General features: G+C 55.2%; 48 protein-coding genes and 4 pseudogenes (1 of these 52 running past the window's edge). 20 read left to right on the forward strand and 32 right to left on the reverse strand.

Annotation, left to right across the window (positions count from 1 at the left end; translation table 11 throughout):
* Positions 1-206: 206 nt before the first annotated feature.
* Entirely contained in the window at positions 207-1,559 is a 1,353-nt protein-coding gene (gene pbfA / locus GOX63_RS08530; RefSeq protein ID WP_170325558.1) for a (R)-1-hydroxy-2-aminoethylphosphonate ammonia-lyase, read from the forward strand.
* A gap of 140 nt (positions 1,560-1,699) precedes the next feature.
* Positions 1,700-3,379 (forward strand): Na/Pi cotransporter family protein, encoded by a 1,680-nt coding sequence (locus GOX63_RS08535; protein ID WP_170325559.1) that lies wholly within the window; start codon positions 1,700-1,702, stop codon positions 3,377-3,379.
* Positions 3,380-3,711: 332 nt separating this feature from the next.
* On the opposite strand, the pseudogene GOX63_RS08540 reads toward GOX63_RS08535, so the two are convergent.
* Both GOX63_RS08540 and GOX63_RS08545 read right to left on the reverse strand, forming a co-directional pair.
* Positions 3,712-4,387: pseudogene (locus GOX63_RS08540) on the reverse strand (IS6 family transposase).
* A 454-nt stretch (positions 4,388-4,841) separates the two neighbouring features.
* Complete coding sequence (locus GOX63_RS08545; RefSeq protein WP_170325560.1) at positions 4,842-5,135, reverse strand: hypothetical protein; 294 nt, start codon at positions 5,133-5,135, stop codon at positions 4,842-4,844.
* Between the two features lie 305 nt (positions 5,136-5,440).
* Here GOX63_RS08545 and GOX63_RS08550 point away from each other — a divergent pair, with 305 nt between their 5' ends.
* On the forward strand, positions 5,441-6,202 hold the full coding sequence (locus GOX63_RS08550; RefSeq protein ID WP_170325561.1) for a polysaccharide deacetylase family protein: 762 nt from the start codon (positions 5,441-5,443) through the stop codon (positions 6,200-6,202).
* 176 nt (positions 6,203-6,378) lie between these two features.
* Here GOX63_RS08550 and GOX63_RS08555 read toward each other — a convergent pair whose 3' ends face one another.
* Entirely contained in the window at positions 6,379-6,957 is a 579-nt protein-coding gene (locus GOX63_RS08555) for a TetR/AcrR family transcriptional regulator (protein WP_254435913.1), read from the reverse strand.
* Positions 6,958-7,146: 189 nt separating this feature from the next.
* On the opposite strand from GOX63_RS08555, the gene GOX63_RS08560 reads away from it, so the two are divergent.
* Positions 7,147-8,541 carry an aminotransferase gene (locus GOX63_RS08560; protein WP_170325563.1) on the forward strand — a complete coding sequence of 465 codons (1,395 nt, stop codon included), beginning with the start codon at positions 7,147-7,149 and terminating at the stop codon, positions 8,539-8,541.
* A gap of 64 nt (positions 8,542-8,605) precedes the next feature.
* Here the strand turns inward: GOX63_RS08560 and GOX63_RS08565 are convergent, their stop codons facing one another.
* The 7 genes from GOX63_RS08565 to GOX63_RS08595 all read right to left on the reverse strand — a co-directional run bounded on the left by GOX63_RS08565 (position 8,606) and on the right by GOX63_RS08595 (position 17,409).
* Positions 8,606-10,174: a trimethylamine methyltransferase family protein gene (locus tag GOX63_RS08565; protein WP_170325564.1), complete on the reverse strand. Its 1,569-nt coding sequence runs from the start codon at positions 10,172-10,174 to the stop codon at positions 8,606-8,608.
* 25 nt (positions 10,175-10,199) lie between these two features.
* Entirely contained in the window at positions 10,200-11,399 is a 1,200-nt protein-coding gene (locus GOX63_RS08570) for an aromatic ring-hydroxylating oxygenase subunit alpha (protein ID WP_170325565.1), read from the reverse strand.
* Between the two features lie 8 nt (positions 11,400-11,407).
* Complete coding sequence (locus GOX63_RS08575) at positions 11,408-13,474, reverse strand: FAD-dependent oxidoreductase (RefSeq protein WP_170545545.1); 2,067 nt, start codon at positions 13,472-13,474, stop codon at positions 11,408-11,410.
* A gap of 92 nt (positions 13,475-13,566) precedes the next feature.
* Positions 13,567-14,622, reverse strand: coding sequence for an ABC transporter substrate-binding protein (locus GOX63_RS08580; protein WP_170325567.1), 1,056 nt, complete (start codon positions 14,620-14,622; stop codon positions 13,567-13,569).
* On the reverse strand, positions 14,619-15,734 hold the full coding sequence (locus tag GOX63_RS08585; protein WP_170545547.1) for an ABC transporter ATP-binding protein: 1,116 nt from the start codon (positions 15,732-15,734) through the stop codon (positions 14,619-14,621). Before GOX63_RS08585 ends, GOX63_RS08580 begins: the two co-directional genes overlap by 4 nt.
* A gap of 20 nt (positions 15,735-15,754) precedes the next feature.
* Positions 15,755-16,549 carry an ABC transporter permease gene (locus tag GOX63_RS08590; RefSeq protein WP_170545549.1) on the reverse strand — a complete coding sequence of 265 codons (795 nt, stop codon included), beginning with the start codon at positions 16,547-16,549 and terminating at the stop codon, positions 15,755-15,757.
* Complete coding sequence (locus GOX63_RS08595; RefSeq protein WP_170545551.1) at positions 16,546-17,409, reverse strand: ABC transporter permease; 864 nt, start codon at positions 17,407-17,409, stop codon at positions 16,546-16,548. The genes GOX63_RS08590 and GOX63_RS08595 overlap by 4 nt, the downstream gene beginning before the upstream one ends.
* 190 nt (positions 17,410-17,599) lie before the next feature.
* Here GOX63_RS08595 and GOX63_RS08600 point away from each other — a divergent pair, with 190 nt between their 5' ends.
* Both GOX63_RS08600 and GOX63_RS08605 read left to right on the forward strand, forming a co-directional pair.
* On the forward strand, positions 17,600-18,241 hold the full coding sequence (locus GOX63_RS08600; RefSeq protein ID WP_170325571.1) for a TetR family transcriptional regulator C-terminal domain-containing protein: 642 nt from the start codon (positions 17,600-17,602) through the stop codon (positions 18,239-18,241).
* Between the two features lie 1,133 nt (positions 18,242-19,374).
* A complete protein-coding gene (locus GOX63_RS08605) occupies positions 19,375-20,190 on the forward strand; it encodes a bifunctional allantoicase/(S)-ureidoglycine aminohydrolase (protein WP_170325572.1) in 816 nt (271 codons plus the stop codon).
* Positions 20,191-20,236: 46 nt separating this feature from the next.
* On the opposite strand, the gene bhcR is transcribed toward GOX63_RS08605, so the two are convergent.
* Positions 20,237-21,073 (reverse strand): HTH-type transcriptional regulator BhcR, encoded by an 837-nt coding sequence (bhcR, locus tag GOX63_RS08610; RefSeq protein ID WP_170325573.1) that lies wholly within the window; start codon positions 21,071-21,073, stop codon positions 20,237-20,239.
* Between the two features lie 169 nt (positions 21,074-21,242).
* Here bhcR and bhcA point away from each other — a divergent pair, with 169 nt between their 5' ends.
* The 4 genes from bhcA (at position 21,243) to bhcD (ending at position 25,683) form a co-directional block, all read left to right on the forward strand.
* Positions 21,243-22,433 carry an L-aspartate--glyoxylate aminotransferase BhcA gene (gene bhcA, locus GOX63_RS08615; RefSeq protein WP_170325574.1) on the forward strand — a complete coding sequence of 397 codons (1,191 nt, stop codon included), beginning with the start codon at positions 21,243-21,245 and terminating at the stop codon, positions 22,431-22,433.
* Complete coding sequence (gene bhcB, locus GOX63_RS08620) at positions 22,433-23,401, forward strand: beta-hydroxyaspartate dehydratase BhcB (protein ID WP_170325575.1); 969 nt, start codon at positions 22,433-22,435, stop codon at positions 23,399-23,401. Before bhcA ends, bhcB begins: the two co-directional genes overlap by 1 nt.
* A 42-nt stretch (positions 23,402-23,443) precedes the next feature.
* On the forward strand, positions 23,444-24,607 hold the full coding sequence (bhcC, locus tag GOX63_RS08625; protein WP_170325576.1) for a 3-hydroxy-D-aspartate aldolase BhcC: 1,164 nt from the start codon (positions 23,444-23,446) through the stop codon (positions 24,605-24,607).
* 110 nt (positions 24,608-24,717) lie between these two features.
* A complete protein-coding gene (gene bhcD / locus GOX63_RS08630; protein ID WP_170325577.1) occupies positions 24,718-25,683 on the forward strand; it encodes an iminosuccinate reductase BhcD in 966 nt (321 codons plus the stop codon).
* A gap of 712 nt (positions 25,684-26,395) precedes the next feature.
* On the opposite strand, the pseudogene GOX63_RS08635 reads toward bhcD, so the two are convergent.
* From GOX63_RS08635 to puuE, 3 genes and pseudogenes are all read right to left on the reverse strand, one after another.
* Positions 26,396-27,248 (reverse strand): annotated as a pseudogene (locus tag GOX63_RS08635) (solute carrier family 23 protein).
* Positions 27,249-27,257: 9 nt separating this feature from the next.
* Entirely contained in the window at positions 27,258-27,743 is a 486-nt protein-coding gene (locus GOX63_RS08640) for an ureidoglycolate lyase (protein ID WP_170325578.1), read from the reverse strand.
* The gene (gene puuE / locus GOX63_RS08645) at positions 27,740-29,152 is read right to left on the reverse strand and encodes an allantoinase PuuE (RefSeq protein WP_170325579.1); all 1,413 of its coding nucleotides are present in this window, start codon (positions 29,150-29,152) and stop codon (positions 27,740-27,742) included. Before puuE ends, GOX63_RS08640 begins: the two co-directional genes overlap by 4 nt.
* Before the next feature lie 147 nt (positions 29,153-29,299).
* On the opposite strand from puuE, the gene uraH reads away from it, so the two are divergent.
* A complete protein-coding gene (gene uraH / locus GOX63_RS08650) occupies positions 29,300-29,653 on the forward strand; it encodes a hydroxyisourate hydrolase (protein WP_170325580.1) in 354 nt (117 codons plus the stop codon).
* Here uraH and GOX63_RS08655 read toward each other — a convergent pair.
* The gene (locus GOX63_RS08655) at positions 29,650-30,579 is read right to left on the reverse strand and encodes a LysR family transcriptional regulator (protein WP_170325581.1); all 930 of its coding nucleotides are present in this window, start codon (positions 30,577-30,579) and stop codon (positions 29,650-29,652) included. The two genes, uraH and GOX63_RS08655, sit on opposite strands and share 4 nt — an antisense overlap.
* A gap of 101 nt (positions 30,580-30,680) precedes the next feature.
* Between GOX63_RS08655 and GOX63_RS08660 the strand changes: the two genes are divergently transcribed.
* The gene (locus GOX63_RS08660) at positions 30,681-31,913 is read left to right on the forward strand and encodes a urate hydroxylase PuuD (RefSeq protein ID WP_170325582.1); all 1,233 of its coding nucleotides are present in this window, start codon (positions 30,681-30,683) and stop codon (positions 31,911-31,913) included.
* 60 nt (positions 31,914-31,973) lie between these two features.
* Here GOX63_RS08660 and GOX63_RS08665 read toward each other — a convergent pair whose 3' ends face one another.
* On the reverse strand, positions 31,974-32,882 hold the full coding sequence (locus GOX63_RS08665; RefSeq protein ID WP_170325583.1) for a LysR family transcriptional regulator: 909 nt from the start codon (positions 32,880-32,882) through the stop codon (positions 31,974-31,976).
* A 155-nt stretch (positions 32,883-33,037) separates the two neighbouring features.
* On the opposite strand from GOX63_RS08665, the gene xdhA reads away from it, so the two are divergent.
* The 5 genes from xdhA to guaD all read left to right on the forward strand — a co-directional run bounded on the left by xdhA (position 33,038) and on the right by guaD (position 40,768).
* Positions 33,038-34,501 carry a xanthine dehydrogenase small subunit gene (xdhA, locus tag GOX63_RS08670; protein ID WP_170325584.1) on the forward strand — a complete coding sequence of 488 codons (1,464 nt, stop codon included), beginning with the start codon at positions 33,038-33,040 and terminating at the stop codon, positions 34,499-34,501.
* Between the two features lie 15 nt (positions 34,502-34,516).
* On the forward strand, positions 34,517-36,835 hold the full coding sequence (gene xdhB / locus GOX63_RS08675; RefSeq protein WP_170545553.1) for a xanthine dehydrogenase molybdopterin binding subunit: 2,319 nt from the start codon (positions 34,517-34,519) through the stop codon (positions 36,833-36,835).
* 3 nt (positions 36,836-36,838) lie between these two features.
* Positions 36,839-37,717, forward strand: a complete 879-nt coding sequence (xdhC, locus tag GOX63_RS08680; RefSeq protein WP_170325586.1) for a xanthine dehydrogenase accessory protein XdhC — start codon at positions 36,839-36,841, stop codon at positions 37,715-37,717.
* A 43-nt stretch (positions 37,718-37,760) separates the two neighbouring features.
* Entirely contained in the window at positions 37,761-39,362 is a 1,602-nt protein-coding gene (locus GOX63_RS08685; protein WP_170325587.1) for a xanthine/uracil/vitamin C permease, read from the forward strand.
* Positions 39,363-39,424: 62 nt separating this feature from the next.
* Complete coding sequence (gene guaD / locus GOX63_RS08690; RefSeq protein WP_170325588.1) at positions 39,425-40,768, forward strand: guanine deaminase; 1,344 nt, start codon at positions 39,425-39,427, stop codon at positions 40,766-40,768.
* Between the two features lie 312 nt (positions 40,769-41,080).
* On the opposite strand, the pseudogene GOX63_RS23770 reads toward guaD, so the two are convergent.
* The 6 genes and pseudogenes from GOX63_RS23770 to GOX63_RS23775 form a co-directional block, all read right to left on the reverse strand.
* Positions 41,081-41,242 (reverse strand): annotated as a pseudogene (locus GOX63_RS23770) (IS6 family transposase); the annotation flags it as partial.
* 85 nt (positions 41,243-41,327) lie between these two features.
* On the reverse strand, positions 41,328-42,338 hold the full coding sequence (locus GOX63_RS08695) for a DUF2955 domain-containing protein (RefSeq protein ID WP_170325589.1): 1,011 nt from the start codon (positions 42,336-42,338) through the stop codon (positions 41,328-41,330).
* Entirely contained in the window at positions 42,328-43,392 is a 1,065-nt protein-coding gene (locus GOX63_RS08700; RefSeq protein WP_170325590.1) for an HlyD family secretion protein, read from the reverse strand. Before GOX63_RS08700 ends, GOX63_RS08695 begins: the two co-directional genes overlap by 11 nt.
* On the reverse strand, positions 43,389-44,468 hold the full coding sequence (locus tag GOX63_RS08705) for an AI-2E family transporter (protein WP_170325591.1): 1,080 nt from the start codon (positions 44,466-44,468) through the stop codon (positions 43,389-43,391). The genes GOX63_RS08700 and GOX63_RS08705 overlap by 4 nt, the downstream gene beginning before the upstream one ends.
* Positions 44,469-44,646: 178 nt before the next feature.
* Entirely contained in the window at positions 44,647-44,916 is a 270-nt protein-coding gene (locus GOX63_RS08710) for a potassium channel family protein (RefSeq protein WP_367646699.1), read from the reverse strand.
* A gap of 262 nt (positions 44,917-45,178) precedes the next feature.
* Positions 45,179-45,310 (reverse strand): annotated as a pseudogene (locus GOX63_RS23775) (IS6 family transposase); the annotation flags it as partial.
* Between the two features lie 136 nt (positions 45,311-45,446).
* On the opposite strand from GOX63_RS23775, the gene GOX63_RS08715 reads away from it, so the two are divergent.
* Positions 45,447-46,604, forward strand: a complete 1,158-nt coding sequence (locus GOX63_RS08715; protein ID WP_170545555.1) for a cation:proton antiporter — start codon at positions 45,447-45,449, stop codon at positions 46,602-46,604.
* A gap of 15 nt (positions 46,605-46,619) precedes the next feature.
* Here the strand turns inward: GOX63_RS08715 and GOX63_RS08720 are convergent, their stop codons facing one another.
* The 3 genes from GOX63_RS08720 to GOX63_RS08730 form a co-directional block, all read right to left on the reverse strand.
* Positions 46,620-47,027: a c-type cytochrome gene (locus tag GOX63_RS08720; protein ID WP_254435914.1), complete on the reverse strand. Its 408-nt coding sequence runs from the start codon at positions 47,025-47,027 to the stop codon at positions 46,620-46,622.
* A 160-nt stretch (positions 47,028-47,187) separates the two neighbouring features.
* The gene (locus GOX63_RS08725) at positions 47,188-48,792 is read right to left on the reverse strand and encodes a Na/Pi cotransporter family protein (RefSeq protein ID WP_170545559.1); all 1,605 of its coding nucleotides are present in this window, start codon (positions 48,790-48,792) and stop codon (positions 47,188-47,190) included.
* A gap of 388 nt (positions 48,793-49,180) precedes the next feature.
* Positions 49,181-49,693 (reverse strand): Hsp20/alpha crystallin family protein, encoded by a 513-nt coding sequence (locus GOX63_RS08730; protein ID WP_170325596.1) that lies wholly within the window; start codon positions 49,691-49,693, stop codon positions 49,181-49,183.
* A 280-nt stretch (positions 49,694-49,973) separates the two neighbouring features.
* On the opposite strand from GOX63_RS08730, the gene GOX63_RS08735 reads away from it, so the two are divergent.
* On the forward strand, positions 49,974-51,278 hold the full coding sequence (locus tag GOX63_RS08735) for a ferredoxin reductase family protein (protein ID WP_170325597.1): 1,305 nt from the start codon (positions 49,974-49,976) through the stop codon (positions 51,276-51,278).
* A gap of 332 nt (positions 51,279-51,610) precedes the next feature.
* Positions 51,611-52,174 (forward strand): flavodoxin domain-containing protein, encoded by a 564-nt coding sequence (locus GOX63_RS08740; RefSeq protein ID WP_170325598.1) that lies wholly within the window; start codon positions 51,611-51,613, stop codon positions 52,172-52,174.
* 81 nt (positions 52,175-52,255) lie between these two features.
* Here the strand turns inward: GOX63_RS08740 and GOX63_RS08745 are convergent, their stop codons facing one another.
* The 7 genes from GOX63_RS08745 to GOX63_RS08775 form a co-directional block, all read right to left on the reverse strand.
* Positions 52,256-53,101: a universal stress protein gene (locus GOX63_RS08745; RefSeq protein WP_170325599.1), complete on the reverse strand. Its 846-nt coding sequence runs from the start codon at positions 53,099-53,101 to the stop codon at positions 52,256-52,258.
* Positions 53,102-53,188: 87 nt separating this feature from the next.
* Entirely contained in the window at positions 53,189-53,566 is a 378-nt protein-coding gene (locus GOX63_RS08750) for a nuclear transport factor 2 family protein (RefSeq protein ID WP_170325600.1), read from the reverse strand.
* Positions 53,567-53,963: 397 nt separating this feature from the next.
* Complete coding sequence (locus GOX63_RS08755) at positions 53,964-54,416, reverse strand: CoxG family protein (RefSeq protein ID WP_170325601.1); 453 nt, start codon at positions 54,414-54,416, stop codon at positions 53,964-53,966.
* Between the two features lie 106 nt (positions 54,417-54,522).
* The gene (locus tag GOX63_RS08760; RefSeq protein WP_170325602.1) at positions 54,523-55,335 is read right to left on the reverse strand and encodes an XdhC family protein; all 813 of its coding nucleotides are present in this window, start codon (positions 55,333-55,335) and stop codon (positions 54,523-54,525) included.
* 12 nt (positions 55,336-55,347) lie between these two features.
* Positions 55,348-56,535, reverse strand: a complete 1,188-nt coding sequence (locus tag GOX63_RS08765; protein ID WP_170326007.1) for a vWA domain-containing protein — start codon at positions 56,533-56,535, stop codon at positions 55,348-55,350.
* On the reverse strand, positions 56,535-57,401 hold the full coding sequence (locus tag GOX63_RS08770; protein WP_170325603.1) for an AAA family ATPase: 867 nt from the start codon (positions 57,399-57,401) through the stop codon (positions 56,535-56,537). Before GOX63_RS08770 ends, GOX63_RS08765 begins: the two co-directional genes overlap by 1 nt.
* Before the next feature lie 104 nt (positions 57,402-57,505).
* Positions 57,506-57,671: the 3' end of an aerobic carbon-monoxide dehydrogenase large subunit gene (locus GOX63_RS08775; RefSeq protein ID WP_170545561.1), read on the reverse strand. It continues 2,252 nt past the right edge of the window; the window shows 166 of its 2,418 coding nt (coding positions 2,253-2,418); its start codon lies beyond the right edge, outside the window; it ends in the stop codon at positions 57,506-57,508.

Here is a 57,671-nt window from a genome sequence, read left to right on the forward strand (position 1 = left end):
GCGGCATCAAGGACAGCGGAAACGGCGTCAAAGAAGGCGTCATCGAAGCCATGAAGTTCTTCACTAACGTCAAAACATACTCTCTACCCTGGCCAGGGTGAGGACCCTGCCCCTCTCGCAATCGGGAGGGGCACAAACAATTCCTCGCCGGAACTGGCGGACCTTACGAGGTCCGCATCTTTTCAAAACGACAACGAGGAGCGGATATGCCACAGATTGTCCATACCGAGGGGGAGTCAAACACCTCGGAAGCCCGCAAAGCCTGGCTGAAAAAGTCTATCGGGCCCAAATCCTCGCCTTTGCTGAAACGCGATGCGGATGTGTTCCTGCATCAATCTCTGTCCAGCCCCTGCGTCAGTACGATAGCCAAAGCCGAAGGCATCTGGATCGAGGATCTCGATGGTCGCCGCTACATGGATTTCCATGGCAATTCAGTGCACCACATCGGCTATGGTCATCCCCGGCTGGTTCAGGCGATCAAGGATCAGCTTGACGACCTGCCCTTTGCCCCGCGCCGCTTCACTAATGACCCGGCGGTGGAACTGGCCGAAAAGCTGGTGGCCATCACCCCCGGTGATCTGGGCAAGGTACTATTCACCACTGGCGGTTCGGACGCCAATGAAGTCGCGCTCAAAATCGCCCGTGCAGCGACGGGCCGCTTCAAGACGCTCAGCTTTTGGGACGCCTTCCACGGCGCAGGATTTGGTGCCGCGAGCATTGGCGGCGAGGCCACGTTCCGCAGCCATATCGCCGGGCCACTGTTGCCGGGAACCGAGCATGTGGCCCCCTTCCATCCCAGCCGTTGCCCTTATGGCCACACAACGCTTGAGGCCAGCGCCGAAGCCTGCGCCAACATGATCAATTATGTGCTGGAGCGCGAAGGCGACATTTGCGCCGTGGTGGCCGAGGCGATGCGTGCCGTGCCCATCGTGCCGCCGCCGGGTTTTTGGAAGCGCGTGCGTGAGATCTGCGACCGCCACGGCGCATTGCTGATCCTGGACGAGATCCCAACCGGGTTGGGCAAGACCGGGCAGATGTTTTCGTTCCAGCATGACGAGATTGTTCCCGACATTGTCACCATCGGCAAGTCTCTGGGCGGGGGTATCTTGCCCATCGCCGCCTGCATCGCCCGGGAAAACCTGGATGTTTGCGGGGATTTTGCCATCGGGCACTATACGCACGAAAAGAACCCCGTGACCGCCCGCGCCGCACTGACAACACTACAGATCATCGAAGATGAAGGGTTGGTCGAACGCTCGGCTAAACTGGGTGAGTACGCCATCGGGCGCTTGATGGACGCGCTTCAGAATGTTCCCGTCGTCGGCGACATCCGGGGCCGAGGCCTGATGTTCGGCGTCGAGATCGTCGAAGACCGCACCAGCAAGACACCGGGGAATGCGCGTGCGGAACGGATCTATTATGCCTGTCTTGAGGCGGGGTTGAGCTTTAAGATCAGCCAAGGATGTGTCCTGACCTTGTCGCCGCCGCTAACAATTTCGCAAGCTGAGCTGGATCAGGCCATCGATATCGTTATCGCTGCGATCAAGGACGGAAATTGACCTGCCTCGTAACAGCAGTCGTGCAACGAGAAATGATGCGGGGACCCTTCGTCTATTCAGATTGGCTATGGAAGCAAACGAAGCAACACCAAAAGGAAACTGCAAAATCGACTGAACCAGCTGCGAAGCCGGAGTGAAGTATGGCAATTGTCACATTCCTAATAAGCCTGACCGGGGCAACCATGCTACTGCTTTTCGCGGTACGTATGGTGCGCACCGGAATTGAACGCAGCTACGGTGCGTCATTCCAGCGGGTGATGACGCGGCAGCGCAGTTACCTGCAGGCCTCGTTGGTTGGGTTGACGATGGCGGTTGTGTTGCAAAGTTCGGCAGCCGTGGCGTTGCTGACCTCGGGATTTGCCGCCAGTGGAATGCTGAGTTTTCCAGTAGGGCTGGCAATTGTGCTGGGTGGAGATCTGGGTTCGGCGTTGATTATCCAGGTCCTGTCCTTCCAGCTGGATTGGCTCGTGCCGATGCTTCTGGCGATCGGGGGCTATCTGTTCGTCAAGACCGAGGCCAAGAAAGCACGGCAGCTTGGGCGCATCCTGATGGGCGTCGCCTTTATCCTGATCTCGCTCAGGTTCCTGCGCGAGGCGATGGACCCCATCCGGGACAGTGCCTTTTTGCCCGCTGTGGCCGATTACCTAGCGCGCGACTACATCACTGCCTTCCTTGTCGGCGGCGCCCTTGCGTTTGTCATGCACTCGTCGGTCGCGGCGATCCTAATGTGTGTGACGCTTGTGCAGATCGGTGCAATCCCGTTTGCCGCTGGTATGTCATTGGTCTTTGGCGCGAATTTCGGCTCGGCTTTTCTTCCGGTCTGGCTGACCCGAGGTATGCCAGTGACCGCCCGGCGAATACCCTACGCAAACCTGGCGCTGCGTGGCAGTTGGGCGCTGGCGACCTTGTTTGCAGCAAACCTTGCCCTGCGAACCGGGCTTTTGGGCGACCCGCAAGGGGGGCAAATGCTGGTCAATGTGCATATTGCATTCAACCTGTCCCTGTTGATTTTGGCCCTTCCGTTTTGCGGGCATTTGGAAGCGTTGTGCGAAAGGTTCCTGCCGGATCAGAGCAAAGATCAGAAACCGCGACCTGCGCGACCGGTCAGTGCATTGGACATGGAAACCGTGGCAAACCCCAGCCAGGCCTTGCCGAGCCTCAAGCGTGAGCTGCTGCGGATGAGCGATCTTCTCGAAACCATGTTTCGCCCCGCCCTTGAGCTATACCGCAGCGGAAGCAAGGAACAGATTCAGTCGGTTCAGGCTATTGACGAGGACGTAAACCAGTGCCTCTCGGGTATTCGCGCTTTTGTCGCTGCGATCCCTCCTGATCTATACGAAAAGCAGGATGCCAAAACCGCGCGCGATCTTATGGAGATCGCGATCCGGTTGGAAACGGCGGGGGATGTTGTCGCCAAACGCCTGACCGTATTGGCCAGCGAAATGCGGGCCAAGGGATCAAGTTTCTCGCAGGAAGGCTGGTCGGAACTAGTTCAGATGCATGAGGGTATTCTGGCAAACATGAAGCTGGCTTCGAACGTGCTCATTTCAGACGATTTGGAAAGTGCGCGACTTCTCAGCCTGGAAAAAACCGAAATCAAACGTGTGGAACGTGACAGCCGCAAGCGGCACCTGCGCCGATTGCAACGCGGCACAAGGGAAAGCTTCGAAACCAGCGACATTCACCTGGAGACTTTGCGCGCATTCCGAGAGTTCAACAGTCATATAGCTTCTGTCGCCTACCCGGTCCTGTACCGGAATGGTCAACTGCTGGAGACACGTTTGATAAAGGAAATAGCAGACGAGGCACAGGGCTCATAGCCACTATTCGCGTACGAAAGCTCTCTGATCCGAGTCGCAGGGATTTCCCGTGCCCTTAAAATGTATCGATTACACATGCACGAAACTCGGCGCTCCGGTCGATTTCTCAGAAATAGCCGGTCAGCAGGGCAAGCCGCCCAACGTGATCCCTCTCTGAGACTCGGTCTCGAGTTGCGCTAAGGGACTCCAGACTGAACAGTCTCTGTTTCGGAAATCGCGGGGATTGCAACGCATTGCCGGGTCAAGAACCGCCAATGAAATGAGATGGGTATAAGTGGCGGTGCTGTCAGACTAATTCGAACTCGTCTCTGTCAGGACGGTGGCGCTGTTCCTTATGCCGCGCAGAGAGCGCACCACTCCGCCAGAGCAGCGGTTCGATTGCATTTGGAATGGTCCCGTTTGGAAAGATTGCGATTCTGGTTGAAGTGATTGAAGACGGAGGAATGGACGGAAGCGCAGCATGGCTCGTTCTCGTCGTCGGAGTGGCAGATGCGAGTTTTCGACTTTGTCGTTCAGCCAACGCCCACAGGCTTGCCGGTCTTCACAGCCCATGTCGCGAAGCGCGGCTTTGCATGAAGCAAACCGATCCGTTACCAGCACTTCTGGCGGACCATTTCTCTGCATCAATTTCCTGAGCATTTTCAATGCAGCGCGTTTGTTTCTTCGTTTTGTGAGGACACACCCAAGCACCTCGCCTTCGTGATCGACAAGCCGCCAAAGGCAGTAGCGCTCACTTTTGATCTTCACGAAGGCCTCGTCGACATACCACTGCCATCACGAAGACACGCACAATTTCTGAACACGCCGCCAGCGGAATCTTAGACGCAAACATCAACACAAACCGGTTCCACCAGAACCGGATGTCTTCACGGCTGACGTCGATGCCGCGTTCGTGCAGCAGGTCTTCGACGCTTCCCAGCGATAGCGGAACCCGGAAATAGATCATCACCGCCAAGCGTTTAACCTCGAGGCTAGTTTGAAGTATTTGAAGCAGGTAGATTTGGCTATGCGCGAACGCTATGCGGCTACACTGCGCCGCTCAAGACTAGTTAGTCTGACAAGACCCTGCGCGTGGGTTGAAATAGGTGAAAACGCATAGGTCTTGGCTTTCGACAATCCAACATCGGGCGCCTCAGCCAGCACCTCATCCGCTGCCTCGTTCAAAGAGCAAGGACGCCAGACCGCGGAGGTAGCCGGCACCATAAGCTACGTGCATGGAAAGAAAAACAACTGGAAGCCGAAGCGCCGCGGCCAGCCCTAGGCTGCGCGTTGCGCGAGCTGCGGCCAAACTGCCGGCAAAAAGATGAAGCGCCAGCAATGCGATACAGATACCGCCCATGGGCGGCCACAGAACCGCGGTCAGCGCGGAAATGCCAATTGCCGTTACGAAAGCCGGAGGAACTATCTGCCGCCAGGTCGTTACGCGACCGAGGCGCCGGCCCGAAATCGGCTTGTAACGACCTTAGCGGAACATCTGAAGCGCCAGAGCACGCAACGTGCCTCGCGCGAAATAGGCCACCTCTATGGCCGGATCAAGAACCACATCGCCGCCCCTCGCGACGATCCGCGCATTCAATTCGTCGTCCTCGGCATAGGGGATGTCGGTCGCGAAGCCGCCCAAATCCCGAAGCACCTCGCGCCGCCAGCAGCCAAAGGGCACGGTCTCGACACGCTTTCGCCCCTCGGCTCCGATCCGGAATGAGGAATTCCCGACCCCGAATGGATGCGCCATGGCGAATGCAATCGCTTCCGCCATGGGCGTCTTCGCTCCTGGGTGCGTGATGCCGAAGCCGCGGGTGCTGTACACAGCGAGATTTTACGGAGATTGCGGGAGATTCGTCAGTTGCAAGCGGTTGTCACTGCCGACGCGCAAGTGGTTTCGGAGGCGACGCCACCGAACCGTCCAAGCAACCCGGCGCCGGAAGTAGTCGGATTAATGGTAGGGTTTTCGCCGCTCTTACTTATGATGTTGCTCGCAATCGTCGTGGACACGCTTGGCCAACCACGTTCGATGCACGGCGGGAAAGGTCGCAGTACGGATGCCGGCTGAAGGATATTCGGATGACTGGGAAAACAATTTCATTTCTCTATCACGAGGTATCAGATGATCCCGAAACAAGCGGATTTCAGATCCCCGGAACGCTGCCCTACCAGCACAAGGTAGGGCAATTTTTGCATGACCTGGATTTGATCATGGAAAATTTTTCCAGATCGGAAAGGGCGAGCAACATTCTGAACGACAACACGAACAACAAACTGATCCTGACCTTCGATGATGGCGGAGCGTCGGCGTTACCAGTAGCACATATGCTGCATGAGAGAGGACTAGTCGGCCACTTCTTTATCACGACGTCCATGATCGGTGACAGGACTTTCCTTCGCCCCGATCAAATCAGGGAAATTCATCTTATCGGGCATGTCATTGGAACGCACAGTCATACCCACCCATCGATATTCAGGGACCTGCCATATGATGAAAAGCTGGAAGAATGGAGTCGCAGCAGGACCATCTTGGAAGACCTTCTGGGCAGCCCAGTCAATTGCGCCTCAGTTCCAGGGGGCGACATGGATGAAGACACCATAAAGTCGGCGGGTGAAGCTGGTATTAAATATCTGTTCACGTCCGAGCCAACCTGGCAAACCTACGAGAAATTTGGAGTCAAGGTTTTCGGAAGGGTTTGCGCCAAAAACAGTACAAAGCCCGCGCAAATACAAAAATGGGCAAAGGGCCAAGGTTTCCATAGGGCCAAATTATCCAGATTTCTGAAAGAGGTTATAAGAACCCGGCTCAAGTTTTTCTACCTGTGGTACGTCAGACGTTGAGAGGGGCGCTGATCCCAGTGTGCGATTTGGGACAGGACCGATAACATAGATCGCGTTGTAGCACCTGCGTCTTGCCAAAGCAGGTTGTCGGCTGTCCGAAGGCCTGATGAGTGACTCCCAAAAAGTGTTGTCAGACGAATTCGAACCAGTCTCAGTTTGCTAGCAAACCCGTGAACCTAGGCTGCCTTGGTGCCAAAATGTTTTGGAAACATAGAGTGCAATACAAACAAGCAGATCCTCAAAGCTTCCGCGGGATCGAAGATATCTGAGTGCAGATGGTAGTCGGTCCAGAGCCCTTCCAGCAGAGCAATCAATCCGTCTGTCGCAATCTTGGCGTCGACGTTCTCATATTCACCTTCGCTTTTTACTTGCTCCAACAGCTCTAGGATCGTCGCTCTGAAACCTTTGTCTCGTGAGTCGATGAAAGGAAATATGAGTGGATTCGAGAGCGCTTCTGCCCGAAACGAAAACCAGATCGCGACGTCCTGCGCATTAAGGACGTAAGGATCGAAATCCGCCTTTATGATCGAGATTAGTTTTTCAGCAGCGTCCAACTCGGGATTGTCTGCGATTGCCTTCCACTGCCCTGCATAGCGCGCCGACAACTCCTCTGCCACGGCGAGAAGCAGCTTTTCCTTGGAGCCGAAATGCAAGTTCACCATACCCCGCGACAATCCCGACAATTCCTGAATTCTTGCAGAAGTCGTTCCTCGGATTCCGAACTTATGGATGGCGTCCGCGGCCGCTTGAATCAACTGCCTTCGGTTCTGCAACTTGCTCAGATCTCGGGCGTTGGTTGGGATATCAGGCTCGGCAGTAATCTCTTCATCCTCTTCTGAGGTGTTCGTTCTTAGTCTTCTCGCATCTAGCGGCGCGGAAGTTCAAGGATTGACATTGAATGAATGTTTGTTCATTTTGTGATAAATGTTACATTTAGGTGCCACATGACCCTGTTGAACTCAAGCTTTCAATCCATACGTGACTGGGACAACGAACACTTCCTGCACCCGTGGGAGGGAATGTCATACCTAGGCCGGAACGAACGCACCTTTGCAGAAAGCGGTCTGGGCGTTCACGTCGTGACAGACGACGGAAAGCGCCTGATAGACGGGCCTGCTGGCATGTGGTGCGTTCAATTGGGCTATGGAAACAGCGAAATTGCCGATGCTATGGCGCAGCAAGCGAAAGCGATGGCGTATTTTTCGCCCTTCAACAATGCCAACTCAGCTCCAGCCCGGTTGGCGCATGAGATCGCCAAGAGAACGCCGGGCGACCTGAACCATGTGTTTTTCACAACCGGTGGGTCAACTGCCGTGGATAGTGCACTGCGTTTCGTGCAGTTCCGCAATAACCTGCTTGGCAAGCCTGAAAAGAAGATCGTGATATCTCGGCAGAAGGCTTATCACGGATCGACGTATCTGGCGGCCTCAGTATCCGGAAAAGAGCGAGACAAAGGATGGTTGGACCAAGCCTCTCACCTGACGCGTTTCTTGCCGAACGTTAACCCGTATGTGCGTCGCCCCGGCCAGACGATCAATGACTTCCTGAACGAGAAAATCGCTGATCTGGAGAACATGATCCTGCAGACCGGAGCAGACAAGGTCGCTGCTTTCATCGCCGAACCAATCCTGTGCTCTGGAGGGGTCATCGTACCTCCGCCGGGATATCATCAGCGCTGTCTGGAAATCTGCCGAAAGTACGATGTCCTGTATATTTCAGACGAGGTTGTGACTGGTTTCGGACGGCTTGGCCATTGGTTTGCGTCCAAAGAAGTCTTTGGGATTCAGCCGGATATCATCACCTGCGCCAAGGGAATGACATCCGGGTATGTGCCAATGGGGGCCTGCATCATTTCTGATCGGCTGATTGCAGATGTGAGCGGCGAGCACGCCCAGGACGCTACCTTTTCAAATGGCTTCACCTATTCGGGCCACCCAGTAAGCGCGGCGGCCGGTTTGAAGACTATCGAAATCATGGAGCGTGACGGCGTTCTTGAGCATGTCCGCGCGATCACGCCGCTGTTCGAAGAACGCCTTCAAGCTCTGGCAGACTTGCCGCTTGTCGGTGATGCCCGCGGTATGGGGCTGGTTGGTTGCGTTGAGTGTGTTGCGGACGCCAAAGCCGACAATCTTTTGGATCTGGATAAATCCGTTGGCGCATTGATTGATCATCATTGTCAGGAGAACGGGCTGATCCTGCGGCCAATCATCAATATGTGCGTGTTTTCGCCACCGTTGATCATTACGGAAGGCGAGTTGAACCAGATGTTCGACATTCTGGAAAAAGGCATCCGGCTGGCGACCGAGGACTTGACGCGCCAGAGTGCGTTTAAAGCTTAGAAAATGCCTCGGGGCAGCGTCGCAACCTTGCACGTTGCGACGCCCTTATAGCGCCCTCCTACGCTCACCCAGCCCGCATCGCTTCAGGTGGCAATTTAATCGGAAACTTGGACCGAACCTCTTCATCAGTCTTGCTGCCAAAGTAGTTCGGGTAGTGATTGCTTAGGATGTCGTTCACAACCGACCTACTCCGCTCGAACATGTCCTGACGGCCTGCCTTCTCCCAAGTGTCAGTCAGTTCCCGATCCATCAAGGTGGGATAGACATACTCGGTCTCCATGTATTGCAAGGTCTGCGCGTTACCAAGGAAATGACCGGGATCTATTGCGCATTCATGGATGACGTCGACCGAAAGCGTGTCGTCACTCACCTCGATCCCGCGCAGCGTTCGAGAGATCATGCCCGCTGCCTCGTTGTCGATGACCATCGATTCAAAGCTGCAGCCCATCAGGCTGCCGAGCATCCCGCCAAACTCGCACAACCGGTTTGCCCCAGCATGGGCCGCCAACGCAAAAGTCAGCGCTTTTTCCAGCCCATATTGCGCGTCGGGGATTTTGGAATCCGTCATGCCACATCCGACGCTGGTTGGCAGGTTGTAGAAATTGCCCATCTGGATAGCTGCGGCCGAAATCAGTGCCTGTTCACCGCTGCCCCCTGTAAACGATCCAGTACGCAGATCAGTGATGAAGGGCCATGCCGCAAACACTACCGGGGTCCCCGGATTGATCAGGTTGGCAATGGCGACGCATGACAAAGTCTCGGCCACGGCTTGAGCCAAAGTTCCGGCCAATGGCGCAGGCGACGTCGCCCCGGCCTGTGGAGGAACGGCAAGGTCACACACAAGGCCCATCTTGGCTGTATCGATCAGGATTTCCAGATTTTCCCGTCCGAACCTAAGTGGGGATACGATCGGGCAGCCGCCGAAAATGACCGAGGGTTTCTCAAGGAACTTGCCCTCGCCGCCCGATGCCAAATCGAACATATGGATCGCGTCCTGAATGTGTTCTCGAGTGCGGAACGTCAGGCAGGACGGCTTTTCGCTTCCTGCCAGAATAGCGTAGAGCATACTCATGTCATGCTCGTAATCCTGTGGCACATCCGTTGCCAGTACCGTGTCGCCTGTCATGTGAATGTTGTCGAGGCGATCGACCAGACGCGTGAAATCGTAAATATCCTTGAGCGTTGATGGCCGGTAACTACGCGTCTCTGCGTCAAACGTGGTCACCGCCGTGCCTGAGTTCGCATAGTACACCTTGTCCTTGGTGCAGTGCATGTCGTCCTTGCCGGCTCGCGATCCGCGTGCGTGTACGTAGAATTCGCTGGCGGCCTTGGCCAACAGGTCTTCCATCAATGCGCGAGGAAAGCACAGCCTGCCATGCTCGTTCACCATCGCCCCTTTGGGCAACACGAGATCAAGGACTTCCTGCGTGGGGTCCCCTACCCCAGTGCGTTCCAGAATGCTGAGCGCGGCTTCGTGAATGCGCACCATATCTGAGTCCGCCAACGGCTTGTACCGGCCACCCGAGATGCCGGGCCAGATTGCCTGCGAGGCGGCGTTACTAGTCCGCACCGCTGCTCGTGCTTCACGTCCGCCCCCGCGCCGCCTTGATCTGCGCTGCGTTAGTTCTGTCATGTTCTTTCTCCGAATTTTGCGCGTCTCAGATCATGCTGAAGTAGTTGCGATAAAAGCCAGGAATGCTCCATTCCATCTCGGACAGTGGCCCCGGCACGAAACCGTGGGAATTCACGCCTTCCTGATTGTGACGGATGATCCGTTCGTCATCCAGCGACGTCACGTGCCAGAGCCATGTCAGAGCATCCTTGTCATAGTCCCGCCCCTCCACCGCGTCGCCACGCACGTACCAAACGATCTGAATATCCGTTTCTTGAAGGGTACGTGGGACAAACCGATACCCGACCATGTGATCTGCATAGACAAGGAAGTAATTCAGCGTTCCGATCCCCAGATCAGTAGCTCCGCCATCGTGGGTTTTCAGTTCTCCCAAAGGCGGCGCCAAGGGAGCCCCATCCTTGCTACCTGTCATGTAGCCAGGGAATAGCGGGTAGCGTCGCCAATAGACATCGGCACCCGGCGCGACTGCGTTTTCTCCAGTCAGATCAAGCTCCTCAAGAGGGATGCCGGCGTCTTTCATCCGCTCATGCAGTGCCCCGCTGAACTCCAGAACTTGCGCGGGGTCTTTCAGCGAGTGACTGCGCGAGTAATCCTGATGGGACGGCGCGCAATGATAGCATTCCAGATAGTTTTCCAGGGCCAGCTTCCAATTAGCCGGAACCGGGTATGAGGCCTCATGGGCAATCTTCAGGTTTTCAAAGTCGAACGGCTTTGAAAGCGGGGCCAATCGCTCCAAAGCAGCATCCAGCGGCGGGGCGGTTTCAGCCGCGCAGACAAATATCAGACCCTGAAAGATCTTCACCTGAACCGGGAACAACCCGTACTGGCCTGGGTCAAAATCCGGCCCCATTGACCGCCCGTTTCGAAGCTTGCCGTTCAGGTCAAAGGTCCACGCGTGATACGGGCAGATGAAACTGCGGGCCTTACCTTTTCGTTCAATGCACACGCGCGATCCCCGGTGGCGGCAAACGTTCAGATGCGCGCGCACCTCACCCTCGCGATCCCGAACGACAATCACGGACTCGGTCCCGTAGTCGAACAGGAAGTAGTCCCCCGGTTCAGCGACTTGGCTAACATGACCGACCCAGATCCAGTTTCGGCTCCAGAACATGCTGATATCGTTGTCGTATACCGCCTGAGACGTATAGAAATGACGCGGCAAGGCGAACCCTTCCCGCTGCGCTTCCATCAAGTCGCGCATTACTTGCAAGTCATCTTTTGGCATAGCGCACCTCATTTAGTTTCAAGGGAAACGATTTCGCGACGGAAAAACTCGCGGTCGATATCGCCCGCATCGCGTTCGAAATTCCGGGCGGCCATGTGACCAGAGTACACAGCGTCAGCGATCAAACCGGGATTTGCAGCATCACCGATCAGTTCCAGCTTTGACAGCGGACTATCGGCCAAACCACGAAGCTCATCGTAAAGGGCGGTCTCTCGCGCTCGCTGCGTCACCAAGACGACAGAACTGCATTCAATGGGTCGTTCTCGTTCCGTGTAGACGCATCGTAATATTGCCTGGCTGGGCGCGACGCTGGTCAGGGTTTGGGACAGGGTCAACCGAACGCCCTTCTCCAAAAGGCTGCGTTGCACTTTGGTCTGTTCCAACGTCAATTCGGTGAACGGCGAAACCATCGAGGCCGGGGTTACAAAGACAACCTCTTGCCCGGCCTGAGCCAAATGGTCCGCCAACACCCCGCCGAGATAACCCTGATCATCATCGTAGACCATAATCGGGCCGTCCTCCGGCACAACGCCTGACATGATGTCGTCCGGAGTGAGAACCAGCGAGGCTGATTCAATTGATACACCGCGAAACGCAGATTTCCCGCGACCGTCTCGCCGCCATGTTGCACCAGTGGCCAGAAAGACATTCGGAATGCCCAGCTCGACAACCTCGCTTGCTGACAAACGACTGTCGGTGAACAGGTGGACATTCCCACGTTGTTGCAGGTCGTAAATCCTGTGATCTGTCACGCGCTTCCAGGCGGATAGTCCGGTCAGGCCGGATTCCTGCAACACACGGCCGCCAAGCTCTTGCTTTGCTTCGGCCAGAGTGACCTCATAGCCCCGGCGCGCCAGCTGCATGGCGCATTCAAGCCCAGCTGGACCGCTGCCAACTACAAGCGCAGCTTCCTCATTTCCCCGGCGTTCAATGATTTCAGGATGCCATTTCCGCCGCCATTCTTCGCCCATCGTCGGATTTTGAGTACACCGGATTGGAACCCCAAGCGCATCGGATGACACACAGATGTTGCAGCCGATACACTCACGGATTTCTTCAACCCGACCCTCCTTGATTTTGTTCGGAAGAAACGGATCAGCGATAGATGGGCGTGCCGCACCGATGAAATCGAGGATGCCCTTCTTAACCAGCGACACCATCAAATCCGGAGAAGTTAAACGCCCCACTCCAACAACGGGCTTGGAAGTCACCTGCTTGACGAACTCGATGTATGAGGTTTGAAAACCATCGCGGGGCTCAAAGCGCGTCGTTGCAGAGTCATTGCTCCAATCCGCGACGTTCACATCCCAGAGGTCCGGCAGCTCGGCCAGCAATTCGACGACGGCCCGGCCCTCTTCCTGTGCCTGCATCCCGTCAGATCCCAGCATTTCATCAACTGCGAACCGCAGGGCGATGGCGCAATCGTCCCCAACTTCTTCTTTGGTATCTTCCAGAAGTTCGCGGGTCAGCCGCACCCTGTTCTCAATTGAACCGCCATATTCATCGGGCCGGTCGTTGAACTGCGGCAGCAGAAAATGATGCGGCAACGTCATGTGATGTCCGGCATAGACATAAACGATATCAAAGCCCGCCTCGCGCGAGCGCCGTGCCGCGTCCCGGTGCCACTTGCGGAACTCGCGAATGTCCGACTTGTCCATTGCCCTAGCCTGTTTCGGGTATGGCGTCTGCAGGACGAGCTCTGATGGCGCCAGCAGAGGAGCTCGGGTCAAGTGATTTTGGGCATGGTGCCCGTTGTGCGCCAATTGGATTGCCGCAAGCGATCCCTTCTCATGAATTGAGTTGGTTATCAGACGCAGTGCCGGAATATCCCGATCGTCCCAAATTCGGTTCTCAGAATAAGGTGACAAATCCGAAGTTGGATGAATCTCGGCCTCCTGAGTGGACACAACGGCCCAGCCGCCCTCAGCCTTCATTGCGCGCATGGCGGCTTCGGCCTGAGGTCGCAAATGCCCCAGCCCGTTGCAATGGGGCACCTGATAGAAGCGGTTTCGGGCCGTCACTGGCCCGATTTGAACCGGTTCGAAGAGAACAGAATATCCGTCAGCGCCTGACATTGCCGCGCTTCCTCCAGAAAAATTGGAACAGTTTAGTGGGATTTGGCGGGGTGCCGAGCTCCCGCCGTTCCCGGTTGTGTTGTCAGCTGTGCTTAGAAGCCGGCCTTGATGCGCTCGAACTCTTTCAACATCTTCGCTTCAAGCTCGGGGTTAACCGCGTCGAAAAACAGGCTGCCGTCAAAGAAGCTGTCTACATCCGAAAACCCATAGGTTTCGATCAGTTCCGGATCTGCCTGTGCAAAAGCGTCTTCGTTGGCGTGCGCGTACCCCCAGCTTTCGATGATGTATTTACCGCTTGCGGCAGAGCTGAGCGCGTTGAGCATGTCATAAACCTGCTCATCCGACTGTTTGGCGGATTTTAGATGCACATAGCCGCAGACCCATGTAGCGATGCCCTTATCCACATCACGCATCATTACGGCCGGAGTTTCGTTCCAGATCAGGTTCAGCTCCGATTGGTTCCAGCCCCAACCAAGCGTCACCTCTCCACTGGCAATTGCCTGATCCAACTGGCCCGCATCAGACCAGTAAAAGCGCACATTCGGATGAATAGCGCGCAAGTAGTCCGCGGCTTTCTGGAATTCCTCGTCGCTCATGTCGGTATAACTGGAAGCACCGGTTGCCAGCGCCGCCATCGCAAAAGCGCTGGAAGCAGCATCCGGGACAGCTACCTTGCCCTGATAGGCCGGATCCGCCAGCAGTTGCAGCGAAACATCGTCCGCCGAGATCATATCGGTGCGATAGATCAGGCCGGTGTTGCCCCATTCGAACGGCACCATATAAGTCTGCCCGTCAATCGTGATACCATCGACCTCTTTGATCTTTGGCATCAGTTTGTCCCAGTTTTCCAGCTTGCTGGTGTCGATCGGCTTGATCATGTCCGCCGCCACCCATTTTCTAAGGGCGTCCGTACAAGGATGGGCCAGATCAGCCTCAAACCCTGATTGTAGCTTGGTAAACGCCTCTTCAACGCTGCCGAAATAGGTGTAGCTGGGCGCGCCGCCGTACTTTTCGACATAGTCGCCGTAAAAGCCCTGATCTTCGTACCCGGACCAGTCAAACACGGTCAGGTCAGCCGCATTGGCCAGAGCTTGGCTTGCTGTGAAGGTGGCAACTACCGCTGCTGTAAGTGATGCTGTTTTGTTCATTTTTCTCCTCCCAAAGACTCACGTTTGCCCAAGTCGATCACCGAGGCGCTTTGAACCCCCAACCAAACGGTGTCACCGCGGCTATGATCGACTGTGTGAAAGTAGTTTGGCACCGCGACGGCAATGCTGTCGGCCAGCCCGTCGATGCGGACGTAATAGTGGACGCTCTCGCCATAGAAGGCGACGTCTGACACCTCGCCCTGAACATAGGCGTCATACCCCTCCGGTTTTTCCGCGCTGACCTCCAATTGCTCGGGCCGAACGCCGACCAACAGTTCCTTGTCATGCGCCTGAACATTGGGGTTCACGCCGATTGTCATCTGGCCAAACCCCTGAACATTTACTTCCAACGTTCCAGAGTTATCGGCCACGACTTCCGCATCCAGAAAGTTCATCCCCCCGATGAAAGAGGCCACTTCACGGTTGCAGGGTTGGGAATACAAGACTTCGGGTCTATCGACCTGCTTGAGCCGCCCTGCGAACATGACGCCGATCCGGTCGGACATGGTCATCGCTTCGTACTGGTCATGCGTCACCATGACGAAGGTAATGCCAAGCTTTTGCTGCAGCCGGCGCATTTCCAACTGCATCGCTTCGCGCAGGTTCTTATCCAGCGCGGACAGAGGCTCGTCCAGCAACAACACCTTTGGTCGCATGACCAGCGCGCGGGCCAACGCCACGCGTTGTCGCTGACCGCCAGACAACTCATTGGCCTTGCGTTCCTGCAAACCGCCGAGCTCAACCATCTCAAGCGCCTCGGCAACGCGCTCCTTGATTTCCTTCCGCGAGAGCTTTGACTTGCGCAAACCGAACCCGACATTGTCGCCGACATTCAGATGCGGAAAGATCGCATAGCTTTGGAACACCATGTTGGTAGGTCGTTTGTTGGCGGGCACCTCGCCCATCGCCCGACCATCAATCCGGATCTCACCTTCTTCATGATCCTGAAATCCTGCGATGATGCGCAAAGCCGTTGTTTTCCCGCAGCCCGAAGGGCCAAGCAGCGAAAAGAACTCTCCCTCTTTCAAGGTCAAGTTCAGATCGGACACAGCCACAAAACCTCCAAAGCGCTTCTCAACTCCTTTGATTTCGATGATGTTCTGTTCGCTCATCTTGTTCGGTTCCTTTGGCATCAATCCGAGGACTTGGTTGAACGGCGGCGGAAATACTCGGCTATCAGCAGCAGCAAGACAGACGAGAGCAATAGCAGCGACCCAAGTGCCAGGGTATTGGGCAGCTTTGCCGGGAACCGGATCTGGCTCCAGATATAGACCGGCAGTGTCGGACTGTTGCCGGACAGAAAGAAGGCCAATACGAACTCGTCAAAGGACACGGTGAACGTGACCAGAAGGCTGGCGATGATGCCCGGAGCGACAATGGGTAACGTGACACGGCGAAAGGTTCCGACAACACTTTCGCCAAGGTCAAAGGCAGCCTCTTCCAGCGATTGATCGAAATCGTCAAAAGCGGATTTCATAATCGACACGGCAAAAGGCAGCGCAACGAACACATGCCCAAGGATCACAGTTGTCAGCGATGGCTTCAGCCCGACGCTGATGAACAGAACCAGCATCGAACTTGCGACAATGATCCCGGGAATGACCAGCGGAAGCATGACCAGACCCTCGGACATCTCACGCCCCTTAAATCGATACCGAACATAGGCGCGTGCTGCGAAAAGACCCAATGAAGTTGCCATAAGAGCCGCCACGCTTCCAACGATCAATGAGTTCACCATCGCTTGCAACAGCGTGTCCTGCTGACCCAACTGCGCGTACCATTTCAACGTGAACCCCTTTAGCGGGAAGGCCACGATGGTCCCGTCATTGAACGAAAACAACGGTAAAAGCAGAACCGGCAGGTAGAGAAACACAAGGTAGGCGATCGCGTAGACAAGCAACCAGGGGATACGAATGGCTTTGGTCATCTGATCCTCCGCCCCAGAACGGTGGCAACCACCACGAACAGGATTGCGACGCAGCCGACCGAAAGCATGGCAAGCAGAGAAAGGGTTGCACCCAAAGGCCAGTTATTGGCCGCGCCGAACTGCACCTGGATCAAATTAGCCACCATTTTACCCTGCGAACCACCGACCAGAGCCGGAGTGACGTAGTCGCCCACAGTAGGGATAAAGATGATAAGGCAGGCCGCGATGATCCCCGGCACCGTCAGGGGCAATGTCACGCGAACAAATCTTTCAAGCTTGCTGCAGCCAAGGTCGGTCGCGGCCTCCAGCAGACTTCGGTCGATCTTTTGCAGCGACACATAAATCGGCAGGATTGCAAATGGCGCCCAGGCGTGGGCAAGCGTAAGAACAACGGCGAATTCGTTGTATAGCAGGAATGTCAGCGGCTCCTGTATCAGCCCCAACGAAATCAAAGCCGAGTTCATGACCCCGTTGAAACCAAGGATCAGCTTCCAGCTAAACACCCGCAGTAAGTAGCTGCTCCAAAATGGGATAGTGATCAGCAATAACCAGAGGGTCTTCTTATGCGTTCGAAATGCGATGAAGTAGGCGATCGGGTATGCCAGACAGACCGTTGCCAGTGTCACCGCCCCTGCGATTGCAATCGACCTGATCATCAGGTGCCGAACCAGCGGGTCGGTGAACGCCTCTTGGTAATTCGCCCATGTCAGCGTTCGATCAATCTCGACATAGGTCTGGGTCCAAAAGCTGTAGGCAACGAGAATGCAAAGAGGCACGGCAACTAACAGCCCGACGTAGAGCGTCGCAGGCGCGCTCAGTGCTAGGCCCTTGCCCGTTTCACTTCGAATGACTCCAGCCATGCTTCCCTTTTGAACTTTGCTTTCGGTGGCGTAACGACATCAATCACAAAATGGACAATCGTCCATTTAAATCTGGAATTTTCGGGCTAGCTGTGTCAACTGGTATTTTCATAACCGGGTCTGGCCAATTTGACATAGGCCGCTAAAAGGCACGGCAAGACACTGAAAACAAACAGAACCGCCTGATCAAATGACTGGAAAACGCCAAGAAATACGAGAACGAAACCGCCTGTCCTTGATCGAGGCCGTACTCGACTCAGTTGCCGACAAAGGGATTTCTGAGACGTCGGTGAGTGAAATCATTCAACGCGCCGAGTTGTCCCGCGGCATGATTCACCTTCATTTCGGCGGCAAGGACAACCTCGTGGACGAAGCCGCCCGCTTTTCGTCCGAGCAATACTACAATGGTATCTATGCCTTGCTGGAAACGACCGGGCAAACTGGCCAGGAACATATCGAAATGATTGTTCGGGGTGATTTGAGTGAGGCCATCCTCAACGAGAAGAATGTCTCAATTTGGTACGCATTTCGAGGCGAAGCCAGAAACAGAGCGGCAATCGCGGCCTTTTCAGATACTCGCGACGCAAAGCTACGGAACCTAGTCTTCAACGCGTTTGCTCGGATTGCGAAAGAAGCTGAAATCGAACACCCCAATCAGGTTGCGCGCGACGCTACTCACGGCACACTTGCGATGCTGGAAGGTATGTGGACCGATTACCTCCTCCACCCGGATTCATTTGACCGTACCGAGGCGATAAGAATTGTGTTTCGCTTTTTAAGCTCGATGTTTCCCAGACACTTCAACCTTGAAGGCGCCTTGCCATCAGAATGACAATCCCAACCAAACTTATCTGACTGCGTTAGAGAGAAACAATTTTTGCCATCAGGCGTCCGCGCCTTCCTTTTTGACACCCAAACTGACCAACATCTCAACAAAGATGCCTATATCAGTCCACCGCTTCCGGTGGTTGTAGAGTGCCTCGTGTGACCCGTATTTCTTGGATGGATCACTCCAACTTAAACCATTGCGATTGGTGAAGATATTCCCACTAAGACGTACATATCATCAACGCATGGCTTGCAGGGGGACTTTGGTAAGTAGGGCTCAAGACACGATATTTGCGCATCCGTAAATCAGAAATGATCAGCCATGATCATCTCCAATTTTGAACGCGATGAATCAAGCCTTCGGTCGGAAATCAATGGGTCCTGAGTCGAGCCAGAGATAGTGTAACCATGTAATTCAAGGGCTTCACTCACGTCGGGTAAACGCTCCCCTTCTGTGACAGCCTCCAAGGCAACAAGTAAATCCGGGATGGCAATGTGTTGGCGCCCATTTCTTCGCAGTGCCTCAATTAATCGACCACAGTCCGAAGTTCGAATATCCCAGCCTGCTGTCATCGCGCAGTTTCGAATGCATCGTGAAATTCTGCTTCGGCAGGTTCATTCTCGGACCTAGCAAGGGTGCCGTCAGACAAACTCGATCCATTCTCATCTGGGCCAGTAGAGGTCTCGTTTTTTACCGCGCAAAATCGCGCCAGTCGGCAAGAACGGCGGACCGTGTCAGCTTCAACGTTCCTCGGCTGGCGACGGATCTCTTTTGATTGGAGTTGTTGTAGACGGATGAGTAGACGGCCACGAGTTCTGCAAATTCCGCATATGCCTGAAACGCAGCACCGCTCGTTTTAGTCGCTGGAACGAAAGTGGAAACCGAATGTACGATACTGCCGCAGGGCAGATGGCATCAGGACCAATTTTAAAGCGTTTGAATGGCGCTGGCTTGGTCATTCCCAAACGCTAGGCAACCACCCTGTCCAGCAAAGGCAAAGTTAATCTTCTATACTCGGCCTGCATAATACGGATTTTTCAAAACTTTTCGAATAGTGCTGTCGCATTTTTGCGGGTGGTTCCCCCAATTCGCCCAGCGCATATTTTGGAGCACACGGCATTTCTTCAGGAGCATACATGAACACCAAGTATTTCGCGCCACATGGTGGGCATCCCGGACAAGATCAACTTTTGACGGATCGCGCCGTATTTACTGACGCTTATGCTGTGATCCCAAAGGGAACGATGCGAGATATTGTGACCAGCTTCCTGCCATTCTGGGAAGACACACGACTGTGGGTGATCTCTCGTCCTTTGAGCGGCTTTGCCGAAACCTTTTCGCAGTACATCATGGAGGTTCAACCCGGTGGTGGTTCTGACCGACCTGAGACCGCGCCTGAAGCCGAAGGTGTATTGTTCGTGGTCGAAGGCACCGCGACCTTAGTCGCCGAAGGCTCCACCTATGAACTCACCCCCGGAGGCTACGCCTATCTGCCCCCGGAATGTAAATGGACTCTGCGAAACCAAGGGGATGAAATCCTACGTTTCCATTGGATTCGAAAAGCTTATGAAGCCGTAGAAGGCCTTGATAGCCCTGACTTACTTGTCCTCAACGAAAATGAGATCGCACCAACACCCATGCCCGGGACGGACGGCAAGTGGGCTACAACGAGATTTGTCGACCCAAGCGATTTGCGCCACGACATGCATGTTACAGTGGTGACGTTTGAGCCCGGCGCAGTCATCCCCTTCCTTGAAACCCATGTTATGGAGCATGGCCTTTACGTCCTGGAAGGAAAGGCAGTTTACCGGCTGAACAATGACTGGGTGGAAGTGGAAGCTGGTGATTATATGTGGCTACGGGCGTTTTGTCCCCAGGCTTGTTATGCAGGCGGGCCGGGCAAGTTCCGTTACTTGCTCTATAAGGATGTAAACAGGCATATGGCGCTTTGACCGGGACCCGTCGCCTACCCATTGCACATGCGTCTCAGGGCCGTGGCTAAGTCACTGTTCCACCGATAGCCAGTGTTAACTGATGGGCCGCCTCTATGACGGGGCGGCTTAGCCTTTCAATTTCAGCCTCACCGACCCGGCTTGTCGGTCCGGACACTGAAATCCCTGCAACCGCCTCTCTATTGATGTCGAAGACTGCAGCCGCAATGCACCGCATGCCCTCGTTCTTTTCTTCATTGTCCACCGAGAAGCCCTGGGCCCTAATTGCTGCAAGGTCAGCTTTCAACGCTGCCGGATTGGTGATCGACTTGTCCGTGAATGCCTGTAACTGCGCGTTGGCCAATAGTCTGTCCAACCGATCTTCATCCATATGAGCCAGCAGAGCTTTCCCGATCCCCGACGCATGCATCGGCGATAACGTACCTGGCGGAAAGAACGCGCGGATGCTGGCATGGGTTTCCACTTGGCTCAGGAAAAGCACTGAGCCTTCCTTTTCAATCCCTAAGTTAGCAGTCTCTCCCGTGGCTTCCATCAGTTTGCGCATGATCGGTCTGGCCCGGTCCACAAGGCTGGTGCGCCGTAGAAAGCGCGAACCAATAACGAAGGCACGCGGACCGATATGCCAGACTTGCTCGTCGTGATCGAATTCGACTAGCCCCCTGCCTTCCAGCGTCACCAGAATACGATAAACCGTTGCGGGTGACTGGCGCATTTCATCAGACAGTGTGGTCAATGCCTTACCTTGCGCCTCGCTCAGATACTCGAAAACCTCCATCGCCCGATCAAGTGATTTGATCGTATTCTGAGCGGTTTTGTCATCCCATCCCCGCGGCCTTCCTCGGGCTTTACGGCGAGTCCCAGCGCCATTTTCTTGCGAATCCATAAAAACCCTCTGATTAATTGTGAAAGACGAATTCACGATGTGAAAAACATAACACACTGACAACTATCAAGTAAATCCACTCGCCTCGATTTTGAAATGCGTTTTCAAAAAAATTTCGAGCTGACCATCTTGGGCTTATTGTGTGGGCAACGACGGAAGGAGACCATCCATGAGCTTTCAAAACCCCGTTTTCATCCCGGGTCCGACCAATATCCCCGAAAGCCTGCGCAAGGCCTGCGATATGCCCACGATCGACCATCGCTCACCGCTGTTCGGGCAGATCCTGCACCCCGCGCGAGAAGGTGTGCGAAAAGTTCTGAAAAGCGACAGCGCCGAGGTCTTTATCTTCCCCTCAACCGGAACCGGCGGCTGGGAAACCGCTTTGACCAATACTCTGTCAACCGGTGACAAGGTTCTGGCGGCCCGCAACGGTATGTTCAGCCACCGCTGGATCGACATGTGCCAGCGCCATGGGCTGAACGTCGAGATCGTCGAAACCCCCTGGGGTGAAGGTCTGCCTGCTGATCGCTACGAAGAGATTCTGACCGCTGACAAAAACCACGAAATCAAGGTCGTCCTTGCCACGCACAACGAAACGGCAACCGGTGTGAAGTCGGATATTGCAGCCGTACGCAAGGCGCTGAATGCCGCCCAGCATCCGGCCATGCTGTTCGTCGATGGCGTCTCATCAATCGCATCCATGGATTTTCGTTTCGATGAATGGGGCGTCGATGTCGCTGTTACGGGTTCGCAAAAAGGGTTCATGCTGACTGCGGGTCTTGCCATCGTCGGCTTTAGCCAAAAGGCTATGGATGCGACCAAAACCGGTACCTTGCCCCGTACCTTCTTTGATGTGCACGACATGGCCAAGGGCTACGCCAACAATGCCTACCCCTATACGCCTGCGGTTGGGTTGATGAATGGTCTCAATCAGGCCTGCGACATGCTGCTGAATGAAGGTCTGGAAAACGTTTTCGCACGGCATCACCGAATTGCCGAAGGAGTCCGCGCCGCCGTGGGTGCGTGGGGACTAGAGCTTTGTGCCGCCAACCCGTCGGTGTATTCTGACACCGTAAGTGCGATCCGTACGCCAGATGGTTTCAACGCGACGGATATCGTAACCCACGCCGCCGACAAATACGGCGTCGCCTTTGGCGTTGGCCTTGGTGAAGTCGCCGGCAAGGTGTTCCGCATCGGACACTTGGGAAGCCTGACGGATGTCATGACACTTTCTGGGATCGCCACCGCTGAAATGTGCATGGCTGACCTGGGCCTGAACATCGAACTGGGCTCCGGCGTAGCGGCTGCACAGGACTATTACCGTGGTCATCCAGCTGCCGCTCAGAAGGACGCTGCATAATGAAGGATTGTCACATGTACATCCCGACCTATGAAGACATGCTCGCTGCGCATGATCGGATCGAACCCTATATCCGCCGCACTCCGGTGCGGACATCTGACTATCTCAACGAACTGACCGGTGCGCAGCTGTTCTTCAAATGTGAGAACTTTCAGGAACCGGGCGCCTTCAAGGTACGAGGCGCCACCAATGCGGTTTTCGGCCTTGATGATGAACAGGCGAAGAAGGGCGTAGCAACCCATTCCTCAGGTAACCACGCCTCGTGCCTGTCCTATGCGGCGATGAAGCGGGGCATCCCCTGCAACGTGGTTATGCCGCGCACCGCGCCCCAAGCGAAGAAAGACACGGTTCGTCGATACGGTGGTAAGATCACCGAGTGCGAGCCTTCGACGTCCTCTCGCGAAGCAACCTTTGCCGAGGTTCAGGCGGCCACAGGAGGAGATTTTGTCCACCCCTACAATGATCCGCGAGTGATCGCCGGACAGGGCACCTGTTCACGCGAGTTCATTGAACAGACCGACGGCTTGGATGCAGTGGTCGCGCCCATTGGCGGCGGTGGTATGGTGTCCGGCACGTGTCTGACCCTGTCCACACTCGCCCCGGAAACCGCGATCATCGCGGCAGAACCCGAACAGGCAGACGATGCCTATCGCAGCTTCAAGGCCGGTCACATTATCGCGGATGACGCCCCAAAAACGATTGCCGACGGGCTGTTGGTGCCGCTGAAGGACCTCACCTGGCACTTCGTGTCTAACCACGTCTCCGAAATCTACACGGCTTCAGAGCAAGAGATTATCGACGCGATGAAACTGACGTGGAAACACCTGCGGATCGTGATGGAGCCGTCCTCGGCCGTACCGCTGGCCACAATCCTGAAGAACCCGGACGCTTACAAAGGTAAGCGTGTCGGTCTCATCATAACCGGGGGCAATGTCGATCTGGACAAGCTGCCTTGGCTGAATGCGTGACCGCTACCCAACAGACATCAATCCCGACATAGGAAGACGGAAATGAAAGATATGACCAATCTCGACCAATTCGAAGTAGGCTATGACATTCCGGCCAAGCCCGGAATGGATGAAGCAGATATCCAGACCCCCAGCCTGGTGCTGGATCTCGACGCGCTGGAGCGCAACATCAAGAAGATGGGCGATTATGCAAAGGCGCATGGTATGCGGCATCGCGTGCACGGGAAAATGCACAAGTCGGTGGACGTAGCGAAGCTGCAGGAACAAATCGGTGGTGCCGTCGGCGTCTGCTGTCAGAAGGTTTCCGAAGCGGAAGTCTTCGTTCGCGGTGGCATCAAGGACGTTCTGGTGTCGAACCAGGTGCGTGACCTTGCCAAAATCGACCGCCTTGCAAGCCTGCCGAAGCTGGGCAGTCGTATTATCGTGTGTGTCGATGATGTGGACAATGTCGCGGATCTTTCGGGCGCGGCAGTCGATCACGGCACTCAGTTGGAGGTCTTCGTCGAAATCGACTGCGGTGCAGGACGTTGCGGCGTAACCACGACACCGGAAGTGATCGAAATCGCCAAAGCTGTGGAAGCTGCCGAAAACCTGAAATTCACCGGCATCCAAGCTTATCAGGGCGCGATGCAGCACCTCGACAGCTACGAAGCGCGTAAGGAAAAACTCGATACAGCTATCGCGATGGTAAAAGATGCCGTTGAAGGTCTTAAAGCTGAAGGCATTGAATGCGAGTTGGTCTCGGGCGGAGGCACCGGCTCCTACTACTTCGAGTCCAACTCGGGCGTGTACAACGAACTGCAGTGCGGGTCCTATGCTTTCATGGACGCTGATTACGGCCGCATCCTGGACAAGGATGGCAACCGGATCGACCAGGGTGAATGGGAAAATGCCTTCTTCATCCTGACCAGTGTCATGAGCCACGCCAAGGACGACAAGGCCATCGTCGATGCAGGCCTCAAGGCGCAATCGGTGGACAGTGGTCTGCCAGTCGTCTTTGGGCGCGACGATGTCGAATACATCAAATGCTCGGACGAGCACGGCGTCGTCATGGACCAGAACGGGGTGCTGAAAGTAAACGACAAGCTCAAGCTTGTTCCTGGCCACTGCGATCCGACCGCAAACGTGCACGATTGGTATGTCGGCGTCCGCAACGGCAAGGTCGAATGCGTTTGGCCCGTTTCCGCCCGCGGCCGCGCTTATTGAGCTGGCCTATACAATGCAGGAAAGTCCGGCTCAGACGTAGCCGGGTAGCCGCCCGTGTGCACTCCCTTCGGGAAAGCACGCGGGCGCACGAATTCTGAACGGAGAAACACATGTTGATCGTACCCGAGCGTGAAATCGCTGACCTCATGACCCGCGAAGCGGCCTTTGATGCCGTGGAAAAGGTCTTTGCTTCAATGGCGTCCAACGACGCCTACAATTTTCCCGTCGTGCGCGAAGCCATCGGACATGAAGATGCGCTGTACGGTTTCAAGGGCGGGTTTGACCGCGCGGGGCTGACGCTTGGCCTGAAGGCGGGGGGCTACTGGCCGAACAACTTGGAAAAACGCGGGCTGATTAATCACCAGTCTACCGTGTTTCTTTTCGACCCGGACACTGGCAAGCCTTCGGCAATGGTCGGCGGCAACCTTCTGACAGCCCTGCGCACAGCTGCGGCCTCTTCCGTATCGATCAAACATCTCGCTCGCTCGGATGCCAAGGTAATCGGCATGATCGGCGCTGGCCACCAGGCAGCCTTTCAGCTGCGTGCGGCGTTGGAACAGCGAGTCTTTGAAAAAGTCATCGGCTGGAATTATCACCCTGAGATGCTGCCCAATATTGAGAAAGTTGCCAACGAAGCCGGTGTTCCTTTTGAAGCCGTCGAGCTTGATGGCATGGCTGATGCGGATGTGATCATCACGATCACCTCGGCATTTGCGCCGTCACTGATGGCGGATCATGTCAGCCCCGGAACCCATGTCGCCTGTATGGGGACAGACACCAAAGGAAAGCAAGAGGTCGCAGCTGCCTTGCTGGTCAAAGCGAAAGTCTTCACGGACGAAGTCGCACAATCCATCACCATCGGCGAAGCACAACACGCCGTCGCGCAGGGCTTGATCGAAGAAAGTGACGTGTCTCAGCTTGGCGCTGTCATCAATGGCACAAACCCGGGCCGGACATCGGATGATCAGATCACGCTGTTTGATGGCACCGGGGTGGGTCTTCAGGACCTTGCAGTTGCCGCATCGGTAGTTGATCTCGCCGTTCAGAAAGGGATCGCGATCGAGGTCGATATCTGAGGATCAATGAAGGTAACCTGTCGTTGCGACTTGTCGGTGTTCGCCTTCCCAATGCAATGTTCATAGCGACAGGCGGAGGGGATATCGGCCTGTCGGCTTTGTCAGGTTACATTCTTCTTTTGAATTCCTTTTCGACGAAAACTTGAAACTCAAGCCTACCCTTGCCCCTTCGAATTTCGAAGCTGACGGAGTGGTGCCGTTAGAGCGTTTCGCAATGGTTCTTCAATGGGCGTGTGCCTCTCAATTAGCATCCCATGACAGACCTTGGCGCGAACGCAGAGCTTGGATTCAACAATCTCACCGATGTCGATCGAGGTCGGCGAAGCGAATCCGGAGAAGCCAGCATACCGAGTGTGCCGAATGGGCATTCTAGAATTTCGTGCCGATTACCACAGTGGCGCGATTGCTGTTGCCGCGCCCCAGAGCGCTTCACACATTGCCGACAAAATGGGTTTTTCTCTATAGAACACGGCTGAGTCCAACCACTCTGGTGTTCTTTACCAAAAAAGCGAAAAACTTGCACCAGATCGTTTGATCCTCGCCCAGGCAGCCGCAGACTTGGCACTGGAAAAAATGTTGATTGGGCGCGCAATGGTTTGGTCTATGCCAATTCCCATGCGGCAGGGGCTTCCCGGCTTGCTTTGAAAAGCGGCGCGCAGTTGCTCGCCGCTATTCTATTCGGTGGTGACACTAAGCGTATCACCTACCCCCATCAGACCTGATCGTCATGTCCGATGGACCCCAGGCCCTGACCTGCCATTCCGCCAGAAACATCTTCTGTCGCTTCGTCCAAGAGTTTCTTAGGAAGAACCAGGTTTAGGATAATTGCTATGACCGCAGCGGGTGGAATACCCGATATGACCAGTACTTTTAGTGGGCCGGGCAGGAACTGAAGCACGCCGGGTTCCAACTGCAAACCCAGACCAAGGCTCAGGGAAAGTACAAAAATAACCAAGTTGCGCCGGTTCCAGTTCACGTTCGACAGCGTCGAGGCACCAGCCGCGACCACCATACCGAACATCACGATCACGCCCCGCGAAGAACCTCGATCGGGATGGACGAGATAATCGCACCGATTTTGGGAATTAGGCCGCACACAATCCGCGGATCCGATCAACAGGTCGATCAGAACCGCCGACGCCCACGCCGCCCATCAAGACGGCAATGGCATCAAGGCCCGTTCCGACCACAAAAGGGAGCATGATCGGGATGAAGGCAAACGAAGCACCTTGAACGATGGGCTGCCGGGCACCAACGGGGCCCACACCAATGGATTGGAGCAATATTGCGACGCCTGCAATGAACATCGACATCTGAATCATTTAGATCATCTGCGGAAAATCGGGACTGTTCGAACCGAACCCAAACCCAGCGGCGCCGCACACGATAATGGCTGGCGTGACGTTGGAAACGAACATCGCCAGCACATTCTGAATTCCCAATGTCACCGCTTTAATGAGTGGTGGCCAATAATTCGGATCGCGAAGCTGTTGCGGCGTTCCGATGGATACATCTGTCGTTGTGTCTTTCCTCCTTTGAGATACGTCGACCGGCTCCTCTTCCAGCAACGTTTCTCATTCCGAGATAGCGAAGGCCTCCTCGAACCAATGTTCTTCGAGGTTGGGTCCGGTTCCTATTCGGTCCACCACCGCAAAAAGCCCGGGAGCATGAAGTGGGGTTAGCACCCCATGCCAAGTGTTGCGGTGATAATTCACGCCCTGCCCGGGCGCAGTTTTGAAGGCGATGGGTTGCCCCGGCGCCCCGTCTTCGTCAGGTGCCACAACCACAACAAAGGGTTTGTCCGACAAAGGCAGGAACGCCTGACTGCCATCCGGGTGGCGCTCGACCATTTCCAGTTTGATGGGAAGGCTGAAAGCTTCGGACTGAAACACGCTGATACCAGCGCGCCCGCCGTGGAAATCCAGAATGGCGCGATCATGATACCGCGCGCACTTACCCTGATTGATGTACTTATCCACGTCGCCAGCCACTTCGATGACATCACCAAAAGGCGCAAAGGCCTCGGACGTCAGTGGGCGGAGCTTCAAATGCGAAGTCATGCAGCGAACTTTTCAATCAAACGCAGTTCAGCGATCCGTTCGACTTGGCGGCACGCCTCGGCAAATTCTGTGTCCCGGTCACTGTCAATGCGGCGGTGAAAGGCTTCGAGAATGCTGGCCTTGGTGTTGTCCTTGACGGCAATGATGAAAGGAAAGCCAAACTTGGTTGTATATGCCTGGTTCAGCCCCGTGAATGTAGCTCGCTCTTCGTCTGTCAGCATGTCCAAACCGGCGCCGGCCTGTTCAGCCGTGCTTTCCTTGGTCAAGCGACCTGCCGCGGCCAGCTTTCCTGCCAGGTCCGGGTGCGCGGTCAGAACGCCTAAACGTTGCTCTGGAGTAGCCGACCGGAACACTCGCGCCAGCGCACTGTGAACGCCAGCGGCATTGTCATGAGTCGGCCCCAGTTCCAGACCGAACGCACCTTCAGCAATCCACGGGCTATGCTCAAAAATTCCGCCAAATTCGGAAACAAATGTTGACTGATCCATTTCGGACGGGGTCAGACGTTGCATTGGTGGGTGCTCCTTAGCCCAGTGATCAGCGATCTGTTCGCGCGTGGCGAACCAGACACCGTCGTGTTTTTTGAAATATTCCAGCGCCCGCTTCAGCGCCATCGCGCGACCCGGACGGCCAATCAACCGGCAGTGCAGGCCTATCGACAGCATTTTCGGCGTACCGGCCTCGCCTTCGGCATACAGCAAGTCGAAGCTGTCTTTCAGATAGCTCTCGAACTGGTCGCCATTGGTGTAACCCGCCTGGATCGCAAAGCGCATGTCATTGCAGTCCATCGTGTAGGGCACAATTAATTGATCCTTGCCGCCAGCCTTTGTCCAATAAGGCAGATCGTCGGCATAGCTGTCGGCGATATAGGCGAAATCGCCTTCTTCAGCCGCCAGATTGATAGTGCTCATCGAGCAGCGCCCGGTGTACCAGCCGCGCGGCGGCCGCCCCGTAACCTCGGTATGTAAGCGGATCGCTTCACGAATCTGGGCCCGCTCTTCTTCCGGGCCCATGTCCTTGTGTTCGATCCATTTCAGACCATGGCTGGCAATCTCCCACCCGGCTTGTGTCATCGCCGCTACTTGCTGCGGTGCGCGCGCCAAGGCAGTTGCAACGCCGTAAACTGTCACAGGCAGGTCTTTTAAAAGGTGATGCACCCGCCAGAACCCGGCTCGGCTGCCATACTCGTAAATGGACTCCATATTCCAATGCCTTTGCCCCGGCCACGGGGCGGCACCTGTGATTTCAGACAAAAACGCCTCAGAGGCGGCGTCACCGTGCAACACGTTGTTTTCGCCACCTTCTTCGTAGTTCAAAACGATCTGAACTGCGATCTTCGCCCCGTTCGGCCAGTCCGCCGTCGGTATGTCCCGACCATAGCCGGTCATGTCTCTTGGATAACGCGTCACGTCACTTTCCTCTTTCTCGAAATGATGGATAACCCAGATAATCAGCGATGTTTTTCAAAAAATTTGCGAAGGAGCCTTTGGGCAGACTGCCTTTGCCTCCTGTGACAAAATCAGAATAAAAACTTGAAAGCTTGAGGAGAGGCGCAAATGACCGGTTATCTTACAACACATGTGCTGGATACGGCTCGTGGGTTACCTGCCGAAGGATTGAAAATCGAACTGTTCCGTATTGAAGGCACAGATCGCACGTTGCTGAAAACTCTTTTCACAAACGATGATGGTCGTACCAACGAACAGATTCTACCCGAAGCCGAGTTTTCGCTGGGCGAATACGAGCTGATCTTCTACGCCGGAGAATACCTCGATGCCTCTGGCACCCCGCCGGAAGACCCACGTTTTCTGGATGTGATTCCAATCCGCTTTGGGATGTCCGAGCATTCGCACTACCACGTCCCGCTGCTACTCTCGCCCTTCGGTTACTCCACCTATCGCGGTAGCTAAACAACCGAGCGAGACGTATTTGTCGCGGCAATCGTTGACCCGATGCGTTCGATAATGAACTCCATGAAAAGTCGCGTTTTGGGGTCCTGCATTCGGCGGTGCGTAAACAGGCACGCCATCTGAATTGGTTCCGGCGGCGTTTTTACTGCCACCGGAACCAAAGTTCCGGCCCCGAGATGCTGAGCAACCTCAAATATCGGTTTTAGGGCGATGCCATGACCAGCAAGGGCCCAATCAGTCAGCACGTCACCGTCGTCTGACTCATAGCGTCCCGAAATGCGAAATCGTTTTGGTCCTGTGTCTGTTCTCAACAGCCACTGGAATTCGGTCGCACCAGGAAAGCGCAAACTGAGACATTCATGCGCATCTGCAATGATGTCGTCACCGCTTGCGGGCATCCCTCGTTTTTTGATGTATTTCGGGGATGCACATAGAACCCTCTCGACATCAGCTATTTTTCGGATGCGTAAATTGCTGTCCTCGGGCTGACCCAGAAAAAAGGCCAGATCCAGACCTTCGGTCGTCAGATCCACCTTTCGATCAGTCAGCCGCAGTCGAACGTTAACTTCAGGGTATTCTGCAAGAAACTTTGGCACTTGGGGCGCAATCAATCGCCTACCAACACCCAATGGCGCCGCAACATAGAGTGAGCCTTTCAGGTTCTCTGTAATGTTGACAATTTGAGCTTCGGCCCTTTCGACCGCTTCAAGGATTTCAGCCGCCCCCCCATAGAAAGATTTTCCTTGCTCTGTAGGAGTGAGGCTGCGCGTAGTGCGTTGAAACAATCGCACACCAAGGTGCTCTTCGAGTTGTGAAATTCGCGCCGAGGTTACTGCCGGAGAGACCCGCAAATCACGACCTGCGGCAGACATACTGCCCAGTTCATAGACACGGACAAAGGTTCTGATGTTATCAAGGTAAGACATTTTTTTGCATTTTTTGATACTGCTTGGTCTTTGCCAGCAATACCAGAATAAAACAGCCTCGCATAGAGTGCCTGGAACTATAGAATCTAAGGAGCAAAGCCATGTACGACTTGGCCGTTATATGGGAGTGGATCGCTTTTTCCGTCCGCTGGCTACATGTGATCACCGCGATGGCCTGGATTGGGGCATCATTCTACTTTATCGCGCTTGACCTCATGTTGAAGCCGAACCCCGCCCTGCCGGATGGGGCATACGGCGAAGAATGGGAAGTGCATGGCGGCGGGTTCTATCACACCGTCAAATATCTTGTGGCACCCACCCGGATGCCTGAGCACCTGACCTGGCACAAATGGCAGAGCTATACGACATGGCTCTCGGGCGCCGCGTTGCTAATGATCATCTACTGGGTTGGCGGCGAACTGTTCCTGCTCGATCCAACCAAAGTGGACCTCGCGCTGTGGCAGGGTATCCTGATCTCTGGCGGTTCACTGACCATCGGTTGGTTGCTCTACGATCAGATGTGCAAATCGAAACTGAGCGATCACCCGACCGTTCTGATGCTGCTGTTGTTCGTGATCCTTGTGATCATGTCCTGGGGCTATAACCAGATATTCACCGGTCGTGCTGCACTTTTGCATCTTGGTGCGTTTACCGCGACGATCATGACGGCCAACGTATTTTTCCAGATCATGCCGAACCAACGGATCGTGGTGGAAGACCTCAAGGCGGGGCGGACGCCCGACGCCAAATATGGGAAGATCGCCAAGGTACGCTCTACGCACAACAACTACCTGACCCTTCCGGTTGTATTCCTGATGCTGTCGAACCACTACCCGCTGGCCTTCGGAACAGAGTACTCGTGGATCATTGCCAGCCTTATCTTCCTGACAGGCGTGACCATCCGGCACTACTTCAACACGATGCACGCAACCGGAAAGGGCCCACACTGGACCTGGGGAGTCACCGTAATTCTCATGGTTGTGATCGCTTGGCTTTCTTCGGTCAGAACAGGCGAAACATGGGAAGACGCAGAAGCACGGGCGCTGACGCCCTACGAACAGAAATACGCGTCGGCTGCCGGCTTCGAGGAAGCTTACGACACTGTTCTTGGCAATTGCTCCATGTGCCATGCGCGTGAGCCTGTTTATGGCACTATGAAATGGGCCCCGAAAAAGGTTTACCTTGAAACACCCGGTGACGTAGCCCGCCAGGCCGACCAGATTTATCTGCAAGCCGGGATCAGCCACGCAATGCCGCCTCCATCGGCAGTTCAAATGGATGAAGAGGCGCGCCAGACAATCATCGCGTGGGTGCGTGAGGTTCGGGATCAATAGACGCGGGCCAAAATGGTGACAGCTGGGAAACTGGGCTTATGGCCCAGTTTTTTGTGCTTCTTATGACTCAGTAAAAAAACGTTTGCTGTGCTGCGCTATGTGTTCGACGAATAGACGAATCTTGGGGTCCTGAAGCTTTTTGTGCGGGTAAAGACATCCAAAAATCGTTGGTAATGGTGGCGTCTTGGGCAGAACTTCGACCAACCGGCCATCCTCAAGATACTCCCGAACGTCGAAGCGCGGCTTGTTGACAATCCCCCTGCCCGCCAATGCCCAATCAGTCAGCACATCACCATCGTCTGCGTCGTACTTACCCCGGACTTCGAGTTTTCGCGGACCCATGTCGGTGAGGAGCGTCCAGAAGTATTCGGGTGATCTGGGGTAACGCAGCAACAGACAGTTGTGAGAGGTGTGCAGCAGGTCATCCGGTGTCGCGGGCACACCGAATTGCGACAGGTACTCTGGCGAGGCGCACAGAACGCGATCGCAATCCGCAAACTTCCGCAGTTTCATAGTGGAGTCCCCAGGCTCCCCTATGAAGAAAGCGATATCCAAACCGTCCGCCATGATGTCCACCTTGCGGTCAGACAGGCGCATTCGAATCTCTGTTTCCGGGTAGCGATCCGAGAATTCCGGAACCAGTGGTGCAACAATTCTCCGCCCAACCCCCAGCGGCGCGGTAATGCGGATTGCCCCTCTGGGGGCATCTGAAAAACTGGCCACACGCGCTTCGGCATGATCGAGCGCCAGCAGAACCGCCTTGGCCTCATCGTAAAAGACCGTTCCCACCTCGGTCGGTGTCATCGATCGAGTCGTTCTGTTGAATAGCCGCACACCCAAATGGTTCTCCAGCTCTTTCAAGCGTTTACTGGCCACCGCAGGTGTCAACCGCAGGTCCCGTCCTCCGGACGTTATGCTGCCCAGCTCCATTACTCTGACAAAGACCCGCAGGCTTTCGATGTACGACATTTTTTCCTCCCACTACGGAAAGACTGCGTCATAGCCTTCTCTTTTTCAACGTTTCGTTGAAAGTATTTGCTGTTTCCGGCAATTTTCAGACTCAATCGTTGCTTCTATGGTCCCCCCGATCACCCACCGGAAGGCAGGGGTATAGGGAGAAGACCATGACGCATCGCACCGACATCCAGTTTGTCCTTAATGGCAGGGATGTGTCCGTTCCAAGCGTCGCAGCAGATCAGACACTTCTGGATTTCCTGCGTTTGGAACGTCGACTGACAGGAACGAAAGAAGGCTGCGCCGAGGGCGATTGCGGTGCATGTACCGTACTTGTCGGCCGGCTTGGCGACGGGGGTTTGACTTATGTTCCGGTCAACGCGTGTATCCGGTTTCTTGCCTCCGTCGATGGCTGTCATGTCGTGACGGTGGAACACCTGTCTGGCCCGGACGGTCGTCTGCACCCGGTTCAGCAGGCGATGATCGATCATCATGGCAGTCAGTGCGGGTTCTGCACACCGGGTTTCGTCATGGCGCTATACGCGCTTTGGATGCAAACCCCCGAGCCGACCGAAACACAGGTCGAAACCGCGCTGCAGGGCAACCTGTGCCGCTGCACCGGGTATGAACCAATCATCCGCGCCGCCGTCGCTGTCAGCCGCTATGGTACCCCGACATCGGATCACCTGAATACTGAACGAGATGCCATGACCGCGCGTTTGGCGGCCCTCAAAGACGGACGGCGTGTTGTATCCGGACCCAAGGATAGCCTGAGCATCCTACCGTCCAGTGTCGATGATCTCGCCGAGTGTCTGCAAACCTATCCAAATGCCACGATTGTTGCCGGCGCCACGGATGTGGGTCTTTGGGTGACCAAGTTCCTGCGCAACATCGGGCCCGCTATTTTCACGGGTCACCTCGAAGACCTGAAAACCGTCAAAAGACAGGGTTCCCTCCTCCTGATCGGTGCTGGCGCCAGCTACACCGATTGCCAGGACCTCCTGTCCGAGCACTTGCCACACCTGTCCTCCTATTGGGATCGCATCGCAGGGTGGCAGGTGCGTAATATGGGAACTGTCGGCGGAAACATCGCCAACGGTTCACCCATCGGGGACACGCCGCCGGTTCTGATCGCGCTTGGGGCGGAAATTACGCTGCGGCGTGGTTCAGACAAGCGAACTGTGCCTCTCGAGGAATTCTTCATCGATTATGGCAAGCAAGATCGCCAACCCGACGAATTTGTCGAAAGCATCCGTGTGCCACTGCCCGGGTCCAACGATCTGGATGCAGCCTATAAGATTTCGAAGCGCCGTGATGAAGACATCTCTTCCGTGGCTGCAGGTATCCACATGACGGTTGCCGACGGAGCCATCAGCAACGCCCGCATCGCATTCGGCGGCATGGCCGCCACGCCCAAGCGCGCAACTGCCGCCGAAGCGGCACTAAACGGCAAACCTTGGACGCGTGAAAGTTTTGAAGCGGCGGCGCTGGCACTGACCGAGGACTACAAACCTCTGACAGATTGGCGAGCGTCTTCCGACTACCGAATGCTCACCGCACAAAACCTGCTGCGCCGGTTCTTCCTTGAAAACGACGCCCAGACCGACACCCCCGTTCAGCTGGCTTACGCCTAATAGGGAGACGAAAAGATGAAAGATAACGTTTCCATTATTGGGGCGGCCCACACCAACGTGAACCACGACAGCGCAATCAAGCATGTCACAGGACGGGCTGATTACACTGACGACATTGCTCAACCCGAAGGCACCTTGCACGCATATCTTGGTGTGTCCGACGTCGCGCATGCCAAACTGATGGGCATCGACTTCACTGAAGTCCTGGCCACGCCCGGAGTCGTGGGTGTCCTGACCGCTGACGATGTACCGGGGGCCAATGACATCAGCCCAACACACCTGAACGACGAACCGGTTTTCCCGACTGACGCTATTCAGTTTCACGGACAGCCTCTGTTTGCTGTGGTTGCCGAAACCCGCGACATCGCGCGTCGCGCTGCGGAATTGGCGAAGATTGAATACGAAACACTGCCCCATGCGCTGGACCCGATCGCCGCGCAGGAAGCCGGATACCCGCATGTCACAGCACCGCTCAAGCTTGAGCGCGGTGACGTTGCCCCAGCACAGGCGACCGCACCGAACCGGATCAAAGGCCGGATGAGTGTCGGCGGTCAGGATCACATGTACCTCGAAGGTCATATCGCCTTTGCCATTCCGGGCGAAGACGACGATGTGATCGTGCATTGTTCCACCCAACACCCATCCGAGGCGCAGCATATGGTGGCCCATGTTCTTGGAGTGCCGTCCAACGCCGTAGTGGTCAATGTGCGCCGGATGGGCGGCGGATTTGGCGGCAAGGAAAGCCAGATGAACCTCTTCTGCGCTGTTGCCGCCATGGCTGCCAAAAAGTGGAACCGCGCCGTGAAAATCCGCCCTGACCGGGATCAGGACATGATGGCAACCGGCAAACGCCATGACTTTGTGATCGATTATGATGTTGCCTTTGACGACGATGGCCGCATCCAGGCCGTTGAAGGCAGCTTTGCTGCGCGCTGCGGGTTTTCGGCAGACCTGTCGGGCCCCGTGACCGACCGCGCGCTTTTCCATGCGGACAACGCCTATTTCTATCCGAATGTGCGCCTGAACAGCCATCCGATGAAAACCAACACAGTGTCGAATACCGCGTTCCGCGGGTTCGGGGGGCCGCAAGGCGTGATCGCCGCAGAGCGGATGATCGAAGAGATTGCCTATGCCACGGGTCAGGACCCGCTGGATGTGCGCAAGGCCAATTTCTACGGCACCACGGACCGCAACATAACTCCGTATCATCAGGAGGTCGAAGACAGCATTCTCGACCGGTTGGTCGGAGAGCTGGAAGAGACGTCCGAATACCGCAAGCGCCGTCGGGACATCATTGAGTTCAACAAGACATCGCCGATCCTGAAAAAAGGCATCGCGCTTACACCTGTCAAGTTCGGCATCTCCTTTACGGCGACCTGGTACAATCAGGCCGGTGCGCTGGTGCATGTTTACAATGACGGTTCGATCCATCTGAACCACGGCGGTACCGAAATGGGGCAAGGCCTCAACACCAAGGTTGCGCAGGTCGTGGCCGAAGCGTTTCAGGTCGACTTCAGCCGGATCAAGATCACTAAGACCACCACCGAGAAGGTTCCTAACACCTCGGCCACGGCAGCGTCGAGCGGGACTGATCTGAACGGCATGGCCGCGTTGAACGCGGTCGAACAGATTAAAGAACGCCTGGTGAAATTCGCGGCTGAGAACTGGAAAGTCGCCCCTGAGGAAGTAGCCTTCCTCGCCAACCACGTGCATATCGGCCAAGAGGTTCTGCCCTTCGACGCGTTCATCAAGCAGGCCTACTTGGCGCGTGTGCAGTTGTCGGCAGCCGGGTTCTACAAAACACCGAAAATTCACTGGGATCGGGCCAAGGGACAAGGCCGCCCGTTCTACTATTACGCCTATGGTGCGTCGTGCTCGGAAGTGACGATTGACACCCTGACCGGCGAGTACCGGGTTGAGCGCACGGACGTTTTGCACGACGTCGGGCGCTCGCTGAACCCCGTTCTCGACAAGGGTCAGGTCGAAGGCGCCTTTATTCAGGGCATGGGATGGCTCACCACTGAAGAGCTTTGGTGGGATAATGCGGGCCGCCTGCGCACTCACGCTCCGTCGACATACAAAATCCCTCTGGCGTCCGACCGTCCGCGCATCTTCAACGTGAACCTTGCCGATTGGTCGGAAAACCGCGAGTTGACCATCAAACGGTCCAAGGCCGTTGGCGAGCCACCTTTCATGCTGGGGATTTCGGTGTTCGAGGCCCTGTCGATGGCCGTGGCTTCCGTCGCCGACTACCGTGAATGCCCGCGCCTTGACGCTCCGGCCACTCCCGAGCGTGTGCTGATGGCTGTCGCACGGCTGCAAGGAGGTTCCTGAGCCATGGCCGCCCCGGGTTCCCTGAACGAATTTCTGTCCGCTCAGCGTCGCGTTATCCGCGTTGCGCTTACCCGGGTGCGCGGATCATCTCCGCGCAACGAGGGGACAGAGATGTTCGTGGCTCCAAAGGCACTTTGGGGAACCATTGGTGGTGGCCAATTGGAGTTCATCGCCATCAATGCCGCCCGGGACATGCTGCGTGACGGCACGCTGCACCAGGATTTGGATGTTCCGCTTGGCCCTGAAATCGGGCAATGCTGCGGTGGGCGCGTTGAGTTGAAACTGACCCGTATGCGGGTGTCAGACAAATGGGCTGCAACAGAACGTGCGACCCGGCGCGAGGAAGCGTTGCCGCATGTATACGTCATGGGCGCAGGTCACGTCGGACGTGCGCTGGCCAATCAGTTTCAGCACCTGCCGGTACGCTGCATCCTCGTCGACACACGGGCCGACGAAGTCGACCTTTGCACCGCAAATGTCGAAACCCGAGTAAGCGCAATTCCAGAGGCTGAGATCTGGAGCGCCCCCAAAGGCAGCGCCTTTATCATACTGACCCATGACCATGGCCTGGACTTCCTGCTGGCGTCTGCCGCACTGGAACGTCAGGACGCCGCTTATGTGGGGATGATCGGATCCGCCACCAAGCGGGTAAAGCTCAGAAACTGGGCGCACAAGAACTGTGACGGACAGTCTATCGAACACTTGAATTGCCCCATTGGGGCAAGCGGTAGCCGCGATAAGCGGCCCAGCGTCATCGCCGCCTTTGTGGTGGCGGAAGTGATGGCTGATTTGACCTCTGAAACTGCCGCGACCGCCCTGACCGGGGCAAACCAAGCGCCCCTCGAGGGCCACCATCGCGACCGGAAAGGGAGAACGGCCTGACTTCTGTCGGGCAATTCCGGTCAAATCAGAGGAGGAGACCGTCATGGACGGGAGGACCTATGAATACAAGCTGTTTACCCGCAGCGATTTTAGCGCTTTCTGGGCGCTATTTACCGATAACCTCGTAAACTTGCTGATCCTTTCCGGGGTCTGCCAGTTCGTGTTTCAGATGCCCGCAGAAATCGTCTTTGGCCGCATTGTCCCCGGTGCAGCCATTGCGATTTTAGCGGGCGTAGCTGTCTACACCTACCTCGCCAAATGGGCGGCAACCGCTCAAGGTAAAGACGTAACCGCATTGCCCTACGGCATCTCGACGCCAGTTATGTTTGTCTACCTGTTTGGCGTGATCGGGCCTATCTACTGGGCGACCAACGACCCGATGCTTGCATGGCAAGTGGGCATTGGTGCCGGGTTCATGGGTGGTATCGTGGCTGCGCTTGGTTCCGTGGTCGGACCATACCTCAAGCGGATCACGCCACGCGCCGGGATGCTGGGTACGCTTTGCGGTATTGCACTGGTCTTTATCGGTTCCGTACCGCTGGCGGAAGTTTTTGAAAACCCAATCATCGGCTTTACGTCGCTGCTGTTCATCCTTTGGGGTCTGATCGGTCGTTTCCGCCTCCCGCGCAATGTACCTGCAGGTCTTGTCGCGATTGCTGCCGGTACCGTGATCGCCCTTCTTTTAGGTGAGTCCAAAATCGACGTGAGCGGCATCGGATTCTATCCGCCGATCCCTTACATCGGTGACCTGATCGCGGGTGTACAGTATTTGTTCGCTAACCCCGAACTGTTTCTGGTGCTGATCCCTGTGCAGATCTACAACTTCATCGAAACGATGAACAATGTGGAATCGGCCGAAGCGGCAGGTGACCATTACCCTGTTGGACTTTGCCAGGTAACGGACGGCGCAGGCACAATGCTGGGCGCGCTCTTTGGCTCGCCTTTCCCAACGACCGTTTACATCGGCCACCCGGCCTACAAACGGCTTAATGCTCACGCTGGATACATCGTTGGTGTGGCTGTCGTAATTGCTGCGGCTGCTTTCCTCGGCTTCCTGTCTTTCCTTGCAGGCCTGATCCCGATTGCCGCCGCCGCACCAGTATTGGTCTTTGTCTCAGTGAGCCTGATTACCAATACGGCCTGGGCTGTAAAGCCGATGCACATGGCAGCGGTGTCCTTTGCGATCCTTCCCCACATTTCGGCCTTCCTGATGGTCAAATGGGGTTCGTTAATGAATGCGCTGCGCAGTACCGGTGTCGAAGGTTTACCTGCTCTGGGTGATGAGGGTCTGACTGCGGCCCTTCTCATGGAAGGTGCCCACTACGAAGGACACCTTGCCCTAAGCCAAGGTGCAATCATCACCGGTTTGATTTGGGGTGCCATTGTTGCCGATGTGATCGACGGTCGCTTCCGGATGGCAGGGGCGTTTGCTGTCGCAGGCGGGCTGATGTCTGCCGTCGGGATCATTCACTCTTACACGCTGCAGATGCCGCAATTCGACGGGATCACAATCGGCTACCTGATCGTAGGCGCGTTCCTCTACATCTATCCGGTGCTCGCACCGAAAGAGGACCTCGAGCACCGCGTCATCGTACCGGATGAGCCTGATCTCATCGACGACGACTCGCCTGCGCAACAGGCCTGATCCACAAAGGGGCAGCCGCTGGGCTGCCCCCACCCTTCCCTTTCGTACAATCGAGACGCTTCATGACACAGAGATTGCTTCGCGGTCGCCTGCTGACCTTTCATCGCGAACCGCTGAACGGCGAAGATTCCGACGCTTACACTTATCTTGAAGACGGCGCATTGCTGATCCGAGACGGGATCATTCAGGATACCGGCCCCTTCACCGAGATCAGTGCAAAAGCTGGGGATGTGCCGATCACAGACCATCGTCCGCACCTGATGATGGCTGGCTTTATCGACACACACGTTCATTTCCCGCAGGTTCAGGTGATCGCCTCCTGGGGGGCACAGTTGTTGGACTGGCTCAACAACTACACGTTCCCGGAAGAAACCCGGTTCGCCTCGGACGAACACAGCGCGCTTATGGCGCGCGCGTTCTACGATCAGCTCATCTCGCACGGTACGACGACCGCAGTTGCGTATTGCTCGGTCCACAAGACTTCAGCGGATGCCTTCTTTACGGAAGCCACAAGGCGCAACATGCGCATGCTCGGCGGCAAAGTCCTGATGGACCGCAATGCGCCCGAAGACCTGCTGGACACACCACAAACCGGATACGATGATACCAAGGATCTGATCAGAGACTGGCATGGCAAGGGCCGAAACGGCTATGTTATTACACCTCGATTTGCGATCACTTCCACACCCGAACAAATGGCGATGGCGCAGGCGCTTGCGCAGGAACATCCGGACTGTCACATCCAAACTCATCTGTCAGAGAACAAAGATGAGATCGCCTATACCACCCAGTTGTATCCGCAGGCCCGGGACTATCTGGACGTCTACCAGTCTTATGGGTTGCTGGGACAAAAGACACTGCTTGGGCACTCCATCCACTTGGAGACGCGTGAAATTGATGCGCTTGCAGAAACTGGCGCCCATCCGGTGTTTTGTCCAACTTCGAACCTGTTCCTTGGTAGCGGCCTCTTTGATCATGGTGGTCTGAGCGCGCGCGGTATCTCGAATGGTATAGCCACCGATATTGGGGCAGGAACCAGTTACTCGATGCTTCAAACCCTCAACGAAGGATACAAGGTTTTGCAGTTACAAGGTTTGGCACTGCATCCTCTGCAAGCATTCCATTGGGCAACTCTTGGCAATGCATGTGTTCTGGGGCTGGAAGACAAAATCGGGACTCTGGACCCCGGCACTGAGGCCGACGTTGTTGTTCTGAATGCGCGCAGCACTCCCGCCATGGCCCTGCGTATGGATCGCATTGCCAGTCTTGCAGAAGAATTATTTGTTTTGCAGATGATGGGCGATGATCGCGCCATCGAGGAAGTCTACATTTCAGGCGCGCCAAGCGCCGAATTCCGAGGTAGCGAATTGAACAAGAGCACCGCAAGTACCCTGACACTGACGTGACATGCCGTACGCGACCTTACTCTGGTAAACGTGCAGATCACGGCAAAAATTGATCCTGGTGCATCGACAAAGTGCATGTCACTCAGTCATTTCACTGGCTACACTTTTACGTCTCCGGGCGGTTGCTCTCTGATGGGAAAGATCCCTCGGTTCGGCAACTGCCTGGTACAGCACTTTAGTTACCGGTACACGAACCTGCGCTTTACGCTCACGTTGATTGTCTGGAGCAGAATCTTGCCTCAGGGTGCCTAATTGCATCGGTGCTTTCAGGCGAATACGAACCAGTCTCAGTTAGGCCAATAGGGCTGTCCTTTATGCCGCGCATAATCCGCGCCACTCGGCAAGAGCGGTGGGGCGTGTCAGCTTGGAGGTGTCTCGGCTGGCTAGCGATCTTTCCTGGTTGAAGTGGTTGTAGAAGGAGGAGTGGACAGGGGCGAATTTCTGCAAACTTCGCATACGCCTGAAACGCTGCATCAAACAAAGTTCTTTTGACAAGACCCACGAGAGGTATGTCGCCTAAGCAAACCCGGATTTTAGGAACTCCAATTGGCGTCGTAGCTCAATGAGAGATTTGGCGTTTTTTCTCAGGCCAGAACTCGTCCACAATGACATAGGCGATAATGACGAAGAATGCTGCGCTGGCGACTTGCAGAACGCGCGTGATGCTTTTGACGTCGGCCTCATCTGAAAACGGTGCAACCGACCCACCGTAAACGATCAGAACCGTCGTTAAGGCTGAACCAGCCGCGGCAGCAAGTGGGACTTGGGATTTACCGAGCGCTCCCAGCGCGAAACAGAAGAATAGGCACAACAAAATTGGCGTTAGAATAACTGGTGCGATCACGTTGACCTCATAGCAGATGATCGACACCGCCGCCCCAAGCAGGTTTGCCGTCAGCATCGCTTTGGCGACCGCCTTGCCCATCGACGGCATGGCCGCAAGTTGTTGGCTGAGAAGGGCGACAAAAAACAAAACCAACAAGGCTGACGCGCCGGACACAAAAAACGCCATTGCGAACGGTACTGTGACCAGTGACATCCTGATGATCCGCCGATGTGGATCAAAGTCTGGCGAAGCCTCGGCCTTCTTCTGGGCCGATGTTTGAGGTTCAGCCGGTATCAGCACAAACGTCAACGTCGAAACGAAACCCGCAAATAGCAAATTCATAGGTATCCAGAATACAAGAACCAAGGCCAGGTCCTGCGATTGAAGAGCAAGGTTCGGAATCATCAGCGCCCCCATAAGGGCTATGACTCCGGGCAATACACCGGCCCCGGAAACCGACCACATGAAGGACAGGATTATCCCAATGGCCACCAGAATGAGGAATACCACGGGGTATGGGGCAAAGACCGAGGACAGCAGGAATGAAACGAACATCAATCCTATCGAGAAGACAAAAAGCTTGGCGAATGCTGCAAGTGGCAAGGCGGCGGGTGCCTGTAAAAACAAAGCCGTAAAAACCGCCCCTACGACCGCCAGTGGCCACCCCAGAAACAGGCCCAGAGCAAAGACGCCGGTCACGCCCAGCGCGAGCCGAAAAACAGATTTTCGATCCTCAGTAGGCATAGGACAGGATCGAAACCAGACGGATATAGGTCCGGCCGACCATGTTCAGCAGGGAATTATCACTCAGGTACATGATCACATCGGCCTGCCCATTGAGTTGGAAGCGAAGGTCGTCTTCGGCGCTCCCGGCTTCATAGCCTGGCAGAACGATACGGACCGGAAACCGTTCCGGTTCACGTAAAAACCCTTTGGTGCTTGGTGGGCTTGCCAACTGGCCGGGTTCGTCTCCGCCGCTCAGGGATACAGCCGCACTAAAGCTCTCGATAACCCCCGGAACGATCTGGCCCGGGTGCATGTCCAGCACCACATCAACAGGAGAACCCACCGAAGCCCGGCCGAGGTTGTTTTCGGTGAAATACGCCTCAATCCAGACGTCTGTCGCGTCTAGGAACGTCAACAGGTCCTGCCCGGACCGCGCATAGGTTCCGGGAGCAATCAAAAGATTGGAAATAACACCCGTCGCTGGAGCCCTCAGTTCCGTCCATTCAAGGTTAAGCTCTGCATCCGCCAAGGCGGCCAATGCGCGCTGGATTTTCGGGTTTTCGATCCCGTCATCCCCCAACCTCTGCTTTGCTTTTTCCAGATCGGCTTTGGCGTTTTCATAGTTCGCCTCGGACTCAGCCAGTTGCCCTCGGGCGTCGTCGGCCTTTGAAACAGCAATCAACCCTTTCTTTTCAAGCGCAAAAACGCGTTCGGTTTGAATGCGCATCGTGTCGAGGTCACTCTGAGCCCTCGCTAGCTTGGCCTGTGCGGCGCTGACCTCTGCCGAGGATGCGCCCACCTCCTGCGTGGCTGCTTCAAGGTCGGCTTGGGCTTTTGCGCGCTCAATTTCGTAGGGTCTGGCATCAATCCGAACCAGAACATCACCCGCCGAGACGACCTGACCGTTTTCGACAAGAACCTCGGTTACCGTTCCTGTGACCTGCGGAACGATCTGGGTCGCCACGGCTTTTACTCGGGCGTTCCCGGTAAACGGCGTCTTTCGGTCAGCGACCAGATACCAGACAAGGAAGACAAGAATGACGGCCAGCGTGGTCCATATCGTCTTTCTCATGTTTCGGCCCCCTCGGCAGGGGTTTCGGCGTCAGGAGAGGCGTCAATCCAAACCTTGAACAACTCATAGAAGACGGCGAAAAGAACCGGCCCCATGAAGATGCCAATCAGACCGTATGCCATCATACCACCGAGAACACCGATGAGGATCACCAGCATGGGTGTCTCAAGGCCTTTTGAAATAAACACGGGCCGTAGGAAACTGTCCATTATGGTGACGGGTATGGCCAATATGGTGAAGATCAACGCTGCACCGCCGGACATGGAACTCCATGCGTAGATGACCACCGGCAAAAGAACCAAGCCGGGCCCGATTTGGATAATCGAGAGGATCAGGCAGACAAACGCCAAAGTGGCAGCAGAAGAAATGCCAAACACAGCCAGCAATACCCAAACGACAACCGCCTGTATTGCGGCGACGCCGATGACACCTTTGGTCACATTGCGGATCGTGGCACCCGCCATTGTGACGAATTCGCCGCCGCGCGGTGCGAAGACACGGTTGGCAAAGCGCTGAAGACCCTGAACCAGATTTGGCCCGGGGCTGAACAAGGCCCCCATGATCAACACGGACAGGGCAAGGCCCAGAAGCCCGATCCCGATCCCCAGCACCTTACCAAAGAGGGACTTTGTAATCTCAAGGATCTGCGCGCCGTATTTTGCAAGCGCGCCATCCAGATTCCGTTCGAACATACCCCAGACGTCGGCAATTTTGGCTCCGACCAGTGGCAATTCCTTAAGGCCATCCGGTGCTGGCGGGATTTTCAACTCACCCCTGTCGGCCTGTTCCGCAAAATTGGACCCAAGTTCTGCCGCACCAGATACCGCTGTTGCGACTGGCCCCAAGGTCAGAACAAGGCCCAACAGAACCAAGATCGTCGATGCAAGTTTCTTCCGCCCGCCCAACTTGGATTGCAGCCAATCATAAACCGGATAAAGCGCAACGCAGAGGATCGTGGCCCAGATCACCACGCTTGCCAACGGGGCGACCATAACCAAGGCGCTGTAGAGGAATAATCCGAGAAATAGCAACCGTATTGCGAGATCGACAATCTTTGCGTCCTGGGTCTTTTCCATACCATCCCTCCACGGCTTGTTTCCCCAATAATACACTCAAAAAATGAGATATGTATATTTTTTAGCGCAGAGGGACCGGTAGCTGCTTGAAAACTCGCCTGAATTCGGTGGGTGTTTTTAATCGCCTCGTTAAAGTGCCGCGTCCACGTGAACGCGCTTTGGCTGCGTTCGAAACAGTCTAGTTGTTCGATCTGTCGTCGTCTTGGGACAGGATTGTGTCCGCTACCGTGGTCGCCGCGGTTACGAAGATACCGAGGCCCACGATGATATAAACCATCGTAAAGACTTTCCCTGCTGCGGTTTCAGGAGAAAAGTCACCAAACCCCACCGTCGAAATCGTTACGACAGAAAAATAGATGGAATCGAGCCAACTCCATCCTTCTACATAATGATAAAACACTGACGCCCATAGGATCATACCTGTTGTGAAGGCAAGAAGCCCCTTCACCCTGCCATCCTTGAGTGCGACGCCTATCCCTCGAGTTATTCTGGTTAGCGAATTCATGACCCTACCATAGCAATCAACGTGCGCATACATAGCATTTTTTGAATTAATTCGAAAATACTCGAACAATTTACCCACCACGCGCCCGACCCACATGCCAGACCGCCGCCAAAATCAACTTCCAGAATTTCCACCTTAAAAGCACTAAGACAGGTGGTGTCAGTCAAAATCGAACCAGTCTCAACTGGGCCAGTATAGCTGCCCTTTATGCCGCACCAAGTTCGCGCCACTCGGCGAGAGCGGCGGGACGTGTCAGCGTCAAGATATCTCTGCTAGCTAGCGATCTTTCCTAGTTGAATTGGTTGTAGACGGAGGAATGGACGGAGGCGAATTTTCGGCGCGGTTGTTGAGCCACCTGCCCGCATCAAGGCAGGTTCTTCTGGCAAGAACCTCGCAGCCTCTCCGACATCGGTTCTTAGCAGGCGAGGTTGGAGTTAGAGTAGTCCAGACAAGAACTTAACGCTTGGTTTTCTATGCACGTTGCCGGCTTTCTGATTACCCTTGGTGTCCTCTTCCTTGCCGGGTTGGCGGCCGACCAGTTTGGCCGGGCCACGCATCTTCCTCGTGTTACAACCTTACTTTTCCTTGGTCTGATCGCCGGGAACGCCGGAATGGGGTTGATCCCGCTGGACGTTGCCATGTGGTTCGATGAGGTATCCATTGTTGCCTTGACGATGGTCGCGTTTCTTCTTGGAGGATCTTTGACCCGCGAGAACCTGGTTCGGCATGGCCGAGCCATTCTTACGATTTCGATTTCGATTGTGGCTGCGACCCTCGTAGTTGTCTCATTTGGACTGACCGCAATTGGTCTGCCCTTCGGACTGGCGTTGGTGTTGGCGGCAATTGCCACAGCAACGGCCCCGGCCGCCATGACCGATGTGATCAAACAATCCGGTGTATCCAATAGTTTCACCCAGACCTTAAAGGGCGTGGTAGCGATTGACGATGCTTGGGGCCTGATTGCTTTCAGTGTCGTCTTGGTTCTGGCCGGCCAAACCGATGGCTGGACCACAATCACGGCCACTGCGATGTGGGATTTCGGCGGCGCAATTGTTCTGGGCGTCGCATTGGGCGTTCCGGCCGCTTACTTGACGGGGCGCTTAAAGCCAGGCGAGCCAGTGCAGGCCGAAGCGATAGGCATCGTCTTTCTTACTGCGGGCCTTGCACTTTGGCTGGAGGTTTCGTTCCTCGTAACAGGCATGGTTGCGGGCGCTGTTATCGGGAATCTTGCCCGCCACCATGACCGCGCCTTTCACGAGATCGAGCACATTCAGTGGCCATTCATGATCCTGTTCTTCCTGCTGGCTGGTGCCACATTGGATGTTGAAGCCTTCGGCTTGATGGGCTGGGCGGGTGTCGCTTTTTTGATCCTGCGCACCGTAGCGCGCGTTGTCGGCGGCTATTGCGGAGCTAGACTTGGCGGCCTTCCCCGCCGCCAGGCCCACTGGTACGGTCCCGCTTTACTACCGCAGGCCGGTGTTGCGGTGGGAATGGCACTCGTTGCCGGAGAGCAGTTTCCAAATTGGGCCGCATCCATTATGGCCTTTACCCTCGCCAGTACTGTGGCCTTCGAAGTGTTGGGGCCGCCACTGACTCTCATGTCAATCAGACGCACGGCTGATACGGATTAGCAGATTGGTCAGTGGCTAATCAGCCTGGATAGATTCAAGAAAGGCGAGCAAATTCGCCAACGGCAAGCCTAACATCATTGGTTGTCCATTAGGCAAAGCCACCGCGATTTGTTGGTCTGTCTCAAACACCGCGCCAAAGATTGGCATTTCGCCCCCATGGGCGAGCAATTGTGAACGACCATCAATCTGTTCAGCTATGCGATCTATCGGAAACACACCGTCGTTTTCGCCCGCCAACTTGGTGAGGTCAGGTGTTCGAATAGCCAGCATTTCAGCCATTGGTCCGTCCCCGGTCGCTTCGAAACCGTGGCATTGCCAGCAATATGTCCGGTACAAATCGCTACCGCTATCAACACTGATGTCCTGCGCCAGTGCAGATCCCGTGGCGAACATTGCCAATAAAATTCCGGGAAAAACCTGCATATGCTCCTCCAATTCGCTGCCTCTGATGAAGTTTCTATTTAACGGCATCCCTAAGAAACTTCTTTGACCTTGCTCATGGTAATTGCACCAGTACCCACGCTGGCGTTTCAGTCGAATGGCGTTTGAGTACGCGCCAAATCTAATCTAGGCCAACCTTCCTCTACGCCACTTCGGCATCGACCCCACCACGCTTGTCTCCAGACGAAGCTCCTTCCAGTACGTTCAAATGCCAGCGAATTCGCCAAAGGTGATAGGACACTCGATGCAGCCACCGGAGAGAGTCCAACCTAGCCCAAACCACTTCGTCCGGCAGACTGTCAGTCGCAGCGTCGGAAATGAGCAAGTCTCTGCGAATTTTCCGCTGCCGTCGCAGAAAACGGCGAACACGGTTCAGCGTGCCTTCACATTTTTCTGGATTGTCGATTTCCAAGTAACCGTCAGTTGCTGAAATCACCACTGAAGCAAGCCGTTTCAACCGCTGGTCTTTCCGCAACTCGCTTATCCTATCATCTTGACTAGACCGGTAGAGCAACCGATCAAGATGATCGAGGACATGGTACATACCCTTGATACTGGATATCTCTAAATCGGACCTGCTGGACAGTTCTATCTTGTCTAGATACGAGCGCGCTTCGGACACAGCCGTCTCAATGTTGTCCCGCCCATAGTCAGTTCCGTTTAGCTGCGATGCCCCCATACGTGACCGAAGGTGCGCCACTTCGGCCATAACAATTTGATCCACCGCGGTTTTTGCCGCATCCACGGCTATTTCCGGCATTCCGAGCACCAGCGGATCCAGAGATCTGGTTAACTCAGCGCCTCGGTCGGGTACGAGCGCCTCGATAAATCTGGCAAACGGTTTAGCGAACGGCAGGATTAGCGCTACGCCTATTGCGTTGAAGAAACTATGGAATGCGACAAGCGCAGTCAGCGAATTTCCAGTCCCTGCCCCGCTTACAAAGATCGAAGCAAATGGCCCCAGCAGAAAAAATGCCATGACACCCGTCATCACGTTGTAGATCACATGAGCAAAACCAGTTCGACGAGCCATCGTGCCCCCGCCAAAGGTGGCCAGAACTGCCGTGAAAGTTGTCCCAACGTCCATTCCAATGACGAGAGCCGCTGCTTGAGGGAAGTTCACTGCACCAGCGCTCAACGCAGCCAATGCCGTTGCGACGCCAGCACTCGAAGACTGAGTCACCATCGTGATAAGGACGCCGATCATGACAAGCTTTAGCCTGCCAAGTAGTGTATCTGGTGGAAAATCGGCAGGGGTAACTACGCCGCGAAATGCGTCGAGCCCAGACTTGAGCTGCTCGATCCCAATGAAAATCAAGCTGAACCCGGCCAACGCCAACCCAAGGCCTGAAACCGCTTTTCTTCCCGAAAGCGCCAGCAAAGCCCCAACAAAAACAACGGGCAACATCACTTGACCCAGGTCCAGCTTGAACCCCAAGAGCGCGACGAGCCAACCTGTCATGGTCGTTCCGATATTGGCCCCAAAGATGATCCCAAGCGCTTGGGGAAACGTGAGCAGACCAGACGCGACAAATCCGACTGCTGCGACAGTGGTCGCACTGGAGGACTGGATTGCAGCTGTCGTGACCGCGCCTGTAACCGCCCCAGTCAACGGTGTCGAAGTGAACCGACCCAAAACATCGCGCAGTCGCGCCCCGGCCAAAGCCTTCAGACCGTCCGTCATTAACAGCATTCCGACAAGGAATAGGCCAATGCCGCCCAAAGCTGGTAACAGGTTCCAGAACATCACGAACAACTTTCCACCCTAAACCCCACACTGCCGAACGCGGTAGCTTCGCTTTTAAGGCCGACGGCTATCGACAATTGGTTTGCGTTCAGCTTCGCAGACCCGACATCGCGTGTTGATTGACACAGATCAAAGCACCAGCATGATTCATATAGTGAAATACGAATGTTTTAACGCGATCTACGTTCACCGACCTGTCCCCAAGCAAACACGAAGGTGAACGGAATTCCGAATGCGTGGAAGTTCCACCAGTGGGGGCTCGGCAAGAGTGGTGGCGAGCCCCCATTTCATGATTGGCGACCAATTCCCCCCACTTGATCGCGTCTCAAAGCAGGCCGATCTATGAGCGGCCCACTATGTTGTCGTACTTAAGAACAGTTTCCAGCCACTAGGCCGTATACTTGGACGAGACCTTGATCTTACGGCTTGGATCCTGAGGCTCTGTCTTCAGCATATCGATATGCAGCACACCTTTGTCGAATGACGCCGAAATCTTGTCGATATCGACGGTCTCTGGCAGCATCATAGCTCTGGAAAAGCTGCCATAGCTTCTTTCGCTGACACGCAGATCGCCTGCTTCATCATGTGCAATCTTTTTTTGGCCACGCAGGATGAGGCGGCGCTCTTTGATTTCAATTTCGACATCATCCTCTTCGAGCCCTGGCAATTCAGCCGTCAAGACAATTGCATTTTCCGTTTCTTGGACATCAATCGCCGGTGAAATCGCGCCCGTCATATCAAGTGACGGGAAACCCGTGCGTTGCGCAGCTGTTTCCATTGGAAGAAAAGGTGACCCTCCCCCAAAAAACCGCGACATCAGGGTTTCCATTTCGCGTCGAAAGTTATCGGAGAGCGGATGCGTTCCGGTGAAAAGTTGCGGGGACTTTTTGTCTTCTAACATTTTCTGAACCTCCTCCTTTGGTCCGATTTCGCGCGTGCAATATTATGGCAGAAAACGCGGTCAAGGACCTTGATCCTGCGCAAGCATGCAATCTCAACTTCGGCCAGATTGAACGCACCGGCTGCACCAATCGGAACAAGGATCGTCGGCCAATAGATCTGCCTCGTTATGCCCCAAAATTGACCGATCTCAGCAGTCTTGATCGGAATCTCAGGTCAGCCTAGCGTTTATTCTGAATGAGCTCGAGTTGCCTGCCTCTAGCACAGTGGAGCAAAGCCGTATGAAATGGCCGTATCTGGCGCTGATTTACGTTTTGCTGATCTTGGCTCCCTTGGGTGTTTCTTGGTCCCTGGGATGGCCACCGCGACCCTTCCATCAAGAGCTCGCATCCGGGCTTGGAATGCTTGCTTTTTCAATAATCCTGGTGGAATTCCTACTGTCTGGACGGTTCAGGTTAATCTCTTCCGGCTTGGGTATGGATGTGACGATGCGAGTGCACCAGCTAATGGCCCGGACCGCGCTCGGCTTTGCGTTGGTGCACCCGCTTCTGTATCAGGGTTCAGCTTCTGGCGGACGCCGCCCATGGGACACAACACATCAACTTACGATTACGACCGATTTTTCTGCGCTGGTATCGGGCATCGGCGCTTATTTCTTGTTCTTCATTCTGGTCGCCTCAGCGATTGCCCGTAAATCCCTTGAATACAAGTACGAGACATGGCGCCTCTTACACGGGCTGGGAGCCTTAATGCTTGCGTGCCTACTGCTGCACCACACCGTCTATGCCGGGCGCTACAGTGGACACCCGTCACTGACATTTTTCTGGTTTAGCCTGGCCAGTATTGCAGCGGGAACTCTAGTTTATGTCTATCTCGTTCGCCCGTCGTGTCAGGGGAAAAAGCCGTGGCGCGTCACTTCAGTGTCTCGATTGACACCGAGGCAATGGGAATTACGCCTGAAGCCGGATGGTCACGAGGGGTTAACCTTCCATGCAGGCCAGTTTGCGTGGCTCAATGTCGGTCACAGTGCCTTCTCGCTGCACGAAAATCCATTCTCGATTAGCTCGGCACCAGCCGAAGGCCCCGAAGTTTCATTTTTGATAAAAGAGCTTGGGGACTTCACGTGCCGTCTCGGGCAGATCGCTCCGCAAACCCCGGCCTATCTCGACGCCCCATACGGAAACCTGTCTATCAACAACCGTCCGGAACAAGGCATCGTTCTGATCGCAGGTGGTGTCGGGATCGCGCCAATGTTGAGCATTTTGCGTCAAGTAAGATTGAGCGGGACACAGCGCGATCTCAAGCTTATCTACGGAAATCGGGTAGAAGAGCAGATTGTTTTTCGCGAGGAGCTGTCCGAAGTAGATACAGTTTTCGTTTTGTCCGAACCGCCGAGGGCTTGGCACGGAGAGACAGGTATGATCGACGGTTCCCTGTTGGACCGCAATTTGTCTTCTGAACAATTTGAAAGCTGGCTGTTTGTTCTCTGCGGCCCCGCTGCCATGATGGATGCGGCCGAAGATCACCTGATCTCAAGGGGTACTGCGTCTCACCGGATTATTTCTGAAAGGTTTGACTATGATTAATCTGTTCAGAAAACTGCCCGCACGCCAACGGGTGAAGCTCGCAGTTTGGTCTATCAGTTTTGTTACCTGCATCGCCGTCTTGGCCTTTTCCTTAAGGTCGTAAGACAGGCCAATACGCATTGCGTAGCTTCAAAAATGCACGCCCAAGAAGGCAGGCTGGCTTGAAGATTTATGTCATCGCGAGTTTTTCGAAAAACTCGGTATGGGTAGAAAAGCCGTACCACAACTCTTTCTACATGCCCTAAAAATCGCCTTTGATTGAGATCAAGGGCAACGCACGCCACTTATTCATAATCAGTAATCTATTCAGACCGATTTATGGGAGGATCGGAATGACCGTACTCATCGCCTTCGCTACAGTCGACGGTCAGACGGAAAAGATTGCGCGTTTCATCAGCAATATCGCGACGAAATCCGGCTACAACACAAAGGTGATCAATACCGATGAATTGCCCGGCAACGTATCGCTGGACGATGTGGTCAAGGTTATTCTTCTAGCCCCTGTCCACGAACGTCGGCACCCCGAGTCATTCGAGGCTTTTGTCACGTCCCAAAAAGATGCCTTAACGAAACGAAGGTCTCTCGTGCTTTCTGTCGGTCTAAAAGCAGCGTTTGCGTCAGGTCGAGAAGAAGCGCGTGATTATCTCAACGAAATGCTATTGCGAACAGGTTTCGAACCGAATGCAACGGCGTTAGTCGCAGGTGCCGTCCGACCCGAAAACTACGGGTATTTTGAGAGGGAGATCGTCAAGCACGTCGTGTTGCTAGGGCAGAAGATAGATCCACGGAATGGAGTGCGGGAATTTACTGACTGGGATGAGCTAACGTCAATTGTGATGGATTTCCTGGGTGGTAACGGTCAAGCAAACCAGCATCAATCTCAGATGAGCTCTTAACAACATATGGCTGCCCCCATTTTCACTCATGAAATTTAAAGCTACGACTATTTGCCAAATCACGCTCGCCGTTTCATTTCACTAGTGCCCTAAAAGTACTGGAAAACTGGTCTGCTCCAACATTGCTTGCGTGGTTCCACCAAAAACTGACTCTCGTAAATAGGAGTGCCCATAAGCGCCCATTACAACAAGATCAGCCCCCAGTTCTTTCGCGCGCTCTTGAATACAGTGATCGATCGAAAGCCCGCCAAGCTGGAACTGCGACACGGCTACGTTGCACTCATGAAAGCTGAGCCATCCAGCAATGTCAGCTCCGGGTTCTTGACTTTCTTCGTCATCACCCATTGGCAGATCAAAACACCCAATCACAACTTCCTTGGCCGCCAGAAATAAGGGTAAAGCCAAATGCGCAGCCCTGGACGCCGACAAGCTATCATCCCATGCCAGAAAAATGCAGTCGGACTGGGCGAACGGATCTCCATTGATCATCAACGCGACCGGTGAATGGAACAATACCCCGTAGGCGATCTTGTGAAACAAATCGGGGTTTTTTCGCAGCCCAGCGTCTACAAAGGCGACATCAGAGCTATTGGCTTGGCGTGCAACAAGATGCTGTAGCTCTGCCCCTGATCCGATAAAGGCGACGACATTTGCCGATAAACCTTGCCGCATCAGAAGCGCTTCAACTTCGGCAGCGCGGGACTTTAAGGCGGCATTTTTTGCTTCCAGAACATCCAACCAGTTTGAAGGGAGGCCTGCTTCAACGAACCTGTTTGATCCATACTTTAGGTAAGGCAGGTTGGGTAAAGCCGCGATCAAAACACATGTCAGATGGCAGTTTTGGATACGGGCAGCTTCGGCGCGTTCCAAAATCGCCGCGTCGTCAGTATCAGTTCCTAAAAAATATACCGAAGTTCTGCGTAGCATTCCTGGCCTCCGTCCAAAACCTTCCAGCGCAGACAAGTTGAACGCGCTGTTTCGACCGACACAGAGACAAAGTTACCGTTCGTTCTTTTACTTCGGCATCATGAAGAACTCTTCCAGTACTATCTTGCCTTCTGCCACGGAATACACAGCGATCTCGCTCAGGGTCAAGCGCTTACCCGTAGTCTTCTGAATTACCTCAGCCCTAAATCGCACTCCAAAACGGTTGGGTGGGTGAACATACGGTCCATCCACGTCAAGTTCTTGGATTTCATGCGTTGCCAGCCAATCCTCTCGTTTTCCTCTAATTGCTTCTCGACCCTTTGCAACACGGAATTGCCGAACCGGAGGCACAACTGCTTCAATCGACTGTGCGTTTTCGGCATACATTTCATCAACACATGCAAGGCCCCGACGCTCATTCATGGCTTGAACGAATGATCTCCCGATTTCGACTAACTCTTCCATGAGAACCCCTTTGCTTTGCCATTAACTATACCACGTCTTGCCCCAGCCAATCTTGATAAGGATCAATGAGCATAAGGACCAATGCGGTGAGGCCAATTCGAATCGACCTCAGCCTGGCTAGTAGTGCTGTCAGAGGAATCGTATCCTACCGTCCTTTTTGACACTTCCTTCCGACGAGAACATGCAATGAACTGACCTGGAAAGAAAAAGACTTTGCAGAGCAGCGCGAAACAGAAAAATGGCCACGGAAACGATATCAGGACTGTTAGTCTGACAGTACTTTTGAAAGAAGCAGGTCTGAACATGGGCAAAAGCAACGCAACCGCCCTGCCCCGCTCGCTCAAGCAATGTTCTTCTGACAAGACCTCAAAAAGGCTCCCCACGCCCCTGCAGCGGCCTAACCAACGTATTGCTCGGCGACGATTTCCCCAAACCTGTCAAAAAACTTGGTCGAGAGTTTTTTCGCAGTACCCGCAATCAACCGGCTTCCCAATTGCGCAATTTTTCCGCCGATTGTGACCTTGGCGGTATAAGACAGAACCGTTTCCTCACCCTCCGCTCGAATAGAGACGTCGGCGCCGCCTTTGGCAAAGCCCGCAGCACCACCTTTTCCTTCACCAGTCAAGGAAAACGCGTCCGGGGCTTGGGAATTGTCCAACGTCACCTCGCCGCTGAACCGCGCCTTGACCGGGCCGATTTTGAGCAACACTTTGGCTTCCAAATGCTCGGGAGAATGCTGGATCAGTTCTTCACAACCGGGAATGCACTCACGCAACACATCCGGATCATTCAGCGCTCGGTACACTACGTCGCGCGGGGCAGAGATACGGATTTCGTCATTTAGTTCCATTTGTGGGTCCTTTTCTCAACAACATCTTGGGAAGACGCGAAGTGCGGCCTCGGTCGCTTCTTCAGGGGTCTGCTTCGGCTGCACTGTCCGAAAGGACCGCAACCACTTACGCCATTTTCTCATCATGCGACGTCTCCTCGGATTTGTCTGAATTCCGCCAGAGGATGATCTCGGCAAGGATCGACAGGGCGATTTCGTGCGGGTCGATGGCATGGATATCCAGTCCGGCCGGGGACTTGAGGCGACTGGTCTGCTCGGCGGTTATACCCTGCGCTTCCAACTTCTCACATAACACCCTGGCCTTGCGGTGGCTTGCGACCATCGAAACGCGGCGGACGGGTGATTCAAGTGCAGTTCTCAACGCCGCGCCATCGCCTTTGCCTTGTGAGGCGACCACTGCAAAATCGCGTGGCTCAACCCCCAAAGCGTTTAGGTCATTCGGATCAAAGCCGATGAAATCCACCGGGCTTTCAGAACCTTCAGGCAAGCAAACACGCAACCCTGCCAGCGCCGCGTGCGCTGCAAGAGCGTGTGCAATCGGAGAGTCTCCAAAAATGATCAGGCGCGGGGCATGCTGATAGGGTTCGATCAACAAATCGACTGTTCCTCCCGAAGGGCAACCACTTTTGAAGGTCTCCACACCATCCGGGTCTGTCATCGCCACTACCTTTTCCGAAGGTTTCACCCGGATCATTTTCGGAGTTCCACCTACCAGAGCCTCTTGCGCCGATGCGCGTACAACGCGCTGCACACACGCTCCGCCCAAATGCCCCAAAATACGCCCGTCCCTTGTGATCACGGCCTTGCCACCCGCTTTGGCTGAGGTTGCGTCGGCAGTGCGAAGGACCGTTGCCACGCAAAAGGCGTCGCCCTTCTGACGCAACTCCTCAATCGTGTCGAAAATGTCGAAACCTGCCATGGGCATGTCCTTTCACAGTTTTCGGAATTCGGGTTCCAATGCCGCCAGCGCTTCCAGCGTGTTGGCGGGCAGATGGGCATCGAGATACGGTTCCGCAGCCTCCATAGCGGCGGCAATGGGCTGATAGTGTTTCCATCCCTTGAGAGGATTCAGCCAGACGATCCGTCGCGCCTTGCGCCGCACCCGAGCCAGAACATTTCCCAAAGCCTCAGGCGAGGCGCTGCAATACCCATCCGAGAGGATCAATACGATCGTCCGCCCGTTCAATGCGCGGGCACCGTAACCGTTCAGAAATCTCTCAAGGCTTCCCGAAATATCAGTTCCACCGCCAAACCCCTCGGCGATGAGCGATAACCGTCCGGCCGCACGCAACGTGTCATGATCGCGCAGCGCATCCGTGACACGCATCAGACGGGTGTGGAAAAGGTAAGCATCTGCCTCGGTTCCGCTGCCGATCAAGCCTTTTAGAAAGGCCAAAAAAACCCGCGAATAAACGGTCATCGAACCGCTGACATCACACAAGACCACAATCCGCATCGGGCGCGGTGGTCGAACGCGACGATACAGATCCATCGGCTCTCCGCCCCGTGCAAGGCTGGCGCGTTGAATCCGGCGCATATCTAAAGCAGTACCTCGCAGCGCTTGCTTTCGCCGGCGCGAGCGGCGATCTCTGATCGCACGCGCGATGGAGGCCGCGGCTTGTTCCGCCTGCCTCAGCGCGTCTTCATCCATCAGTTCGCGCAAATCCCGGCGCGACAGATTGGCCGTACGGGTCGCAATCAGCTTTCCGTCTTTCCCCACGGCCTCCCCATCGCCGGTATCTGGTGCAGCGGCCTGATCAGTGCCGAACTCGGATTCCTGAGTGTTTGGGCTTTCCTGTTGCCAGATCATCGGCTTGGCGGACTGGACCCGCACATGGGACGTTTGGGCGGTTCCCGACCGTTGCTTCCCGGTATTGAACCAATAAGCTTCGAACAAGTCATCGAACCGCCGCCAATCGTCAGCGTCGGCCGCCAGCAATACACAAAGCGCCTGCTGCGCCTGTCTGACATCCGTCGCCTCAACCGCCGCAAGAGCAGCCAGAGCATCCCCCGTCTCAGCCGGTCCCACACGCATTCCGTTCATACGCAAATGTGCGATGAAGCCGGACATGCGATCCGACAGACCAGATGCGCGAGAAGGAAACCGGGTGACCTGCATCACGCGACCTTTCCGATCAGGCGGTCTATCACTTCGGGAGGTGCGACGCCATAATCTGGGGCGGTTTTTAGCAAACAAACCAAAGTCGCTTGCACCTCATCCCGCGATTTGGACAGATCATTCACCCCCAACCCGGACAGGGCTGCCGCCCAATCCAGCATCTCGGCAATGCCCGGTGTTTTCTCCAACTCTTCCTGCCGCAGCGCCTGCACAACGCCAACAATCTGGCGCGCCAGCAGCCCTTCGACTTCGGGCATACGGGCTTTCAAGATTGCCAATTCCGTCTCACGCGACGGATACTCCAGGAAACTATACAGGCACCGGCGCCGCAATGCGTCGGACAGGTCCCGCGTGCCATTCGCCGTCAGGATCACAATGGGACGCGAACGCGCCTTGATGGTGCCGAGTTCGGGGATGGTGATCTGAAAATCAGACAGAATCTCAAGCAGATAGGCCTCAAATTCCTCATCCGCCCGGTCGATTTCATCGATCAGCAGGACGGGCGTTTTATCCTCGCTAATCGCTTCCAGCAGTGGCCGCTTAAGCAAATAGTCATCGGTGAACAGTTGGGCCTCGCTGGTGCCTCCCTGCACCTCGCTTGCACGAATGGCTAGCAACTGCCGCTGGTAATTCCACTCATAAATTGCATGAGACGCATCCAGCCCCTCATAGCATTGCAACCGGATCAACCGAGCCCCGCGCCACGCCGCCATCGCCTTGGCAACTTCGGTCTTGCCGACACCGGCAGGCCCCTCCAGCAACAAAGGCCGCCCCAGCGCCTGCGCCAGATGCAAGGCCATCGCCAACCGATCATCAGCAACATAGCCCTGCGCGGCTAATCCGCTCTGCACATCATTCACAGTCAAAACAAAGATCCGTTCTTCATCTGGCTATAGATATTCTGCGGGAGGTGTGGAGGGGGCTGCCCCCCTCCACCCGGTCGGACCGGCACAAGCCGGTCCGAACCCAATCACCCATGCATTCCCAGCCCGTTGGCGATCTTCCAGATGCGCCAGTGATCATGCGGCATGTGGCTTTGAACTAGGCCAAAAGGCCGGAACGCATCATGCACCGCGTTTGAAAACGCAGGCACGCCACCCACATTCGGGCTTTCCCCCACACCTTTCGCGCCAATC

The organism is Ruegeria arenilitoris (assembly GCF_013031355.1).
GTDB classification, from domain to species: Bacteria; Pseudomonadota; Alphaproteobacteria; order Rhodobacterales; family Rhodobacteraceae; genus Ruegeria; species Ruegeria arenilitoris_C.

What these genes read in the sequence shown, in the direction of transcription:
- pbfA (WP_170325558.1), top strand. Translation starts at nt 207, where the DNA reads ATGCCACAGATTGTCCATACCGAGGGGGAGTCAAACACCTCGGAAGCC.
- GOX63_RS08730 (WP_170325596.1), bottom strand. Translation starts at nt 49,693, where the DNA reads ATGTTAGAAGACAAAAAGTCCCCGCAACTTTTCACCGGAACGCATCCG.
- GOX63_RS08665 (WP_170325583.1), bottom strand. Translation starts at nt 32,882, where the DNA reads ATGTCGTACATCGAAAGCCTGCGGGTCTTTGTCAGAGTAATGGAGCTG.
- GOX63_RS08575 (WP_170545545.1), bottom strand. Translation starts at nt 13,474, where the DNA reads ATGTCAGGCGCTGACGGATATTCTGTTCTCTTCGAACCGGTTCAAATC.
- GOX63_RS08745 (WP_170325599.1), bottom strand. Translation starts at nt 53,101, where the DNA reads ATGCTACGCAGAACTTCGGTATATTTTTTAGGAACTGATACTGACGAC.
- GOX63_RS08590 (WP_170545549.1), bottom strand. Translation starts at nt 16,549, where the DNA reads ATGACCAAAGCCATTCGTATCCCCTGGTTGCTTGTCTACGCGATCGCC.
- GOX63_RS08740 (WP_170325598.1), top strand. Translation starts at nt 51,611, where the DNA reads ATGACCGTACTCATCGCCTTCGCTACAGTCGACGGTCAGACGGAAAAG.
- GOX63_RS08765 (WP_170326007.1), bottom strand. Translation starts at nt 56,535, where the DNA reads ATGCAGGTCACCCGGTTTCCTTCTCGCGCATCTGGTCTGTCGGATCGC.
- GOX63_RS08735 (WP_170325597.1), top strand. Translation starts at nt 49,974, where the DNA reads ATGAAATGGCCGTATCTGGCGCTGATTTACGTTTTGCTGATCTTGGCT.
- GOX63_RS08640 (WP_170325578.1), bottom strand. Translation starts at nt 27,743, where the DNA reads ATGACTTCGCATTTGAAGCTCCGCCCACTGACGTCCGAGGCCTTTGCG.
- GOX63_RS08695 (WP_170325589.1), bottom strand. Translation starts at nt 42,338, where the DNA reads ATGCCTACTGAGGATCGAAAATCTGTTTTTCGGCTCGCGCTGGGCGTG.
- GOX63_RS08725 (WP_170545559.1), bottom strand. Translation starts at nt 48,792, where the DNA reads ATGTTCTGGAACCTGTTACCAGCTTTGGGCGGCATTGGCCTATTCCTT.
- GOX63_RS08755 (WP_170325601.1), bottom strand. Translation starts at nt 54,416, where the DNA reads ATGGAACTAAATGACGAAATCCGTATCTCTGCCCCGCGCGACGTAGTG.
- GOX63_RS08660 (WP_170325582.1), top strand. Translation starts at nt 30,681, where the DNA reads ATGTACGACTTGGCCGTTATATGGGAGTGGATCGCTTTTTCCGTCCGC.
- GOX63_RS08715 (WP_170545555.1), top strand. Translation starts at nt 45,447, where the DNA reads ATGCACGTTGCCGGCTTTCTGATTACCCTTGGTGTCCTCTTCCTTGCC.
- GOX63_RS08560 (WP_170325563.1), top strand. Translation starts at nt 7,147, where the DNA reads ATGACCCTGTTGAACTCAAGCTTTCAATCCATACGTGACTGGGACAAC.
- GOX63_RS08585 (WP_170545547.1), bottom strand. Translation starts at nt 15,734, where the DNA reads ATGAGCGAACAGAACATCATCGAAATCAAAGGAGTTGAGAAGCGCTTT.
- GOX63_RS08580 (WP_170325567.1), bottom strand. Translation starts at nt 14,622, where the DNA reads ATGAACAAAACAGCATCACTTACAGCAGCGGTAGTTGCCACCTTCACA.
- bhcB (WP_170325575.1), top strand. Translation starts at nt 22,433, where the DNA reads ATGAAGGATTGTCACATGTACATCCCGACCTATGAAGACATGCTCGCT.
- guaD (WP_170325588.1), top strand. Translation starts at nt 39,425, where the DNA reads ATGACACAGAGATTGCTTCGCGGTCGCCTGCTGACCTTTCATCGCGAA.
- bhcD (WP_170325577.1), top strand. Translation starts at nt 24,718, where the DNA reads ATGTTGATCGTACCCGAGCGTGAAATCGCTGACCTCATGACCCGCGAA.
- GOX63_RS08550 (WP_170325561.1), top strand. Translation starts at nt 5,441, where the DNA reads ATGACTGGGAAAACAATTTCATTTCTCTATCACGAGGTATCAGATGAT.
- bhcA (WP_170325574.1), top strand. Translation starts at nt 21,243, where the DNA reads ATGAGCTTTCAAAACCCCGTTTTCATCCCGGGTCCGACCAATATCCCC.
- bhcC (WP_170325576.1), top strand. Translation starts at nt 23,444, where the DNA reads ATGAAAGATATGACCAATCTCGACCAATTCGAAGTAGGCTATGACATT.
- GOX63_RS08720 (WP_254435914.1), bottom strand. Translation starts at nt 47,027, where the DNA reads ATGCAGGTTTTTCCCGGAATTTTATTGGCAATGTTCGCCACGGGATCT.
- GOX63_RS08700 (WP_170325590.1), bottom strand. Translation starts at nt 43,392, where the DNA reads ATGAGAAAGACGATATGGACCACGCTGGCCGTCATTCTTGTCTTCCTT.
- uraH (WP_170325580.1), top strand. Translation starts at nt 29,300, where the DNA reads ATGACCGGTTATCTTACAACACATGTGCTGGATACGGCTCGTGGGTTA.
- bhcR (WP_170325573.1), bottom strand. Translation starts at nt 21,073, where the DNA reads ATGGATTCGCAAGAAAATGGCGCTGGGACTCGCCGTAAAGCCCGAGGA.
- GOX63_RS08545 (WP_170325560.1), bottom strand. Translation starts at nt 5,135, where the DNA reads ATGGCGGAAGCGATTGCATTCGCCATGGCGCATCCATTCGGGGTCGGG.
- GOX63_RS08535 (WP_170325559.1), top strand. Translation starts at nt 1,700, where the DNA reads ATGGCAATTGTCACATTCCTAATAAGCCTGACCGGGGCAACCATGCTA.
- GOX63_RS08605 (WP_170325572.1), top strand. Translation starts at nt 19,375, where the DNA reads ATGAACACCAAGTATTTCGCGCCACATGGTGGGCATCCCGGACAAGAT.
- GOX63_RS08655 (WP_170325581.1), bottom strand. Translation starts at nt 30,579, where the DNA reads ATGTCTTACCTTGATAACATCAGAACCTTTGTCCGTGTCTATGAACTG.
- GOX63_RS08595 (WP_170545551.1), bottom strand. Translation starts at nt 17,409, where the DNA reads ATGGCTGGAGTCATTCGAAGTGAAACGGGCAAGGGCCTAGCACTGAGC.
- GOX63_RS08570 (WP_170325565.1), bottom strand. Translation starts at nt 11,399, where the DNA reads ATGCCAAAAGATGACTTGCAAGTAATGCGCGACTTGATGGAAGCGCAG.
- GOX63_RS08600 (WP_170325571.1), top strand. Translation starts at nt 17,600, where the DNA reads ATGACTGGAAAACGCCAAGAAATACGAGAACGAAACCGCCTGTCCTTG.
- GOX63_RS08565 (WP_170325564.1), bottom strand. Translation starts at nt 10,174, where the DNA reads ATGACAGAACTAACGCAGCGCAGATCAAGGCGGCGCGGGGGCGGACGT.
- GOX63_RS08685 (WP_170325587.1), top strand. Translation starts at nt 37,761, where the DNA reads ATGGACGGGAGGACCTATGAATACAAGCTGTTTACCCGCAGCGATTTT.
- GOX63_RS08705 (WP_170325591.1), bottom strand. Translation starts at nt 44,468, where the DNA reads ATGGAAAAGACCCAGGACGCAAAGATTGTCGATCTCGCAATACGGTTG.
- xdhC (WP_170325586.1), top strand. Translation starts at nt 36,839, where the DNA reads ATGGCCGCCCCGGGTTCCCTGAACGAATTTCTGTCCGCTCAGCGTCGC.
- GOX63_RS08760 (WP_170325602.1), bottom strand. Translation starts at nt 55,335, where the DNA reads ATGGCAGGTTTCGACATTTTCGACACGATTGAGGAGTTGCGTCAGAAG.
- xdhB (WP_170545553.1), top strand. Translation starts at nt 34,517, where the DNA reads ATGAAAGATAACGTTTCCATTATTGGGGCGGCCCACACCAACGTGAAC.
- xdhA (WP_170325584.1), top strand. Translation starts at nt 33,038, where the DNA reads ATGACGCATCGCACCGACATCCAGTTTGTCCTTAATGGCAGGGATGTG.
- GOX63_RS08750 (WP_170325600.1), bottom strand. Translation starts at nt 53,566, where the DNA reads ATGGAAGAGTTAGTCGAAATCGGGAGATCATTCGTTCAAGCCATGAAT.